This window comes from Acinetobacter sp. YH12219 (genome assembly GCF_013417875.1).
Lineage (GTDB): Bacteria > Pseudomonadota > Gammaproteobacteria > Pseudomonadales > Moraxellaceae > Acinetobacter > Acinetobacter amyesii.
In genome coordinates, this window is record NZ_VPDC01000006.1 from 1 (window position 1) to 57671 (window position 57671).

General features: G+C 41.2%; 51 protein-coding genes and 2 pseudogenes (1 of these 53 running past the window's edge). 33 read left to right on the forward strand and 20 right to left on the reverse strand.

Features of this window, described 5'->3' with window-relative positions:
• Both FTV04_RS05315 and orn read right to left on the reverse strand, forming a co-directional pair.
• Nucleotides 1–73: pseudogene (locus FTV04_RS05315) on the reverse strand (IS5/IS1182 family transposase); the annotation flags it as partial.
• A 77-nt stretch (nt 74–150) separates the two neighbouring features.
• Complete coding sequence (gene orn / locus FTV04_RS05320; RefSeq protein WP_067763591.1) at nt 151–708, reverse strand: oligoribonuclease; 558 nt, start codon at nt 706–708, stop codon at nt 151–153.
• Nucleotides 709–833: 125 nt separating this feature from the next.
• On the opposite strand from orn, the gene rsgA reads away from it, so the two are divergent.
• The 4 genes from rsgA (at nt 834) to secB (ending at nt 3164) form a co-directional block, all read left to right on the forward strand.
• Nucleotides 834–1892, forward strand: coding sequence for a ribosome small subunit-dependent GTPase A (rsgA, locus tag FTV04_RS05325; RefSeq protein ID WP_180088976.1), 1059 nt, complete (start codon nt 834–836; stop codon nt 1890–1892).
• A gap of 93 nt (nt 1893–1985) precedes the next feature.
• Nucleotides 1986–2393 (forward strand): rhodanese-like domain-containing protein, encoded by a 408-nt coding sequence (locus FTV04_RS05330; RefSeq protein WP_078189639.1) that lies wholly within the window; start codon nt 1986–1988, stop codon nt 2391–2393.
• Between the two features lie 20 nt (nt 2394–2413).
• Complete coding sequence (gene grxC / locus FTV04_RS05335) at nt 2414–2668, forward strand: glutaredoxin 3 (protein ID WP_078189640.1); 255 nt, start codon at nt 2414–2416, stop codon at nt 2666–2668.
• Between the two features lie 40 nt (nt 2669–2708).
• On the forward strand, nt 2709–3164 hold the full coding sequence (gene secB / locus FTV04_RS05340) for a protein-export chaperone SecB (RefSeq protein WP_078189641.1): 456 nt from the start codon (nt 2709–2711) through the stop codon (nt 3162–3164).
• A gap of 149 nt (nt 3165–3313) precedes the next feature.
• Here the strand turns inward: secB and FTV04_RS05345 are convergent, their stop codons facing one another.
• The 7 genes from FTV04_RS05345 to FTV04_RS05375 all read right to left on the reverse strand — a co-directional run bounded on the left by FTV04_RS05345 (nt 3314) and on the right by FTV04_RS05375 (nt 13609).
• Nucleotides 3314–4120, reverse strand: coding sequence for an enoyl-ACP reductase (locus FTV04_RS05345; protein ID WP_078189642.1), 807 nt, complete (start codon nt 4118–4120; stop codon nt 3314–3316).
• A gap of 151 nt (nt 4121–4271) precedes the next feature.
• A complete protein-coding gene (locus FTV04_RS05350; protein ID WP_180088977.1) occupies nt 4272–5093 on the reverse strand; it encodes a TatD family hydrolase in 822 nt (273 codons plus the stop codon).
• A gap of 8 nt (nt 5094–5101) precedes the next feature.
• Nucleotides 5102–6058, reverse strand: coding sequence for an RsiV family protein (locus FTV04_RS05355; protein ID WP_180088978.1), 957 nt, complete (start codon nt 6056–6058; stop codon nt 5102–5104).
• Between the two features lie 74 nt (nt 6059–6132).
• On the reverse strand, nt 6133–6960 hold the full coding sequence (locus tag FTV04_RS05360) for a hypothetical protein (protein WP_180088979.1): 828 nt from the start codon (nt 6958–6960) through the stop codon (nt 6133–6135).
• Nucleotides 6961–7066: 106 nt separating this feature from the next.
• On the reverse strand, nt 7067–8659 hold the full coding sequence (locus FTV04_RS05365; protein ID WP_078189646.1) for a peptide chain release factor 3: 1593 nt from the start codon (nt 8657–8659) through the stop codon (nt 7067–7069).
• Nucleotides 8660–8900: 241 nt separating this feature from the next.
• Nucleotides 8901–10967, reverse strand: a complete 2067-nt coding sequence (locus FTV04_RS05370; RefSeq protein WP_180088980.1) for a bifunctional diguanylate cyclase/phosphodiesterase — start codon at nt 10965–10967, stop codon at nt 8901–8903.
• A 431-nt stretch (nt 10968–11398) separates the two neighbouring features.
• Nucleotides 11399–13609: a carboxy terminal-processing peptidase gene (locus FTV04_RS05375; protein ID WP_180062943.1), complete on the reverse strand. Its 2211-nt coding sequence runs from the start codon at nt 13607–13609 to the stop codon at nt 11399–11401.
• 200 nt (nt 13610–13809) lie between these two features.
• Here FTV04_RS05375 and nagZ point away from each other — a divergent pair, with 200 nt between their 5' ends.
• Together nagZ and FTV04_RS05385 are read left to right on the forward strand one after the other, a co-directional pair.
• A complete protein-coding gene (gene nagZ, locus FTV04_RS05380; RefSeq protein ID WP_180088981.1) occupies nt 13810–14832 on the forward strand; it encodes a beta-N-acetylhexosaminidase in 1023 nt (340 codons plus the stop codon).
• Between the two features lie 130 nt (nt 14833–14962).
• Nucleotides 14963–15832 (forward strand): class I SAM-dependent methyltransferase, encoded by an 870-nt coding sequence (locus FTV04_RS05385; RefSeq protein ID WP_180088982.1) that lies wholly within the window; start codon nt 14963–14965, stop codon nt 15830–15832.
• Between the two features lie 27 nt (nt 15833–15859).
• Here the strand turns inward: FTV04_RS05385 and FTV04_RS05390 are convergent, their stop codons facing one another.
• Nucleotides 15860–17188 carry an alpha/beta fold hydrolase gene (locus tag FTV04_RS05390; RefSeq protein WP_180088983.1) on the reverse strand — a complete coding sequence of 443 codons (1329 nt, stop codon included), beginning with the start codon at nt 17186–17188 and terminating at the stop codon, nt 15860–15862.
• Nucleotides 17189–17491: 303 nt separating this feature from the next.
• Here FTV04_RS05390 and FTV04_RS05395 point away from each other — a divergent pair, with 303 nt between their 5' ends.
• The 6 genes and pseudogenes from FTV04_RS05395 to FTV04_RS05420 all read left to right on the forward strand — a co-directional run bounded on the left by FTV04_RS05395 (nt 17492) and on the right by FTV04_RS05420 (nt 26732).
• Nucleotides 17492–18757, forward strand: coding sequence for a glutamate-5-semialdehyde dehydrogenase (locus tag FTV04_RS05395; RefSeq protein ID WP_180088984.1), 1266 nt, complete (start codon nt 17492–17494; stop codon nt 18755–18757).
• A 498-nt stretch (nt 18758–19255) separates the two neighbouring features.
• The gene (locus tag FTV04_RS05400) at nt 19256–20473 is read left to right on the forward strand and encodes an acetate kinase (RefSeq protein WP_180088985.1); all 1218 of its coding nucleotides are present in this window, start codon (nt 19256–19258) and stop codon (nt 20471–20473) included.
• Nucleotides 20474–20532: 59 nt separating this feature from the next.
• On the forward strand, nt 20533–22674 hold the full coding sequence (gene pta / locus FTV04_RS05405; RefSeq protein WP_180004548.1) for a phosphate acetyltransferase: 2142 nt from the start codon (nt 20533–20535) through the stop codon (nt 22672–22674).
• A 269-nt stretch (nt 22675–22943) separates the two neighbouring features.
• Nucleotides 22944–23665, forward strand: a pseudogene (locus tag FTV04_RS05410) (DUF2515 family protein).
• On the forward strand, nt 23649–24548 hold the full coding sequence (locus FTV04_RS05415; protein WP_180021066.1) for a hypothetical protein: 900 nt from the start codon (nt 23649–23651) through the stop codon (nt 24546–24548). The pseudogene FTV04_RS05410 and the gene FTV04_RS05415 overlap by 17 nt, the downstream one beginning before the upstream one ends.
• A gap of 657 nt (nt 24549–25205) precedes the next feature.
• Nucleotides 25206–26732, forward strand: a complete 1527-nt coding sequence (locus FTV04_RS05420; protein WP_078189659.1) for a fumarate hydratase — start codon at nt 25206–25208, stop codon at nt 26730–26732.
• 127 nt (nt 26733–26859) lie between these two features.
• Here FTV04_RS05420 and FTV04_RS05425 read toward each other — a convergent pair whose 3' ends face one another.
• From FTV04_RS05425 to tig, 4 genes are all read right to left on the reverse strand, one after another.
• Complete coding sequence (locus FTV04_RS05425) at nt 26860–27573, reverse strand: DUF2846 domain-containing protein (RefSeq protein ID WP_180004550.1); 714 nt, start codon at nt 27571–27573, stop codon at nt 26860–26862.
• Nucleotides 27574–27736: 163 nt separating this feature from the next.
• The gene (clpX, locus tag FTV04_RS05430) at nt 27737–29047 is read right to left on the reverse strand and encodes an ATP-dependent protease ATP-binding subunit ClpX (protein ID WP_078189661.1); all 1311 of its coding nucleotides are present in this window, start codon (nt 29045–29047) and stop codon (nt 27737–27739) included.
• Between the two features lie 29 nt (nt 29048–29076).
• A complete protein-coding gene (gene clpP, locus FTV04_RS05435; protein ID WP_078189662.1) occupies nt 29077–29682 on the reverse strand; it encodes an ATP-dependent Clp endopeptidase proteolytic subunit ClpP in 606 nt (201 codons plus the stop codon).
• A 194-nt stretch (nt 29683–29876) separates the two neighbouring features.
• The gene (tig, locus tag FTV04_RS05440; protein ID WP_180088986.1) at nt 29877–31208 is read right to left on the reverse strand and encodes a trigger factor; all 1332 of its coding nucleotides are present in this window, start codon (nt 31206–31208) and stop codon (nt 29877–29879) included.
• Between the two features lie 273 nt (nt 31209–31481).
• Between tig and FTV04_RS05445 the strand changes: the two genes are divergently transcribed.
• From FTV04_RS05445 to rdgB, 9 genes are all read left to right on the forward strand, one after another.
• On the forward strand, nt 31482–33656 hold the full coding sequence (locus tag FTV04_RS05445; protein WP_180088987.1) for a TonB-dependent receptor domain-containing protein: 2175 nt from the start codon (nt 31482–31484) through the stop codon (nt 33654–33656).
• Nucleotides 33657–33969: 313 nt separating this feature from the next.
• The gene (locus FTV04_RS05450; RefSeq protein WP_180062936.1) at nt 33970–36222 is read left to right on the forward strand and encodes a TonB-dependent siderophore receptor; all 2253 of its coding nucleotides are present in this window, start codon (nt 33970–33972) and stop codon (nt 36220–36222) included.
• 110 nt (nt 36223–36332) lie between these two features.
• Complete coding sequence (locus FTV04_RS05455; RefSeq protein ID WP_078192711.1) at nt 36333–37016, forward strand: Fe2+-dependent dioxygenase; 684 nt, start codon at nt 36333–36335, stop codon at nt 37014–37016.
• 33 nt (nt 37017–37049) lie between these two features.
• Nucleotides 37050–38156: an alpha-hydroxy acid oxidase gene (locus FTV04_RS05460; RefSeq protein WP_180065192.1), complete on the forward strand. Its 1107-nt coding sequence runs from the start codon at nt 37050–37052 to the stop codon at nt 38154–38156.
• A gap of 263 nt (nt 38157–38419) precedes the next feature.
• The gene (leuA, locus tag FTV04_RS05465) at nt 38420–40117 is read left to right on the forward strand and encodes a 2-isopropylmalate synthase (RefSeq protein WP_078192712.1); all 1698 of its coding nucleotides are present in this window, start codon (nt 38420–38422) and stop codon (nt 40115–40117) included.
• A gap of 104 nt (nt 40118–40221) precedes the next feature.
• The gene (locus FTV04_RS05470; protein ID WP_180088988.1) at nt 40222–41382 is read left to right on the forward strand and encodes a homoserine O-acetyltransferase; all 1161 of its coding nucleotides are present in this window, start codon (nt 40222–40224) and stop codon (nt 41380–41382) included.
• Nucleotides 41382–41975 carry a methionine biosynthesis protein MetW gene (metW, locus tag FTV04_RS05475; protein ID WP_067763682.1) on the forward strand — a complete coding sequence of 198 codons (594 nt, stop codon included), beginning with the start codon at nt 41382–41384 and terminating at the stop codon, nt 41973–41975. Before FTV04_RS05470 ends, metW begins: the two co-directional genes overlap by 1 nt.
• Nucleotides 41972–42562 (forward strand): tetratricopeptide repeat protein, encoded by a 591-nt coding sequence (locus tag FTV04_RS05480; RefSeq protein ID WP_078189669.1) that lies wholly within the window; start codon nt 41972–41974, stop codon nt 42560–42562. The genes metW and FTV04_RS05480 overlap by 4 nt, the downstream gene beginning before the upstream one ends.
• A gap of 103 nt (nt 42563–42665) precedes the next feature.
• Entirely contained in the window at nt 42666–43289 is a 624-nt protein-coding gene (gene rdgB, locus FTV04_RS05485) for an RdgB/HAM1 family non-canonical purine NTP pyrophosphatase (RefSeq protein ID WP_078192870.1), read from the forward strand.
• Between the two features lie 395 nt (nt 43290–43684).
• Here rdgB and FTV04_RS05490 read toward each other — a convergent pair whose 3' ends face one another.
• Nucleotides 43685–44566, reverse strand: a complete 882-nt coding sequence (locus tag FTV04_RS05490; RefSeq protein ID WP_180088989.1) for a permease — start codon at nt 44564–44566, stop codon at nt 43685–43687.
• 141 nt (nt 44567–44707) lie between these two features.
• Between FTV04_RS05490 and tatA the strand changes: the two genes are divergently transcribed.
• The 4 genes from tatA to FTV04_RS05510 all read left to right on the forward strand — a co-directional run bounded on the left by tatA (nt 44708) and on the right by FTV04_RS05510 (nt 48622).
• Nucleotides 44708–44929: a Sec-independent protein translocase subunit TatA gene (tatA, locus tag FTV04_RS05495; RefSeq protein WP_180010203.1), complete on the forward strand. Its 222-nt coding sequence runs from the start codon at nt 44708–44710 to the stop codon at nt 44927–44929.
• A gap of 12 nt (nt 44930–44941) precedes the next feature.
• Entirely contained in the window at nt 44942–45418 is a 477-nt protein-coding gene (gene tatB, locus FTV04_RS05500; protein WP_111884053.1) for a Sec-independent protein translocase protein TatB, read from the forward strand.
• Entirely contained in the window at nt 45415–46185 is a 771-nt protein-coding gene (gene tatC, locus FTV04_RS05505) for a twin-arginine translocase subunit TatC (protein WP_180088990.1), read from the forward strand. Before tatB ends, tatC begins: the two co-directional genes overlap by 4 nt.
• A gap of 220 nt (nt 46186–46405) precedes the next feature.
• Nucleotides 46406–48622, forward strand: a complete 2217-nt coding sequence (locus FTV04_RS05510) for a PhoX family phosphatase (RefSeq protein WP_180088991.1) — start codon at nt 46406–46408, stop codon at nt 48620–48622.
• 40 nt (nt 48623–48662) lie between these two features.
• Here FTV04_RS05510 and FTV04_RS05515 read toward each other — a convergent pair whose 3' ends face one another.
• Nucleotides 48663–49442 (reverse strand): NRDE family protein, encoded by a 780-nt coding sequence (locus tag FTV04_RS05515; protein ID WP_180088992.1) that lies wholly within the window; start codon nt 49440–49442, stop codon nt 48663–48665.
• A 93-nt stretch (nt 49443–49535) separates the two neighbouring features.
• Between FTV04_RS05515 and lgt the strand changes: the two genes are divergently transcribed.
• The 3 genes from lgt to FTV04_RS05530 all read left to right on the forward strand — a co-directional run bounded on the left by lgt (nt 49536) and on the right by FTV04_RS05530 (nt 51266).
• Nucleotides 49536–50348 carry a prolipoprotein diacylglyceryl transferase gene (gene lgt / locus FTV04_RS05520; protein ID WP_180088993.1) on the forward strand — a complete coding sequence of 271 codons (813 nt, stop codon included), beginning with the start codon at nt 49536–49538 and terminating at the stop codon, nt 50346–50348.
• Nucleotides 50349–50504: 156 nt separating this feature from the next.
• Entirely contained in the window at nt 50505–50897 is a 393-nt protein-coding gene (locus tag FTV04_RS05525) for a hypothetical protein (protein WP_180004560.1), read from the forward strand.
• On the forward strand, nt 50898–51266 hold the full coding sequence (locus FTV04_RS05530; RefSeq protein WP_180010198.1) for a hypothetical protein: 369 nt from the start codon (nt 50898–50900) through the stop codon (nt 51264–51266).
• A 21-nt stretch (nt 51267–51287) separates the two neighbouring features.
• Here FTV04_RS05530 and FTV04_RS05535 read toward each other — a convergent pair whose 3' ends face one another.
• Nucleotides 51288–51800, reverse strand: a complete 513-nt coding sequence (locus FTV04_RS05535) for a peptidoglycan amidohydrolase family protein (protein WP_168377881.1) — start codon at nt 51798–51800, stop codon at nt 51288–51290.
• Between the two features lie 561 nt (nt 51801–52361).
• Between FTV04_RS05535 and thyA the strand changes: the two genes are divergently transcribed.
• From thyA to msrA, 5 genes are all read left to right on the forward strand, one after another.
• Nucleotides 52362–53204, forward strand: coding sequence for a thymidylate synthase (gene thyA, locus FTV04_RS05540; protein WP_078189681.1), 843 nt, complete (start codon nt 52362–52364; stop codon nt 53202–53204).
• Between the two features lie 99 nt (nt 53205–53303).
• Nucleotides 53304–53816, forward strand: a complete 513-nt coding sequence (locus FTV04_RS05545) for a dihydrofolate reductase (RefSeq protein WP_180088994.1) — start codon at nt 53304–53306, stop codon at nt 53814–53816.
• A gap of 27 nt (nt 53817–53843) precedes the next feature.
• Nucleotides 53844–54914 (forward strand): DUF4105 domain-containing protein, encoded by a 1071-nt coding sequence (locus FTV04_RS05550; RefSeq protein WP_180088995.1) that lies wholly within the window; start codon nt 53844–53846, stop codon nt 54912–54914.
• 84 nt (nt 54915–54998) lie between these two features.
• The gene (locus tag FTV04_RS05555) at nt 54999–55457 is read left to right on the forward strand and encodes an META domain-containing protein (protein ID WP_180073297.1); all 459 of its coding nucleotides are present in this window, start codon (nt 54999–55001) and stop codon (nt 55455–55457) included.
• A gap of 159 nt (nt 55458–55616) precedes the next feature.
• Entirely contained in the window at nt 55617–56141 is a 525-nt protein-coding gene (gene msrA, locus FTV04_RS05560; RefSeq protein WP_180088996.1) for a peptide-methionine (S)-S-oxide reductase MsrA, read from the forward strand.
• 86 nt (nt 56142–56227) lie between these two features.
• Here the strand turns inward: msrA and FTV04_RS05565 are convergent, their stop codons facing one another.
• The 3 genes in view from FTV04_RS05565 to FTV04_RS05575 are tightly spaced (at most 30 nt apart) and all read right to left on the reverse strand, a layout consistent with a single transcriptional unit that may run on beyond the window.
• Nucleotides 56228–56632, reverse strand: a complete 405-nt coding sequence (locus FTV04_RS05565; RefSeq protein WP_078189686.1) for a biopolymer transporter ExbD — start codon at nt 56630–56632, stop codon at nt 56228–56230.
• Complete coding sequence (locus FTV04_RS05570; protein WP_078192725.1) at nt 56632–57255, reverse strand: MotA/TolQ/ExbB proton channel family protein; 624 nt, start codon at nt 57253–57255, stop codon at nt 56632–56634. Before FTV04_RS05570 ends, FTV04_RS05565 begins: the two co-directional genes overlap by 1 nt.
• A gap of 30 nt (nt 57256–57285) precedes the next feature.
• On the reverse strand, nt 57286–57671 hold the 3' portion of the coding sequence (locus FTV04_RS05575) for a TonB family protein (protein WP_180088997.1). The gene runs 379 nt beyond the window's last position; only the last 386 of its 765 coding nucleotides appear in the window; the start codon falls outside the window, past its right edge; its stop codon occupies nt 57286–57288.

Below are 57671 nucleotides of genomic sequence, written 5' to 3' on the forward strand. Positions count from 1 at the left end.
GATAAATATTAAAGTGACGGAAAATAGCAAGTAACTTGGACCAGTGTTGATCATTTAGCATTGTTCGAGGCATAGCGAGTGTAAAATTGGGTTTGGCGATTTAATTTTACTATCTCGCTATTTTTTTTAATCAACAAATGTCAACAGACCCTAGTCTTTATTCATAATAAAGAAATATTCACGGTAGTATTTAAGCTCTGCAATCGAGTCACGGATATCATCCATTGCTAAATGCGAGGCATTTTTCTTCAAGCCACCCATAATCTCTGGGCGCCAGCGTTTCGCCAATTCTTTCACTGATGATACATCGAGATTACGGTAGTGGAAGTATTGTTCCATTTCAGGCATTAAACGATGCAAGAAACGACGATCTTGGCAAATTGAGTTACCGCACATCGGTGATGATTTTGGATTCACCCATTTTTTCAAAAATTCTAAAGTTTGCTGTTCAGCATCTTGTGCTGTTAATTTACTACGACGTACACGTTCGATTAGGCCTGATTGACCATGTTGGCGAGTATTCCATTCATCCATCGCATTGAGCACACGGTCAGACTGATGTACCGCAAGCACAGGCCCTTCCGCCAGAATATTTAAATTATCATCCGTCACAATTGTTGCAACTTCAATAATCTGGTCGTTATCTGTATCTAGACCTGTCATTTCAAGGTCAATCCAAATCAGGCGTGTATCAGGTGTGCTGCTCATAAATGTGCAATCTTATTAGGCTGTAAAAATGAACATAGTAGCAAATTTATTGGGCTTGCGCTGTAAATAGCCCCTGCTTTCATGCTATTTTTGCCATCTAGTTTTCATGGTTTTTTAGGATATGAATGGCTTTAATTCGTAAGCGCCGACTGACTGAACAGCAGCAACGTCGCATTCAGAAGCAACATAAATCTCGTCAGGAAGAAATCGATACTTCTGCAGATTTGGAAGGCTTGGTCGTCCAACATTATGGTCGTCAACTTGAAGTTCAAGCGCTGTCTACACCCGACCAACATCCTGAAAAACCCATTGTGCAAGCAGGTGAACCTGAACCCCATTGGAAACCCATCGAATTAGGCAGTGTTTGGCGCTGCCATACCCGTACCAATCTCGAATTATTGGTGACGGGTGACCGTGTCAAATGGCAAGCTGACCCGATTACAGGTTTAGGGATTATTACCGCGATTCATCCACGCCAATCTTTACTGACACGCCCTGACCGTTATCACAAAGTGAAACCTGTCGCAGCCAATGTCAGCCTGATTGTGATTGTATTTGCACCACTTCCTGAGCCAGCGCCAGGCCTGATTGACCGCTATTTGGTGGCCTGTGCAGATGCCGATATTCCAGCATTATTGGTCTTAAATAAATCCGACTTGCTTAAAGACAACGATCCGATCTTAACGCTATTACAAGAATATCATGACTTGGGCTATGAGGTCATGCAAACCCAATCTGATGGTGACTTAAGCGCACTTTCTGCTCGACTTTCTGGTGAAACTGTCGCATTTGTAGGTCAGTCTGGGGTTGGTAAAAGTACTTTAATTAATGCCATTGTTCCGGATGCTGCGCAAAAAACCAATATTATTTCGGAAAACTCCGCGCTCGGTCAGCACACCACCACCTCTACGCGCTTAATTGCGTTTGGTGAAGGTTCTGCATTGATTGATTCACCAGGAATCCGTGAATTTGGTTTATGGCACCTAGAATTGGAAAAAGTTCAGCAAGGTTTCCCTGAGATCGAGTCACATTTGGGCTATTGCCAGTTCCGTAACTGTACGCATAAACATGAAAAGCAATGTGCGCTTAGAATGGCAGCTCAAAATGGCGAAATTTTGCCGCGCCGATTAGACAGTTATTTACGTCTGATCGACGAAATCACGGAAGCGCAGCAAAAAAATTAATTTTTATTCTGTTCATGCCCTTGAAGGGGTGATTTTGATCACCATATTTATGGGCTATACTCTTGGCAATTTAAAATTGTAGTTAGGTGAATTGTGGAACGTTGGTTCGAATTTATGGGGAATCACCCCTTCTTATTTGGAACGCTGGCTGTATTGGTCGTGCTGTTCTTTATTCTTGAAGGCCAGCGTAATGGTCGCAAAATTTCACCTCAATCTTTAGGGATTTTAGTTAAAGCTAAAAATGCTCAATTGATTGACTTACGTGATGCGAAAGACTTCCGCGAAGGTCATATTAGCGGTAGCCGTAATATTCCATATAGCCAAATTACAAAACACATTGAAGAGTTAAAAACTTCTGATCGCCCGTTGGTTTTTGTATGTAACCTTGGTCAAGTGGCAGGTTCTGCATTGCAACAAGTCGGTCATGCAGATGCATACCGTTTAGACGGCGGCATTAGCAACTGGAAAGCTCAAGGCTTACCTTTAGTTAAAAGCAAATAAGCGCTTCTTAGGAGATTAACATGGCTGAAGTTACGATTTATTCAACAACTGTATGTCCTTACTGCATTCGTGCAAAACAGCTCCTAGAGCGTAAAGGCGTGGCTTATAAAGAAATTAATTTATCAAATGAAGCGCCTGAAGTACGTGTTGAATTGATGCAACGCACCAACCACCGTACCGTTCCTCAAATTTTTATTAATGATCAGTTTATTGGCGGTTTTGACCAACTTTATGCTTTAGAGCGTGAAGGCAAACTCGACGGCATGCTATCTTAATTTTAAACATAAATCGTCACCTCATATTAAGGAATAAACAATGAGTGAAGAACAACAAGCTCAACCACAATTGGCATTAGAGCGTATTTATACTAAAGATATTTCTTTCGAAGTACCTGGGGCTCAAGTATTTACTAAAGAATGGCAGCCTGAACTAAATATCAACCTTTCTTCTTCTGCAGAAAAAGTTGATCCAACACACTTCGAAGTTTCACTGAAAGTTGTCGTTCAAGCGAACAATGCGGGTGACACTGCATTTATCGTTGACGTTACTCAAGCAGGTATCTTCCTGATCGATAGCGTTGAAGAAGAACGTCTTCCGTACATTCTTGGTGCTTACTGCCCAAATATCTTGTTCCCATTCCTACGTGAAGCAGTGAACGATATGGTTACTAAAGGCAGCTTCCCACAATTATTGCTTACACCAATTAACTTCGATGCTGAATTCGAAGCGAATTTGCAACGTGCGCAAACTGCTGCTGAAGGCCAAGCTTAATTACTTGATCTCAGATATAAAAAAGACCGCTTTTAGCGGTCTTTTTTATTGCCTTTTAGCTTCCCCCTTTACTAAAGGGGGAATGAGGGGGATTTACTTCTACTTAACAAAATCCCTCCCACCCTCCCTTTTAAAAAGGGAGGAGCAAATTACTCAGCATCTGCCATTAGATCAGCGCTCATACCTACAGTATTAAAGCCAGCATCAACATACAAAATTTCACCTGTAATACCATTTGCCCAAGGCGAGCAAAGGAACAATGCTGCATTACCGACATCTTCAATAGTTACATTGCGTTTAAGTGGTGCGACTTTTTCATTTAGGTCTAACATTTTACGGAAAGATTTAATCCCTGAAGCCGCTAAGGTACGAATCGGACCTGCTGAAATCGCATTTACACGAATACCTTCAGCACCAAGACTTGTTGCCAAATAACGTACGCCTGCTTCTAGTGACGCTTTTGCCATACCCATAACGTTATAGTTTGGCATTACGCGTTCAGAACCTTGGTAAGTCAGCGTCAATAAGCAACCTTGACGTGCAGCCAATAAAGGTTTTGCCGCACGAGCCATCGCAATAAAGCTATATGCGCTGATGTCGTGAGCAATTTTAAAACCTTCACGGTCGGTAATATCAGTGAAATCGCCATCTAAAGTATGCGCTGGTGCAAAACCAATTGAATGCACAACACCGTCTAGACCATCCCAATGTTTAGCAAGTTCAGCAAAAGCGGTATCAATTTCAGCGTCCACTGCGACATCACATGGGAAAACTAAAGTTGAACCAAATTGTTCAGCAAAATCATCTACACGTTTTTTTAATTTTTCGTTTGGATAAGTAAAAGCCAGTTCTGCACCTTCGCGATGTAAAGCTTGCGCAATACCAAATGCGATTGATAACTTACTTGCAATACCCGCGATTAAAAAGCGTTTGCCAGCCAATAGTCCTTGTGCCATGTAAAACTCACTCAAAATAATTTAACAGCATAATGCCAAGTCTAAAGCATTTTAGAAATTGCATAATGCGCCTTTTTTTAGAAAACCATCATTGCATGCACGATGCGAATGAAACTAGATTCAATCAAGCAGCGTCAATATTTGTTGCCGCTTAAGCGCCCAGATGCAATGCTTGTAATGAATTTTTCCATAATATATCTGCAATCTCAGATTCAGTACGGTTTAAGCTCTGAGCCAAACCCTGCAAGACATAGGGCAAATTGACCGGCGTATTACGAGTACGCCCTTCCGTCGAATGCTGACAACATAAGGGTGTCATATCGGGACAGTCGGTTTCTAAGACCAAATGTGCCGCCCCTAAAGTCTGAACCACTTGATGTAATTTTTTTGCATTGGGATTGGTGATTTGCCCCGTTACACCAATTTTAAAACCTAGCTTGGTAAATGCCTTCGCTTCTTCAACACCACCACTAAATGCATGTGCGATACCACCGAGCTTAAATTGATGCTTTTTCAACATCGAAAGCACCTCCGCATGGGATTTGCGAATATGCAGCAAAATGGGTTTATCAAACTGCTGTGCTAATTCAAGTTGTGCGGAAAAATACTGCTGCTGCTTTTGAAAAAGTTCGGGCTGTTTATGCTGTTTCAAAAAGGTATCTAAACCTATTTCACCGATAGCGACACAATCATGCTGCTTTAGCAGCTGTTCCACATCGAACAAATGTTCTGTACGATGTTGCTCAATATAAAACGGATGTAAGCCGGGGGCTAAATAGCTTTTGGGAGCATTGGATAAACGAGCTAAAAACTCTTGGGTTTGCAGCAAATCGTGAAAACGTGACTGCACAAAACCAATCAATACCAAAGCATCGACACCCACCTGTTTGGCAGCATGCGCCAACTGTTCCCGATCAACGTCAAAATCAGGAACATCAAAATGCGTATGCGTATCAAACAGTGAGTAAGTCATTGAACTAATTAATTTGCTTTTACGGCTGAGGCTTCAGCAGCTTCAACTACTGGTAGATATTGCTTTTTCAAGATACTTTGCAATTGATCATACGGAATGGTCAAACGTGGTAAACCCGCCACATATGGCCCAATTTCATATTCGGCATATTGCAAAATTAGACCTTGCTGACTTAGATAAAAGTTATCAGACAGTTTAAATTTCCAAATCTGTTCATATTCTTGAACATTGTCCGCCAACTTGGCATCTTTCACCCAAGTTTTAAAGACTTCATAGCCCAGCTTTTCAAGTTTAGTACGTTGATTGGGCAATAATATGTCATTGAGCTGTACCAATTTTTGAGTGCTTAAATCGAAGTTATAATATTGCTGTGCAGAAGAACCATGCGCCCCACCTAAATATGAGCTGGTATTTAAAACCACTGTTGCCAAGGGTTTTTCAGCATTCAATATTTTAGGTTTAATCATCAAACTGATTTGCTGATTGGCGCTTAAAGATTTCAACTCTTTATCTAAATTTAAAAATGCTTGCATATAAGGCTGCGTGGCTTTTTCCAATTTTAATTTGGGCGTTTCAACCTTTGCCAAAGCAGATTTTGCTTCAGACGCTGCAGGTACTTCACTTGCAGCGGGAGCATCAGTACTCAGCGTTTTATCTTCTAAAGGCGAAACAGACAGGATCTCTCCCAACTGTTTTAAAATTTCCGCATCAATAAATTCATCAATAAAGGCTTGATTACTGTTTAAGCGTTCAACTGAAATTTCAGGACAGACCCCGCCATCACATTCAGGTAAATTCAGTTGTAATTTTTCCGCATCACCAATCAGTTTTGCACTCAAATCTGGCTGTTCAGTTTTGGCTTGATCCGGCTTTTTTTCAGGTTCAGCTTGTTGTGGCTGACACGCCGTGAATGCAACAGAAACTGCCAATATTGAGCTTGCCCAAATTTTATTTTTTTGCACCATTGCTTCAACCTTTCATTTCGAATAATTGATATTTATCTCAGTAAATATCTCATCAAATTAAATACTTTCGTTGTTTAGAACATATGCTGATACACATCAGCTTTCAAGACTTGTTGTGTTTGCGCTTTGCTGAGATAAATATCCAGTTGTTTACTATCTTTGACAATTTCATCTGTACGGTAATGCAAACCGACACCTTCTTGATCAAAGAACCAATCTGCTTGGCCCCAATAGAGCTTTTTCGGTGCCGATTTTTTGACATCCACCTCTTGTTCATCTAACCATTTGCCATAGGCTTGCTGCACAATGGCATCCATATTTTGCTGCTGCTTTGCATCAATAATATCTAAGGGTTTGAGATTTTTTTTCGCACGACGGTCTGCCACAAAAAAATAATAGCGCTCTTTGACCGTGATATTTTCCTGTTTGGTATCGACACCGATTTGCAGCAGCACATATTGATTCCGTTGATATGGAACTCGTGTGTACATCGCCAATTCATAGGCTTTATTGGTTTTAAACTCGGCCTGCCAAGCATCTGATTTTTTCACATACGCATCGACAGCTTGTTGGAGATTCATATTCTGCTTTAGTGCAATCTGATCTTGTACGACGCTCGCCTGATTCTTTTCAATCCAGCTATTCAACCACGTATCTACGGTCTGAATGGTTTGTATCTCTAAATCAATACAACTTTTATTTTCACAAAACGGTTTGGCAATTTTAGCGGCTTGCTCTTGGATATTTAAATAAGGCAAAACATCTGGATTGATCACGGCCGCTTCAGAAGCGCCATCATCGGCCGGCTTTGTCGCTTTGTTTTCTTTTCCTGAATCACATGCACTGAGCAGCAAAACACTCCCCAAAAGTGCAAAAACTGTAGCATCCTTGAATATTTTCATGATGTCCTAAACGACCAAATGATTGCGTAATGTATGGATTTAAAAACTCTACCACAAAATAAAACAGCTTCACGAAGAAGCTGTTTTATTTCTGTAAAAGAACAACTTAGTGTTCACGTGTATTACGGAACACGATATCCGGATAACGTTCTTGCATTAACTGTAAATTCACACGACTTGGTGCAAGATAAGTTAAATGACCACCGCCATCGACAGACAATTGGTCATGTGCTTTTTTCTTAAATTCGTTGAATTTTTTCTCGTCATCACAAGATACCCAACGTACGGTATTGATACTTACAGGCTCGTAAATACAATCAACTTTGTATTCTTCTTTCAGGCGATAAGCCACCACTTCAAACTGAAGCACACCCACAGCACCCACAATTAAGTCGTTACTGTTTTGCGGCATAAAGACCTGAGTCGCACCTTCTTCTGAAAGTTCTTTTAAGCCTTTTTGTAGCTGTTTTGACTTCAAAGGATCTTTTAAACGCACGCGACGGAACATTTCAGGGGCGAAGTGAGGAATACCGGTAAAGTGTAAATCTTCACCCGAAGTGAAGGTATCACCAATTTGAATCGTACCATGGTTATGCAAACCGATAATGTCACCCGGCCATGCTTCTTCAAGGTGCTGACGGTCACCAGCAAGGAACGTTAAAGCATCACTAATACGTACATCTTTACCTAGACGTACATGTTTCATTTTTAAGCCTTTTTCATACTTACCTGAACAGATACGCATGAATGCAATACGGTCACGGTGTTTTGGGTCCATATTGGCTTGAATTTTAAAGACGAACCCTGTGAAGCCCTCTTCAGTCGCTTCAACTTTACGGTCTTGAGTCGGATGTGCTTTAGGTTCAGGTGCATATTGACTAAATGCATCCAACACATGGTCTACACCAAAGTTACCGAGTGCCGTACCAAACAAGACTGGCGTTTGACGACCTGCCAAAAATTCATCACGGTCTAAAGGCTCATTGGCCATTTGAACCAACTCCAATGATTCTTCAAATGCAGCCCAAGCGAGATCACCTACTTTTTCACGCAAATCTGCATAGTCATAGCCATCACGAACTTCAATATCCGTAATGGTTGAACCGAAACCCGCCTTATAAACGTAGAATTTTTCTTCGAGTAGGTTAAATACACCGGCAAAGTCACGACCTGTGCCCAGTGGCCAAGTAATCGGAACACATTTAATTTTTAAAACGTTTTCGATTTCATCAAGCAGTTCTAATGGCTCACGAATTTCACGGTCCATTTTGTTGACGAATGAAATAATCGGCGTGTCGCGCATACGACACACTTCCATCAATTTGATCGTACGGTCTTCGACACCTTTTGCACCATCAATCACCATAAGCGCAGAGTCAACAGCGGTTAATGTACGGTAGGTATCTTCAGAAAAGTCTTCATGCCCTGGGGTGTCGAGCAAGTTAATCATCTTGTCTTTAAACGGGAACTGCATAACAGAAGTGGTGATCGAAATACCACGTTCTTTTTCCATTTCCATCCAGTCAGACGTTGCCGCACGATCAGATTTACGGCTTTTTACCATACCTGCAACCTGAATCGCCTGTCCCCATAACAACAGTTTTTCTGTCATTGTGGTTTTACCGGCATCGGGGTGGGAAATAATAGCGAAAGTACGTCGCTGAGCGACCTGTGTCGCTAATTCTTCTTTAAAACTCATGAAAGACACCTACTGCAAAACTCGCAGTGCAAAAGATCAGATCTGATCAATATGGAAAATTGGCGATATTGTATCAGATTGACCATTAAAAATAATCAACCACATCGGGTTGAGTCAAAATCTTAGCGTGGCGTGTCTTGATGTTTTACATTGGATGACGACCTGTTTTTATCGACGATATAACGTATTCCACTGTCTTTTTTCTATACTCATTGGCAATGCGATCAGACTACAAATGACTTTATTCAGCTTTCATTTTCATACATTCTTCAAGCTGTGCCACTGGCATCGGCATTCCTAACAAATATCCTTGTAACTGTTGGCAACCTAAACGTTTTAAAATTTCTGCTTGTTGTTCTGTCTCTACACCTTCTGCAGTGACTGTTAACCCCAGTCGAATTGCCAAGTGAATAATACTTTCTAAAATAATTTCTTCTTTAGAGCCGACGCTCAAATTGCGGATAAACTCACGGTCAATTTTCAGTTCATCTACAGGCAGTTCTTTTAAATATAAGAAACTTGAATGTCCTGTTCCAAAGTCATCAATCGCAACTTTAATCCCCATCTGTCTCAAATGTTCAAAAGTCACGATGCTGGCATCGATATGATGCATCGCTGTTGACTCGGTAATTTCAATAATTAAATTTGACGGGTTAATTTCATAACGTGCAAAAAGCGACTCTAAAGTACTAAATAAATGTTTATGCTCAAACTGGATGGCCGATAAATTGACCGCAATCGGATACAGCGGCATATTCAGCTTTTCCCAGTGCTGAATTTGCTTACAGGCTTCTTCAAGCGCCCAATAGCCCATGGCAATAATCAGTCCAGTTTTTTCCGCACCATTGATAAACTTATTTGGCGTCAGCATACCTAAGGTTGGATGATTCCAACGAATTAAGGCCTCAACCCCACAAATTTCACGATCAGTGGCATTGAATTTTGGCTGATAAAATAAGATAAATTGTTGTTCTTCTACCGCTTTATACAAATCATTGATCAGTTTCGTCTGACTTTTTTCTTCAAATTGGTCAGCGGTATAATTAAAAAATGAATAGGTATTCCGCCCTTGATACTTTGAACTCAGCATTGCAGTGTCTGCATTGATCAGCAGATCTTGCAAGTTCGCACCATGTTCTGGGTACATCGCAATACCAATACTGCCTGAAATGTTAATTTCCTTACCTGCAATCAAAAAGCTTTCTTGCATCAATTCCAATATTTTTTCAGACATTGCTGTGGCAGAGTCATTGCTTGCTGACTCAAGCACAATCAGAAACTCGTCCCCACCGATTCGTAGCAATTTGGCTTGATCATTAATTAAACGGTGAATGCGTGTGGCAATTTGAATCAGTAGTTGATCACCTACATGGTGTCCAAACACATCATTGACCGCTTTAAAACGGTCGATATCAATATAAATAAAAGCAATTTTATCTTGTCTTAAGCGATGCTCTGTAAATAGAAAATGTGCATATTCAGCCAAAAATAGTCGATTAGGTAAACGGGTCAAATTGTCCTGTACCGCTTGATTGGCCAGTTCTCGATTTGCGCGCATCAACTGTAAACTGCGATGCTCTAAACGTTGTTCTAATACCGCTACACTAAAGGCTGCCATCAACAATAAACTGGTGACAAATAAGACAATAAACAGCAATAAATTATGGTTTATCTGCGCTGCCACCAATACATCCATCGAGTTTAGCGGTACAAAATCAACAGCCGCCATACCAATATAATGCATAGCCACAATGCTAAAAGTCAGCATTAATGCGACAAAGACATTCAAAATATTCCGTTTTGGCGAATATTTATTTTTAAACGTCATCCAAAAGGCCAAACCCGAACCACAGATCGCAACTAAAATTGAACAGATAACAATTAAAGGTTCATACCGTTGTTCATAGCCCTGAACGGCTAAACTCAGCATACCGGTATAATGCATGCCGGAAATGCCAAGGCCCATTAACACTGAACCTAAAATTAAACGAGGAAAAGGTAATGTCTGTCGTGTGGTTAACCACACAGCAAAAGTGGAAGCAACGAAAGCAATAAAATAGGATATCAGGGTCAGACTGGTATCGAAACTATGGCTTGAAGGCAAATGGCTGGCTATCATGCTTACAAAATGCATGCACCAGATCGCAGCACCTAAAATTGCACCGCTGAAGAATAAAATGACATTTTCATATCTTGGTCGTGTTCCACGAAACAACATTTGTTCGAGTGAAACAGCAAAGTAACAACTTAATAATGCAACTACGATTGAACCAGCGACCAGACTGTAATCATAATGAATATGAGTCATATCAAGCGTTCCGCTTAGGTTATCGTGGCACTTTCTTTAACCGAATTACCCAATCTATCTCTTCCCTTTAACTTGTTACGTTTTCAATTACTTACTTATTTTCCCTTAGAATCTATTAGTCTACGATAATGGTCAAGTCTTTCTTTCAAGATTTTAAGCAACTGATTAATTTAAAAAAAGAAAGCTTGATCAAGTTCACTAAAACTTAAACTTTTGATAAAAAATGCATCAGGTGGTTTTTATTTTAGAACAGTTTCTAACCATAATAAAATGAATAAATTAGATTGATTTCTATATTGTTTTCTAGATTTAAATCATGCCTCTCTACACAAAAAAATAGCGAGCCGTAGCTCGCTATTTCTCAATAGGTAAATTCATCTTTTCCGTCAAAAACTTAAGCAATCAGCTCAATATTTTTATGGATGAATGGCTTACTTTTTGGCTGCTGTTGTTGGATTCGTACCTTGTAATTTGGCATAGTCCATTAGCACATTCGCTGCTTCCGTCACAAAGACTTCTTCTTCAGGCAGTGCTGGACGTTGGTTCGCCTTCATTTTCGCACGTGCTTCCACCAATGCATCCATAGACGCTTGGTAGCTCTCCCAGTTGGCATAAGGCTTTTGACCCACCACTTTACGACGTTGATTTTCAGCATCCAAAGACTTTTGCTCTAGTGCCAACAATTCAGCTTTACGCTTCGTTAAGTCGAGTACCACACGCTTTTGCTCATCCGTCTTTTTTGCAATCGCTGTACGTTGCTCTAAATACTTAAATTGAGGATCAATCGTGACGCGTTGCTGAGATGACTTAATCAAATCTGGAACATAGGCTTGGATCGAGCCTTCACGTTTAAACGGTGCAGTTGGAATAGTATCCCACTGTAAAGCATTTTTCGATTTACGCTCACCAAACTCTTCATTGTAAATATCGACCAGCTTAATATCCGGTACGACCCCTTTATTTTGGGTACTGCCGCCCGTCACTCGGTAAAATTTACGTTGCGTTAAGGTTGCTTGACCATAGGCTAAAGAGTCAAGTTGTACCTGCGCTGTTCCTTTACCCGTTGTGGTACTACCAATCACCACACCACGCTCATAGTCTTGAATCGCAGCAGAATAAATTTCACTCGCAGAAGCCGAAGCCAAATTAATCAATACCGCCAATGGGCCTGCATAAGTTTGCGCGCCACCATCATCATCTTCAAACACGCTGACATTGCCATTACCATCACGGATTTGCACCACTGGACCTGATTTAATCACTTGTCCAAGCATACGTGCTACTTCTTCAAGTGAGCCACCAGGGTTGTTACGCAAGTCAATGATGATGCCTTCAACATTTTGCGCATCTAAAGTTTTTAAAGCTTTATTGGTATCTTCCGACACAGAACGGTAATCTGTACCCGCACGACGTGCACGATAGTTTAAGTAAAACGATGGAATTTCAATCACACCAAACTTATGTTTTTTGCCATCACGTTCAATTTCAACGGTACGTGAACGCACGCCTGCATCTTCTTCTTGAATTACATCACGTACAATAGTGACATTTCGCGCTTGATTCATGGACGCACCAGCACCCAATAAACGTAAAGTCACTTTGGTGCCACGTTTACCACGAATCAGTCCGACAATTTCATTGCTCGGCCAACCGATCACATCGACCATTTTGTCGCCATCTTGGGCAACACCAACGATACGATCGCCTGACTTGACTTGTCCTGATTTGCTAGCTGGACCACCTTCTACAATCGTTTCAATTTTAGTGTAGTCTTCGTTGCCACGTTCAGGACGAATCGACACCCCAATCCCTTCCAATTGCAACGTGGTTTGACGGTTCAATTCCATCGCATCTACAGGTGGGAAATAGTTACTGTGCGGATCATACGTCAGCATCATGGCATTCAGAGTTTTGTCGAGCACATCATCGCTTTTTAAACGACTAATCCGCTCTAACTGACGCGTATAACGCTTGGTTAAAGTCTGTACAGGTGTTAAGTCTTCAGGACCTGTTAAATCTTGACCGTTTGCCAGTGTTGGGTCATCTTTCAACGCTTTTTGTTTGGCTTTCTCTTCTTCTTTGCTGATGGTTAAGTTGATCAGCTGAGAGACCAACATTTTATTCCAATGCGCACGCTGCTCTTCTGTCGATTTAAAGAATGGTGCTTTTTCACGATCAGTTTCGATGTAGTTATTCGGTTGATTTAAATTCTGTGGCTTTTTCAGCTCTTCCAACATATAGGTGTAGAACTGTTTTAAGCGCTCACGATATTGCGCATGAATCGCATACGGCCCTGTTAAATTGCCCGCTTTGAGATTTGCACCAAAAGTTGAACCATAACGTTTTTTATAATTTTCAATATCCGATGCCAAGAACAACGTATGTTCAGCGTCTAAACTATCAATATAAAAATCTAAAATACGGTTAGAGGTATTGGCATCTAAACGCTGATTTAAATAGTGTTGACGGTCTACCAATGTTGCAAGCTGACGTGAGACCAAGGCTTGTTCTTGAGTGGGTTGAATAGTACCCGCACTCACTGCTTCTGTATTATTGGCAGCAATTGCGTCATTCACCACATGAGTGAAAAAGAATCCACCTGTCGCAATCGCAACGGCACAAGCTAATGTTTGAAGTTTCATAAATAATTTGTACTTCCTTGGTATTAAGACCAATATTACCGTGTTGGTTTTCGACCTGAATTGAATAGATTCAAAATCTTAAACAACTTAATATGTTTATGTCGTGTAGTTTTATCATATTCTCTGCTGACAAAGTGTAGCAAATCATTGCAGAATTCAGGTATTGTTTTTCCTTAAAAATTCCAACACGGACACCGAATATGATTGGCGCATTAATGCTCGACATTGCTGGCACAGAACTTACCCAAGAAGATATTGAACTATTACAGGCACCACAAGTTGGCGGCATGATTTTATTTGGTCGTAACATTGAATCTCCTGAACAAGTTCGTGCCCTAACCGACCATATGCGTCAAATTCGTCCTGATATTTTAATTGCGGTCGATCAGGAAGGTGGTCGTGTACAACGCTTAAAGCAAGGCTTCACACTCCTACCAGCTATGGGTAAGTTTGGAGAAATTTACTTAACTGAACCTGAAAAAGCTGTTGAACTGGCTGAACAATGTGGCTGGTTGATGGCAGCCGAAGTCCTTGCGGTCGGCATCGATTTCAGTTTTGCACCGGTGCTTGATTTAAATGATGTCAGTGATGTGATTGGTGACCGTGGTTTTGCCAAAAATATGCAAGACATTATTCCATTGGCAAGTGCTTTCTTAAAAGGTATGAAACGTGCGGGGATGGCATCTACAGGTAAGCATTTCCCAGGCCATGGATCGGTGAAAGCAGACTCACATGTTGCTGCTGCTATTGACCATCGTAGTTATGAAGAAATCTATCAAAAAGACATGCAAAGCTTTATTCAACTGCAACCACAGCTTGATGCCTTAATGCCTGCGCATGTGATTTATGAAAATATTGATCCTAACCCTGCTGGTTTTTCACCGTATTGGATTCAGAAAGTCTTACGTCAAGAGCTCCAATTTGATGGCGTTTTATTCTCCGATGATTTAAGCATGCAAGCAGCTTGTGTCGCTGGCGGCGCAGATGCTCGTATCCAAGCAGCATTAAATGCAGGTTGTGATATGGGCCTCGTATGTAATAACCGTGAATCTGCATGCATTGCGCTTGATGGAATTCAAAACTTGGCTCTTCCAAATCAGGAACGCTTAGAACGTATGCGCGGAAAAATCCCACAAATTGAGATTGGACAAAGCATTGAACTCGGAGCGGACTGGCAAAATGTGCGTAATCGTATTGTGGATTTTAAAAATCAATATTGCTAATCCAAGACTTTCAAAATTCTAGAAAATGGAGCACGACAAGGTGCTCCTTTTTGATTTATGATGAAGTCAAAATAAGTGCTTCGGCGCTATACAAAAATTGCCAATAAAAACAACATTAGGTCAGGACGACATGACACAAAGTTTATCGGAACATCGACACATTTCCTTTACAGCACATTACACCGGCTATATTTGGTATAGCATGGGGATTTCACATCCCGTTTTTGCCACACGTAAAGGCAAATTTTTAGCACGTTTAGTCCATCCCTTAGAAAGCTGGGCAGAAAAAAATGTGGGCGGTAGCATGCGTTCGACGCTTAAACAGCGCCATGCCATGATCGATCAACATTTAGATCAACTCATTACCCAATATCCACAGCTACAAGTCCTTGAAATTGCCTGTGGCCTCTCCCCGCGCGGTTGGAATTTTCGCACCAAGCATCCTGAAATTGACTATCGTGAACTCGACTTGCCAGATATGGCAAAAATCAAAACACAGGCACTCAAACAGATTGACCCGCATGCCCCCGATGTCTTAACTGGGGACATTTTCACTCAAGATTTTGAACGTATTTTTCAGAGTTTTGACCCTGAACGTCCTTTGGTGGTGATTAGCGAAGGTCTGATTAATTATTTTGATCAAACCCTACTGAATAAGTTATTGCAAGGGATCACCGAATATGGCGCCTCGTTTCAGGAATTACATTATCTGACCGACATCTATCCAGAACCCGTTAAAAACCGTTTAGCACGTTTTATTTGGGCCAGTAGTAAATTACTCAAAGTCATGTCTCGCAGCGCTTTTACTTTTCATTTTCAATCCCCTGCTGAATTAAAGCAGTTCTTCAGTCATACAGGATTTGAAGAAGTAGACGTCGTTCAGCCGGCCTTATACTTTCCACAACAGCAACAAGAACAAGTGATTCCTTTCCACGATGCAGATCAGCACTGTGGAGATTTGGTTTGGATGATTCATGCCAAAACAAAAAAACAGCGCTAAAGCGCTGTTTTTTTAGTTGTTCATGTTTTAACTTACAGCTTCTAATAACAACACATCTTCTTTTTGGCGTTGTACAAAGCGCAATAAGCGTTCTGCCAACTCAAAACTACCATGCTTAAATAAAGCGCGAACCTGTGTATCCACAACGTCAAAGATGAGACATTCAATTTTAAACTCACCTTCTTCATCTGCTAGATGTAATGCCAAATCCCGTGGATATGCGTGCATGGAGTCCAACATTTCAGCCTGTACATTCAGCAACACCCCAAAATAATTTAAATCTATAATTTGAGTGTCAACCACGAGGTCTGAATGGCGATGAGATAAATGCGTGAATGGCTGTTGTACACTTACACGCGCTTCGCCACGGCGTTCAATATTTTGCATTTGCTCACGGCTCATTGGAATGATCCCGTCCAACTGCTGAATAGACTCACCGCGTAGATAAGTTGCAAACAAATTCATGGTTTCCTTACGGCGTTGCAACTGCGGTAAATGATCCGCATTGGCAATCATAGCAAATTGCATATTCGGACATTGCAATGCAAAGCCCGCATTTTCATGTGGCAAAGTAAAACTGTCGTACTGCCCGCATGACACCAATACATCACACTGTGGAATCGGCACGTCTTGCAAACGCAGCAAACGATTACAGTTAATGTCATAACGCTCTTGTTCGGTATTGGTGAATTCAGCCATTTGTCTAAAGAACAAACGCTTCGCTGTCGGTGACATCCGCGTCACATCCAGTTTGGCATGATTGACCAAATACAAAATCACCGCTTGACCAAATTCATCCATGCGCTGTTCTTTCATTAAGTGCAAGGATTCTTCAAGCAACATGCGCCAGCTCTTGCGCGTTTTTTGCATCACGCCCATCAATATCATGCGGTCAATCAATTCAGGACGTTGATCCGCCAGTCCTGCAGCCACCACTGAACCGAGCGACATCCCCATCACGGATACTTTTTCTAGCCCGACGATATCCAACCAAACGCCTAACATCTGTGCCAGATCACCCAACTCTAAAGTCCCTGCCGACACCGAAGTATCGACATTGGTAATTTGCTGGTTTGAGCCCATGGAGGGTAAATCAATTAAAATAATTGGGCCTGCCGCAAATAATTGTTCGACACAATATTTGTAGGAATTAAAGTTTTGAAATGCCCCACCAATAATAACAATCGGGGTGCGATGAATGGTTTCAGGTTGTGCAATGGCCATATATTCGACCTTCCAGCCATCAATCCATGTCGTTCTGGCAGGCTGTTTAAAGCTTTGCTTGTCATACAGATCGAAAAAACTGTAATGCGTACTTTCCTGTACGGTGGGATCCATTTGGATAATGGAATTCATATTCCTTTCCTCCATTCCTGCCTTATTTTTATTGTCAGGAATTCATTTAGAGACTCTGCTCGACTTAGCGTCCTGCTCTTTAATCGTTATTTGTACGACTTCAATGTCGCTATTGTTTCATTCTATACAGAGGTTCATTTTACAAGCAACTGATATCCCCGCCGCTTATCTACTTTTGTTCTAAAAACAATTTCAAAATGTTAATTCTGGTCAGCAAGTACAGTCGAATATGCACTTAAGTGCTTCATTGTTCAGTCACAGGCTGTTAATATCGAGTTGAAATTTCTAAGTGATCAAACCGCTATGCAAGAGTCTATTGAACAATACATGCAAACGGTAGGACAGCAAGCACGCACAGCATCACGTGTGCTCGCAGGGGCTTCTACCCAGACTAAAAATAATGCCTTATCAGCAATTTATACTGCTTTACAAAACAGTGAAACTGCAATTTTGGCAGCTAACCAAGTGGATATGACCAAAGCGCATAACAACAACTTGGATAGTGCTCTACTTGATCGCTTAGAACTTACCCCCACACGCTTTAAAGGCATGCTCCAAGGTCTAAAAGATGTGATCGCACTAACTGACCCGATTGGCGAAATTACCGATATGGCCTTTCGTCCGACAGGTATTCAGCTGGGCAAAATGCGCGTGCCGCTAGGTGTTGTCGGCATGATTTACGAATCTCGCCCAAATGTCACCCTTGAAGCCGCATCTTTAGCGCTTAAATCAGGTAACGCGATTATTTTACGTGGTGGTTCTGAAGCTTTGGAATCTAACCAAGCAATTGCGGCAGCGATTCAACATGGCTTAACTGCCGCAGGTGTACCTGAGCATGCCGTTCAAGTGCTTAATACCCCAGACCGTGCTGCGGTTGGCCAATTAATTACCATGCCTGAATATGTCGATGTGATCGTACCTCGTGGTGGCAAAGGCTTAATTGAACGTATCACCAATGAAGCACGTGTGCCTGTTATCAAACATCTTGATGGTAACTGCCATGTTTTTGTGGAAGCTCAGGCTGATTTGCAAAAAGCATTACCTATTGCGCTTAATGCCAAAACACACCGTTATGGCGTATGTAATGCCATGGAAACCTTGCTCGTCGATGAAAATGTCGCTGAAGAGTTTTTACCACGCATTGCTGAACTCTATGCTGAGAAAAAAGTTGAGCTTCGTGGCTGTGCTGAAACGCAGCGCATTTTGGGTGAATCGATTGTTCCTGCAACTGAGGAAGATTGGTACACCGAATACTTAGGCCCAATTTTGGCAGTGAAAGTCGTTACAGGCTTAGATGAAGCAATTGAGCACATCAACAAATATGGCTCTCACCATACAGACTCAATCATTACCGAAAACTTTAGTCTGGCTCGTCAGTTCTTAACGCGTGTAGATTCGAGTTCAGTGATGATCAATGCCTCAACTCGCTTTGCGGATGGTTTTGAATATGGTCTTGGTGCTGAGATCGGTATTTCAACCGATAAAATCCATGCACGCGGACCAGTCGGCCTAGAAGGTCTGACTTCTCAAAAATGGATTGTGTTTGGTGATGGTCAAATTCGCCAATAATACCCAGTAGAACAATGAAAGCTGTGCTTTTCTGAGTAAAGGCGCAGCTTTTTTTATAGGGATTTAAAAAATTAGACCCAGGGTTCATATATTGAAATATAAGCCTGTAAACACACAGGATCTAGAATTGAAACACATATTTTTTGACAATTAAATGTTTGAGAAGAATAAGAAAAAATTAATTTACCTGCTTTTTTGCAACAATTTTAGGATTACAGCGCAGCGAACGCATGTTATGTTCTATGTATATCCCTTAAATCGTATAAATTTTTTTTGAGGACTATTTTATTAATAAATGAAAACTATGAACTGATAAATTTTAATTATTATTGTGCTCAGGGTCGATAGTGCTTAAGTCTAATCTCCTAAAGTCTATCTAGGACGATAAAAAAACCCATGATAAAACATCATCACAGATCTAAATTGCATCAATCAATACAACTGCAATCAGATCAATATTATGGATAAGTATTTCAATTAGAATTCGGGTATTTAAACGTGTCTACATCAGTATTAGTAATTAACTGCGGATCTTCTTCTATCAAATATGCGTTAGTTTCTGAGCGCCGTGAAGATCGTATTTTTGGTCTAGCCGAGAACCTAGGTTCTGCTGATGCACGTATTAAAGGGGTCACTACAGGTGGTGATGCGCTTGAGCTGTCTATTCCACATGCTGACCATGAAAAAGCCCTCGAAACTATTTTAGAGCGTTTGGCTCACCATAATCCTCAAGCGATTGGTCACCGTGTTGTTCACGGCGGTACATTAACCAAAGCTGAGCTATTAACACCAGAAATTATTGAACGTATTCGTGAAGCTACACCGCTTGCTCCATTGCATAACCCGGCTCACTTGGTAGGGATCGAAGCAACCATGCGCTTGTTCCCTGAACTTCCGCAAGTAGCCGTATTTGATACAGCATTCCACCAAACCATGCCGTCTCATGCATACCGCTATGCTTTACCAAAATTCTTATACACACAGCATAACGTGCGTCGTTATGGATTCCATGGTACTAGCCATGCCTACGTATCTGAGCGTGGCTCAATGTTGGCAGGTAGCTTTAAACAAGGTGGCTGGTTAACTGCTCACTTAGGCAATGGTAGCTCGACTTGTGCGATTTGGAATGGTCAATCTGTAGATACGTCAATGGGTCTAACACCACTTGAAGGTGTGGTCATGGGCACACGTAGTGGTGATGTTGACCCAAGTATTCACAGCTTCCTTGCAAGCAACTTAGGTTGGGATATCTACAAAATCGACAAGATGCTGAACAGCCAATCAGGCCTACTCGGTTTGTCTGATCTTTCAAATGACATGCGTACATTGATCGAAGCATCGGAACAAGGCAACGAAGATGCCGCACTTGCCATTGAAGTATTCTGCTACCGTTTAGCAAAATCTTTGGCAGGTCTCAGCTGTGGTCTACCACGTATTGACGGTTTATTCTTTACCGGTGGTATTGGTGAAAATTCTGCCTACATTCGTGAAAAAACGGTTTCATACTTACCGCATTTTGGTTTCAACCTTAGTAAAGAATTAAATGACAACCTAAAACGCGGTACTGAAGGTCGTATTGACCACGGTACTGGCCCACAAATTTGGGTTGTTCCTACCGATGAAGAAGGCCGTATTGCCAAAGAAACTGAGCATGTTGTAGACGAGGTGACAGCGTCTGCTACAAAAAAGCCTGATGCTGAAGCTGCGATTGCATAAGCAATCGCATCAGCCCCTTCGCCTTCAATATTAATTTTTAGCTTTAATTTAGACACCGTATGAAAACAATTTTACTCGTGCCAACTGGGGAAGGTGTAGGTTTAACATCTGCATGCTTAGGTTTAATTTATGCTTTGGAATGCCAAGGGGTCAAAGCAGGTTTTCTGAAACCATTTTCACAGGAAAATGTCGCAGATACTGTAGACCGTACAACGGCTCTTTATCGTCATTTATTTAATAATGAAACGGTAGAACCCATTCATCATGCCACCATCGTGAAACAACTGAGTCATGATGAAAGTGATGAATTGCTCGAAGAAGCAGTTCGTTTGCACCGTGAAATTGCAAAAAAGCATGATCTGATTATTGTTGAAGGCTTGGTTCCAAACAGCCGAGATAACTTTGCCTCAGAACTGAACGCGACATTAGCAAAAGCTCTTGATGCTAAAGTAATTATTGTCAGCACAGCAGATATTCAAAATGCCACGAAAACTGCTGAGAAAATTGACAGTTCTCTACGCCAATTCGGTGGTGCAGCATCTGAACGTACTGCGGGCGTTTTGTTTATGCGCACACGTGGCTTGCCAGAAGAATCTGCGCAAATTCCTGTCACACTTGATCCAAATCTGCGTTTAATCAGTGATACCAATAAATTTGTACTCGAATTACAACAAAGTAATCCGCAAATTGGTTCTACACAGCTACCTGTTATTGGCCTCGTTCCATTTAGTAATACGCTCAGCGTACCGCGCATGTCTGACTTGGCGACGCATATTCAAGCGGAATGGATCAACCAAGGCGATGCTGCTCATCGCCGTGTACTACATAGCAGCTTAGTTGCGTCGAATATTGAACATGAACTTCACAAATTTGTGGCAGGTGAACTGATTATCAGCGCCTCTGACCGTATTGATGTGTTGTTGGCTTCTAGCCTTGCAAGTAGCAATGGTATCCCACTTGCCGGTTTGGTTTTGACTGAACATCATCAACCGAACCCACAAGTTTTAGATTTCTGCCAAACCGCGATTAAGCAAGGCTTACCGATTTTACATACGCCTTTAAGCACTTTTGAAACGGCACAACAACTTTCAAATTTAGGCAATGAAATTCCTGTCGATGACGTAGAACGTGCAGAGCAAGTGACTCGCTTTGTTTCAAGCCACATTAATGCTGAGTGGATTACTGAAGTATTAAATGGTTCGTATCAACCCCGTTTGTCCCCTTCTGCATTCCGTCATGAATTGGTACAAAAATCTATTGCTGCGAAAAAACGAATTGTTCTACCTGAAGGTGATGAACCACGCACCATTCAGGCGGCTGCCATTTGTCAATCACGTGGCATTGCACACTGTATTTTATTGGCAAAACCTGAAGCCGTGATTGAAGTTGCAAAAGCACGTAATATCGAACTTCCACATGATTTGGAAATTATTGATCCAGATCTGATTCGTGAAAACTATGTGCCTAAAATGGTTGAGCTGCGTAAAGGCAAACTCAATGATCTACAAGCACGCGAACAGCTACAAGACACCGTGGTTTTAGGCACCATGATGCTTGCACTCGATCAGGTGGATGGCTTAGTCTCAGGCGCAGTACATACTACAGCGAATACCGTACGTCCTGCATTCCAATTGATTAAGACCGCACCTGATTATTCATTGGTTTCTTCTGTGTTCTTTATGCTGCTACCAGATGAAGTCTATGTGTACGGTGACTGTGCCATTAATCCAGATCCGAATGCAGAACAGCTTGCAGAGATTGCGATTCAATCTGCAGATTCAGCAAAAGCTTTTGGTATTGACCCACGTATCGCAATGATTTCGTATTCAACAGGTACTTCTGGTGCAGGTGCAGATGTCGAAAAAGTGGCTGAAGCAACACGTATTGCCAAAGAACGCCGCCCAGACTTACTGATTGATGGCCCGCTTCAATACGATGCTGCATCGGTGGAAAGTGTGGGACGCTCTAAAGCACCTGACTCTAAAGTGGCTGGTCGTGCCAATGTGTTTATTTTCCCTGACTTAAATACAGGTAATACAACCTATAAAGCAGTTCAACGTTCTGCAAATGTAGTCAGTGTTGGCCCAATGCTGCAAGGTTTAAACAAGCCTGTAAATGACTTGTCTCGTGGCGCATTGGTCGATGACATCGTGTTTACCATTGCATTAACGGCAATTCAGTCTGAACAGCAAGAAGCTTAATTTTAGTTTCGAGTTCTAAACCACCCTTTCGAAAGATTGGGTGGTTTTTTGTTTTATATAACTTCCATTATATTAAAAATGGCTCAGAATTAGTGGAAATTTCTTTTAAATTCTATGGCTGAATTTTGAGTATTTGGTACATGACCAATAATGTATTCATTCTTCGCTTAAAAAAAGAAATCAAAGCTCTGATACACATATCTAATTTAAAAAATAAAAGGAAAAATTTACATAAATTAGAGCCTGGATATGAAACTAGGGCGTGACGTATTGCTTCAGTTTATGCCAATATTTATCTAGAAAAAGAAAAACATCGAAACAAAGATTTAGTTGGCCGTTACTATTGGATGGGCTTAGGTGCATTTGTTTCAAAAAATCTTAGCTGCCATTTTAAACATGGTTTAACTGCATGGGAATATAAATGGATTCCACTAGGGGTAATTCGTGATCCTGTACATACTTTTGCAAAAGGTAACTTATGGCTATTTATGGATATTGCACCTTGGCATTATGCTTTGAGCATGTCTTCATCCTCTTTTAATCAATGCCGAACTCAACGTGATGTTTCCAAATTTACTCATATTAAAGAAGAAGTTATAAACGTTCCTTGGTCAAATTGTTTACCCATAATTAAAAACTTAAAAGCACTTTAGAAATTAAAAGTGCTTTTGAATATCTACCAAAATTGAAAAGTATTCTGCCGAGTTCTTATAATATCAAAAACATGGAAAGAGAATATCAGGGGCGACACGCCGGTGTACTCGATAAGGTACCAGAAACAGTATACAGCGAACCATTATCAAACACTAAAGTCGCCAATTATGATAGCCGTATGGAATGGATTAAAAAAGCAGCAGAAAAATATCATCGTTTAATGCAAAGTGATAAAGGAAGATACTTTTTAGAAGAAGAACTAAAAATTATTGCGAAATGGGGCGATAGCAAAGCTAATTTTACAGTTGGAAAGGATAGTAATGATGGAAAAATTTAATTACTGCATTGTTATTTTTATGGTGGGTTATCTCCTTTCAGCTTGTCAACCTAGTGCAAAAAATACAGAGAATAATGTCATGAATCAACAGCGTTTTAGTTTACATTTAGGCCAACAAGGATTTAAAGATTTTTCTCAACATAATCTTGGGCATCCCGATAGTCATCCATCTGGAGCAGGTTTTAGAGAGTTAGATTTTACACCGCCCAACTTAGGTCAGATTAAAGTTGAAAATGGTGAGAATAGCTTAGTGATAGATCATGTATTTTCAGTTCTAGGAACATCGTTTAATAATGAGGATGGAATACAAGGGCTTGATATTAATGCAGGGCTAAACAAAGAGGAATTTGTACGTCCTGAACAAGCCCACCAAGCTTATGTTGACTTAATGAAACGTATAAATCAGGCCGAATGGAAAAATTATTTCTATCGTTTTTCTGCACGAATAGCAAAGGATGATAATATTCGATATCTAATGAAATCAGGTGATGTCATTGACCCGACTTATATCTTTAATTATGAAGAATGGAAAAAGATAATAAATACAGTTGGAGGGAACTCTATAGGCTACCGATTATATGCCAATGGTATCCTTTTGGATCTGAGTATAAAACAAACTCAAAAAACTGAAGATGGTAAAGAACAATATATGGTTCGTTATGCTTTCAATACGATTCGTTATGATGAAAGAAATTCAATGGATGATTCAGAGAATAATATTGATACTTACAAAATGACCTCAAAAGAGTTAGAACAAGCATTTGCAAATGAGCTGATAAGAAATAAAAAATCAAGAGAAATTGATGAAAAAGAAGTTATAGTACAAGGCTACCATATCGATGAAAATTATGAAGATCCTGATGTTTGGCAATATGTTAAATAATCAAATGTTGTCGCGTTTAGACTCAATTTTAAAGCACTTTTACACAAAATTGATCATTGAAACTAAAGATTTGAAGATTTGAAGATTTGAAGATTTGAAGATTTGAAGATTTGAAGATTTGAAGATTTGAAGATTTGAAGATTTGAAGATTTGAAGATTTGAAGATTTGAAGATTTGAAGATTTGAAGATTTGAAGAAGAATATTATTTTTATAAAATTTAAAGCAAAAAAAGAAGATAAAGCTTTAGGCTTGATCTTCTTGTTGACCGTAGAACCAAGTTGCTGCGATAAATAGAGAAAAACCAATAACTGACAACACTGGAGTAACCATATAATTCACACTCTAACTTTGATGACGTCATTATGTAAAAGTTTTATGACAGTTATATGACAAATATGACATATCCAAAAATAATAAATATTATTTAATTTCATAATCTTAGAAACAAAAACAAATCTTCTCCTCTAGTTATGTGACAAATATTTCATGAAATATGACAGTGAAAACGTCATTTTTAGGATATTGATGACAGCGAAACATGGCGCTGTTTAAGCCTATTAAACTTTCGGCCAAAGATTAAGCGAAATACCCACACAACTGTATTTTTGTCTTATAATTTAGCCCGCTAGCTATCAGCCCGCTCAAGAGATATTTGTATGACAACTATTATCAAGCAAGATGACTTGATCACATCGGTAAAAGATGCGCTTCAGTTCATTTCTTACTATCACCCACAGGACTTCATCCAAGCGATGAGCCGTGCGTATGACCGTGAAGAAAACAAAGCCGCAAAAGACGCGATTGCACAAATTTTAATTAACTCTCGTATGTGTGCAGAAGGCCATCGTCCTATCTGTCAAGATACGGGTATTGTGAACGTATTTCTTGAAGTGGGCTTAGACGTTAAATTTGATTTAACCATGAGCCTAGACGATGCAATTAACGAAGGTGTACGTCAAGGTTATCTTGAAAACTCAAACATTCTTCGTGCATCAGTATTAGCTGATCCTGCTTTTGGTCGTAAAAATACCAAAGACAACACCCCTGCTGTAATTCACTACAAACTCGTTCCGGGTAATAAAGTTGATATTACTGTTGCTGCTAAAGGTGGTGGTTCAGAAAACAAATCTAAACTTGCAATGCTTAACCCTTCTGACTCTATCGTAGATTGGGTACTTAAAACTGTTCCAACAATGGGTGCAGGTTGGTGTCCTCCTGGTATGCTCGGTATCGGTATTGGTGGTACTGCTGAAAAAGCCATGATGCTTGCAAAAGAAGCATTGATGGAAGAAATCAACATGGACGAACTCCTTCGTCGTGGCCCACAAAACCAAATCGAAGAACTTCGTATCGAAATCTTCGAAAAAGTAAATGCTTTAGGTATTGGTGCTCAAGGTCTTGGCGGTTTAACGACTGTTCTTGATATCAAAATCAAAGACTACCCATGTCACGCTGCGGGTAAACCAGTAGGTATGATTCCTAACTGTGCTGCAACTCGTCATGCGCATTTCCAATTAGACGGTTCAGGTGTAGCGCATATTCAAGCGCCTAGCCTTGAAGACTACCCTGCGGTAACTTGGGATTCATCAACGTCTAAACGTGTTGACTTAGATAACATCACTCAAGAAGAAATGAACTCTTGGCAACCGGGTGACACACTACTTCTTAACGGTACAATCTATACAGGTCGTGACGCTGCGCACAAACGTATGGTTGACATGTTAAACAAAGGTGAAGAACTTCCAGTTGACCTAAAAGGTAAATTTATTTACTACGTTGGTCCTGTTGATCCAGTCGGTGACGAAGTCGTTGGTCCTGCTGGCCCAACAACTGCAACACGTATGGATAAGTTCACACGTCAAGTGCTTGAAGCAACTGGCATGTTCGGTATGATTGGTAAAGCTGATCGTGGTCCTGCTGCTGTTGAAGCAATCAAAGACAACAAAGCAACTTACCTCATGGCTGTCGGTGGTGCTGCATACTTAGTATCGAAAGCGATTCGTGAAGCTGAAGTGGTTGCTTTCGCTGACTTAGGTATGGAAGCGATCTACAAATTTGTTGTAAAAGACATGCCTGTATCTGTAGCTGTTGACGTAAATGGTACTTCTGTTCACGCAACTGCACCAAAAATCTGGCAAGCAAAAATTGGTAAAATCCCAGTAGTTGATGCTGCTGCGAACTAATTTCGCCACGTTCAAGATAAAAAAAAGCACCCCATCGGGTGCTTTTTATTGTCAATATTTAGACTGTCTGTCGAATGACATTCGCTATTTAATGCTTTCACACACTCAAAAACACGAGCTAATTACATTACCAAGTTAATGGATTCCACAGTTTAAAAGGCTTGGTCAACTGCACATCTTCCGCAGGATCATAATGAGGTGCTTTCAACTTCTGCGCACTTTTCCGCACTTTTCCAGTGTTTTGATCTTCTGCCACAAAGTTAAAACTGTTGGATTTCAACTCTGTAAATGCGATTTCATTTCGACCAATTTTTTCAGGCATGAGCAGCAATGGCCCTGAAACCGTTCTTTTACTGGATAAATTCTCTTCATCATATTTAATGAAGTAAGTTTGACCTGCTTCAACATCAAAGTCTAAATATTTAGGTTTTTGAAAATGATTCACCCCCAAAGGGCGACTCGATGATAAGCGGTAATTCCCCGCAGGTAACTCCACCCAGTAATAATGATTATTCAATAAACTTGGAATACGCTCACTGTTCAGAAATAAGCTGCTGGCCACAATTTCTTGACGATTCCACTTACTGTCTGGACGATATAAATACACAATCGCTGCTTGATCATGCTGAGCTTTCACTTCTTGAAAATGTCGGCCTTGTTTCTGATTGACCCAACCACCAATGGTAAACATACCCAATCGATATTGCTCAATATGACCCGGTGTACTTTCAGGATCCACAGGCTTTAATGTCGAAGCCAATGACGTTTGCTCAATGGCTGATTTTCCATGACAACCCAGCAGCGCTACACTGCTTAAAAGTAGAATTGCAACTCCACGCATGATTATCCCTCACTGCGTCTTTTTTTATTTTTACACTTTTGTTTTCAGTTTTTTACATTCAGGCATCCACGCCATCCTGCTGAGATTAACATTCTGCTTTTATTTTTGGAAATAAAAAACGTGTGCAAATCTTGGATTTACACACGTTTCAGACGAATAGCGCTTAAGCAGATTTAGAGTTCACAACTTTTAAATCTGACTTCGGTGCAGCTTCTTCAGTTTTCTTTGGTTGACGTTCTGATTTAAATTCAGGTTCCGCTTCACCATTAATCACCGCTTCATTGACGACAACCGTACCCACATCTGAACGACTTGGTAAGTCATACATCGTTTCAAGCAATGAATTTTCTAAAATCGAACGCAGACCACGCGCGCCCGTATTACGGTCGAGTGCTTTTTTAGCCACGGCACGCAATGCTGAGTCTTCAAATACGAGGTCAACATTTTCCATTTCAAATAAATATTGGTATTGACGTGTCAATGCATTTTTCGGTTCTGTCAGAATCTGCATCAATGCTTCTTCGTCCAGTTCTTCCAAGGTAGCAATCACAGGTAAACGACCAATAAATTCAGGAATCAGACCGAATTTAACCAAATCTGTCGCTTCAACTTGGCGGAATAAGTCAGATAATTTTTTAGTTTCATCTTTCTTACGGACTTCAGCCGTAAAGCCAATACCGCCTTTTTCCTGACGCTGCTGTACGATTTTCTCTAGGCCAGAGAATGCACCACCACAGATAAATAGGATATTTGAAGTATCAATTTGAATAAATTCTTGCTGCGGATGCTTACGACCACCTTGAGGCGGAATCGACGCAACCGTACCTTCGATCATTTTCAATAATGCTTGCTGAACACCCTCACCCGATACATCACGAGTAATAGATGGGTTTTCAGACTTACGGGTAATTTTGTCGATTTCATCGATATAGATAATGCCTTTTTGCGCTTTTTCTACATCGTAATCGGCTTTTTGAAGGAGTTTTTGAACAATGTTCTCAACGTCTTCACCCACATAACCAGCTTCAGTTAAAGTCGTTGCATCTGCCATCGCAAATGGCACATCTAAAAGACGCGCAAGTGTCTGAGCAAGCAGTGTTTTACCTGAACCTGTTGGTCCAACTAACATGATGTTACTTTTCGAAATCTCTACACCGTCTTCTGGTTTTTTACCACTAGTGCCAACTTTTAGGCGTTTATAGTGGTTGTATACCGCAACAGAGAGGGTCTTTTTCGCAACATCTTGCCCAATCACATATTGGTCAAGCGCAGCACGGATTTCATGCGGTTTTGGTAAAGGACGAGTTGCCCAGTCATTTGATTCAACTTGCTGACTGGTCTGAACTAGGTCAAGACATACGTCCACACACTCATTACAGATGTACGCGTCCTCACCTGCAATCAGTTTCCCGACTTCAGACTGCGTTTTACCGCAAAATGAACAATGCTTTTGTCCTTGAGGATGTTCGGACATATTCACTCCAATAATTAATTCTTTAAAACTTATGGACGTTTAGATAAAACTTCGTCCACAAGACCGTATTCTTTTGCAGCTTGTGCTGTCATAAAGTTGTCACGGTCAGTATCTCGAGCAACAGTATCGTAGTCTTGACCACTATGCTCTGCCATCAAACGGTTTAAACGTTCTTTAATGAATAGAATTTCACGTGCATGAATTTCAATGTCAGATGCCTGACCACGGAAACCACCAAGGGGTTGGTGAATCATGACACGGGCATTCTCAAGACAGTAACGTTTGCCTTTAGCGCCAGCATTGAGCAGGAATGCACCCATCGATGCTGCTTGACCCATACAATAAGTCACAACATCAGGTTTAATAAATTGCATGGTATCGTAAATTGCCATACCTGCAGTAACCGAACCACCTGGTGAGTTGATATATAAATGAATATCTTTATCTGGGTTTTCTGCTTCTAAGAACAACATTTGGGCAACGATCAAATTTGCCATGTTGTCTTCAACTTCACCGGTTAAAAAAATCACACGTTCACGCAAAAGGCGTGAGTAAATATCAAAAGAACGCTCGCCACGAGATGACTGTTCTACCACCATTGGCACTAGTGCGTTTTCAATTGTTGGAACATACATACGTTATTTATTCCTAAATTTTTCTGACTCAACCCATAATTCACAATATGAGGGATATTTGTCGAAATTGCAAAAGATTCCCAATTAAATAACAGATATTTTTTTCATAAGCATTGTGAAATCAGGACAACTTATTTGGGGGCAAAATTCGATAAAAAAAGGCGCTTAACGCGCCTTTTTTTGAAAGCTAGAAATTAGCCTTGTTGACGAGCTTGTTGCTCTTTCAATAAGTCTTCATAGCTCACAGTTGTATCCGTTACTTTCGCAGAAGCTAAGATGTGATCTACAACTTGGTCTTCAAGAATAACAGCTTCGATTTGAGCACGTTGCTGTTTATCGTTGTTGAAGTATTCAATCACTTCTTTAGGATCTTCGTAAGAAGAAGCCATGTCTTCGATGTAAGCATCAACACGTTCAGCATCAACTTCAAGTTTAGCTTCAGCCAATACTTTGCTGACTAATACGCCAAGTTTAACTGATTTTTCAGCTTGCTCTTTGAATAGGTCATCTGGAAGCATGCTTGAATCAAACGCTTTAGCGCCTTGAGCACCAAACTGTTGAGTGAATTGTTGGATCATTTGTTGACGTTGACGGTCAATTTCTTGAGCAACCATTGCTTCTGGAAGTTCTACTTCGTTTGCAGCTACAAGTGCATCAAAAGTTGCACCTTTCACTTGGTTACGAAGACCGTTTTTCACTTCACGTTCCATGTTTTTACGCACGTCAGCTTTCAGTTTTTCAACGCCTTCTTCTTCAGTTAGACCGAAGATTTTTAAGAATTCAGCATCAACTTCTGGAAGTTTTTGTTTTTCAACAAGCTTAACAGTGATTTTAAACTGAGCAGCTTTACCAGCAAGGTTTTCAGCTTGGTAGTCTTCAGGGAAAGTTACATCGATAACTTTCTCTTCGCCTTTCTTCATCCCAACGATGCCGTCTTCGAAGCCAGGGATCATACGACCAGAACCAAGAACGAGTTTAAAGTCTTCAGCAGCGCCGCCTTCAAACTTCTCGCCATCAACAGTACCTTCAAAGTCGAAAGTTACTTGCATGTCTTTTTTAGCCATGCCTTTAGTTTCAGCCCATGAAGCACGTTGTTTTTGAAGATTTTCAATCATCTTCTCAACGTCTTTGTCGTCAACTGAAGTTGCTTTACGTTCAACTTCTAGGCCTTCGAACTTAACTTCAACTTCTGGATAAACTTCTACAGTTGCTTCATAAACTAAAGCATCATCTTTCATTTCAGTTTTTTCAATGTTTGGCATACCAACAGCATTGATTTTTTCTTGTTGGATCGCTTCGAATACTGTGTCACGAATGATGTCGTTTACAACTTCTTGATAGATACCAGCACCGTATTCACGACGAACAACGTTTACAGGTACTTTACCTGGACGGAAGCCGTTGATCTTCACAGTTTTGGCAGTGCGTTTCAAGCGAGCTTCAAACTGCTCGTTAATACGGCTCGTCGGTACAGATACATTTAAACGACGGGCAACGCCCGAAACCGCTTCAGAAGTTACTTGCATGGCTTCCTCGATAATTTGTTAGTTAAAACAGTTTTAAAAAAAAGTGCCACATTATATGACAACAATTAAAGATATACAAAAATGGATTATAACACTATAAATTCAGGCATGGATGCCCTTCTTATTTTTAGAATTTTTCAGCTTTTTTCGAAGAAATATTGATTATTTTTTAATTAATTGTTGAAAATGAGAAACTTTCTCACTATTATTCTTAATGATATTTTTTTTAATTTATTTTCATATATTTATCTCGTCCATATTTGGAATTCTTTTATGAGTAAATTTAATCTCAACCCTCTTTCCGCTGCTTTATTTGGGGCAATTGTAACTACTACGAGTTTCGCACATGCTGAAACGACTGAATCTCAAGCTCAACAGATGGAGACCATTGTTGTTTCTGCAGCGGGCTTTGAACAAAAGATCAAGAATGCTCCTGCTTCAATCAGTGTTGTTACAAAAGCAGACATAGAAAAGAAAAATGCTTCTAGCATTGCAGATTTACTAGCTGACATTCCGGGCATTGATATTCGTGACGGTATTGGTAAAACATCCGGCTTAAACGTAAAAATGCGTGGTCTAGGTAATGACTATAGTTTGATTTTAATTGATGGACGTCGCCAAACAACATCTTCTGACGTAACTCCAAATGGTTTCGGTGAATCATCAAATGGTTACTTACCACCTCTTGCTGCTATTGAGCGTATTGAGGTCATTCGTGGTCCTATGGCTACTCGCTATGGCTCAGAGGCAATGGGTGGTGTAATCAACATTATTACTAAAAAAGTGTCTGATACATGGACTGGTAACGTTACTGTAAGTGGCAACCTCATGGAACATAATGGGGAAGCCGACTCAGCAAAAACTAGTTTTGTTTTAAATGGCCCTCTTATAAGCGAACGCTTAGGGATGCAGCTACGCGGTTCTTATTTAGACCGTCAAAAATCTGAACGTATTCCAGGTACATCTGGCCGTGACCCACGCCCAAGTGAAGCAGATAATTTTGATTTTGGTGGTAAATTATCCTTTAACTTAGATGATAAAAATAGTTTCTGGTTAGATGGCTTCCATTCAAGTCAAAACTATAAAAATGATGATGATCGACTGGGCACTCAAGACACACCGAGCCGTGCTAATGGTTATAAAGATGAACTAGAATTTAACCGTGATCAAATTTCTGCTGGACATGAAGGTAACTATGATTTTGGTAAATGGTCGTCTTACGTAAGCCATACAACCACTGAAACCGTAGGCCGGACTATTCCACGAAACACATTCCCATTAAATGCATTTGCAGGTACAGATCGTACATTAGAAAACACTGACTTTGTTGCTGATACACATATCGTCATGCCTATTGCAGATCATAAAATCACAGTAGGTGCCGAATATAAAGAAGCAGAAATTGCCGACGATATTGCGGGAATGGGCTCAAAATTCAAAAAAGACTCATTATCTTTCTACGCTGAAGATGAATGGCGCCTTTTAGATTCAGTTGCTTTAACTTTAGGTGGACGTTATGAAGATCATTCAGGTTTTGGTGGTCACTTCAGCCCACGAGCATATTTAGTTTGGAATACTAATGAAAATCTAACACTGAAAGGTGGCGTAAGTACGGGTTACAAAGCACCTTCTGCAAAGGCATTACACAATGGCGTGATTAGTGTTAGTGGTCAAGGTGCAGCTTTTGGTGTCGGCTCTCCTAATCTTAAACCTGAAGAATCCACTAACTATGAATTAGGCTTTAATTACAACAAAGGTAGCTTTGACTTAACGACAACGGCATTCTTTAATAAAATTGAAGACCTGATAACTGATGGAGCTGACCTTTGGAACTGTTACTCTGAAACAAATCCAAACCAAGCAGGTTGTGTAAGCTACGGTTCACATATCACTCAAGATAGTTTTTCACAAAGTATTAATGCCAATGAAGCAGAAACTAAGGGCGTTGAAGTTAGCTTGAAATATAGCATTATCCCTGAATGGGATATTAAAGCTGCATATACCTATATGGAAAGTGAGATCACAAAAGGTGAAAATAAAGGCTCGTACCTAAATAACGTACCCAAAAATGCTTTTAATATGACATCTACTTGGCATATTAATCCTTCACTCGATGTTTGGTTACAGCATGAGTATAAATCTGATCGTAAACGTTATAGTACAGTCCAAACTGCTGGTGATGCTGGCATCATTTATGCTGCAACAGGTAATAAGTTGAAGGGGTATAATTTATTTAACCTCGGTACAAGTTATAACCTTAACGAAAATATTCGTATTAATGGTTCTGTAAATAACTTATTAGATAAAGACTTCACAAGCAATGGAACTTATATCAATAGCCAAAATGTAGAGGCATCGTACTATGACTACATGACTATAGGTTCTTCAATGGCTGGAACTTACTTAGCTGGTCGTAACTACTGGTTATCCATTTCTTATGATTTCTAACTTTTAGTACTTATAAAAGACAAAACTAAAAAACCTGCTTCGGCAGGTTTTTTGCATAAATAATTTACGATTACTTCTTATTTAATTCACAATCATGTCTATATTTATAATCTCAATTAAACATAAAAAAACAATATATTTTATCAATATTTAAATAAAACATAGTCTTAATTAATACTTGTTATATCATTACATTAAATAGGACTATCACAATATGATTATTTATCGTGATTTACAATTACATAAAGATGTAAGAAAAAATAAGAATCATTATTATTCGCATACAAATTCACTATTCCAAATCGGGTTCGAAATGGCCTTCATTAAAACACGTAAGAAAATTGTTTCTTCAGCAATTGCTTCTTCACTTTCTGTTATTGCTGTTAATGCAATCGCACAAGAGCAAGTTACTCAACTTCCAACGATTAACCAAGAAGTTGCTGCTGAAAAAGCACCAAGCTTAAAAGTTGATAAATCTGCGAATGCTAAATTTGTTGCTCCCCTTCTTGATACACCAAAATCAGTATCAGTGATTTCTAAGCAACTGATTGAAGACACGCAAGTCACAACTTTAAGTGATGCTTTACGTACAGTACCTGGAATTACCCTCGGTGCTGGTGAAGGTGGCAATCCAAATGGCGACCGTCCATTTATCCGTGGCTACAGCTCTGAAAGCTCAATGTATATAGATGGTATTCGTAATTCAACCTCACAAAACCGTGAAATGTTTGCCATAGAACAAGTTGAAGTCACCAAAGGTTCTGCTTCTGCTATGGGTGGTGCAGGTACTGTTGGCGGTAGCATCAACATGATTTCTAAAGTGGCTAAAAAAGGTGACTTTTTAGAAGGTTCAGTTGCTGGCGGTACAGATGCTTATGCACGTGTAACACTAGATGGCAATAAAGATTTTGGCAATGGGATTGCTGCACGTGTTGCAATAATGGGCCACATGAATGAGAAAGCAGGTCAATCTGACGGTGCTGAATATAAACGTGCAGGTATTGCCCCTAGTATTACTTTTGGCTTAGACACCCCTACTCGTGCAACTTTAAGTTATTACTATTTAAAATCGGATGACACTCCCGATTCAGGTGTTCCATATTGGGATGCTGGTTTAGGTAAACCACAAGGTAAACCAGCGGAAGTAAAACAAGGCGTTTATTATGGTTGGAAAGATCGTGACTTCCAAAAACAAGAGAACCAAGCAGGGACAATCAAGTTAGAACATGATTTAACTGACAATTTAACCGTTACAAACACTGCAATGTACAGCAAATCTAAAAATGATTATGTCTGGACAAACCCTGATGATTCTAAAGGCAATGTAGCTAATGGCCAAGTATGGCATCGTCAAAACTCTGCCATCACAGATAGCGATACCTTTACAAATCAATTAGCATTGATAGGTAAATTTGCTACAGGTGCCATTAATCATAGCTTTAATGTTGGTGCTGAATACAGCAAGCAAGAAACTGACAAAGGTGGTTATAACATCATTAACAGTAAAGATGGCAAAGTTTCCTCAACTGGGTTTTACAGCGACTGTAAAGACCTTTCAAGCAATTGGTGTACTTCTCTAAACAATCCAACTCAAAAACCATTTTTAGATCGTCTAGAAGCCCGCCAAGACTTTGATGCCACGGTTGAAAGCACTTCTGTATATTTATTAGATAGTATTGAAATCACACCACAATGGTTACTTGATCTTGGTGTGCGCTGGGACAAGTTTGAAGCTGCACAAAACTTTCGTGCTACATCTTCAGCTGCTGCATATACAGCTAACAATGATTCAGACTTCTTTACATATCAATCAGGTATAACCTTTAAACCTGTTGAAAATGGTTCAATTTATGCAAGTTATGCTACCTCTGCCAGTCCTGTTGGCTTAAATGCTGGTTGGGGAGATAACAGCGAAACCATAAATGCTAATAACCAAATGATCGATCCTGAAGAAGCACAAACTTACGAGTTGGGTACTAAATGGGACTTGTTAAATGATCGTTTGAATTTAACAGCAGCGATCTTCCGTACTGAAAAACAAAATACTCGTGTACAACTTGACCCAACAACTTATGCGAATGTAGGTGAAAGTAAAGTTGATGGTGTTGAATTAGGATTAAATGGTCAAATTACCGATAAATGGGATATTTCGGCAGGTTATACTTATCTTAATAGTGAATTAACAAAAAATGGTAAATCATGCCGTGGTTCAGGTTCAACAGCAACTTGTACAGATAATGCCATTTATAATGGCAACCAAATGCCTAATGTACCTAAACAAGCAGCAACATTATGGACTACCTATAAGATATTGCCGCAATTAACTTTGGGTGGTGGTGCAGTATATTCAGACAAAGTTTATGGTGATGTTGCAAACATCAAATGGGCTCCATCTTATGTACGCTACGATGCTATGGCGCGTTATAATGTCAACAAAAATGTTGATTTACAACTTAACGTAAACAACCTTTCTGACAAACGCTACTTCACTAAAGCGTATGCCTCACACTATGCAACTGAAGCAGAAGGTCGCAGCGCAGTTCTGTCTGTAAACTTCAAATACTAAGAAAAAATAAATACCATAAATAATTTATGGTATTGACTCAAATAGCCTCGCTTCGAGGCTATTTTTGTATATGATCGAAACACAAACATTACATTTCAAAAGGTCAGACCGTGATTCACCATATTCCAAATGTATTGAGTAAAGAACAGGTCAACTACTTCCGCACAGAAATGCAAAAAGTAGAATGGATTAATGGTCAAAAAACTACGGGCTCACTGTCTAAAAATGTAAAAAACAACCAACAGCTAGATATAGACCATCCATTAACACAGCATTTAGGTGACATTATTCTGCATGAATTGTCACAACACGCGCTTTTTACATCGGCAGCCTTACCCCTCAATATTTTGCCGCCCTATTTTAATCGCTATGAAAATGGTGAAACGTTTGGTTTCCATGTCGACAATGCCATTCGCTGGATGCCTGACAGCAATCAAAAAATTCGTACCGATTTGTCCTGCACGATTTTTCTAAGTGAACCTGAAGAATATGAAGGTGGTGAACTTGTGGTAGAAGACACCTATGGCTACCACGAAGTGAAATTGCCTGCCGGAGATTTGATTTTGTATCCATCTACCAGTGTGCATGAAGTTACTCCTGTGACTGCAGGCTGTCGTATTGCGTCATTTTTTTGGTTGCAAAGTATGATCCGTGAAGATGCTGAGCGTCACATGTTATTTAATCTCGATCAAAGCATTCAAAATTTGCGTATGCAATTGGGTGATGCACATAGTGAAGTCGTCAAGTTGACGAGTCTGTATCACAACCTTATCCGCAAATGGGCCGAAATTTAAAGCTCAAGGTCAATAGACATGGACAAACTACCAATGACTGATCACAACATTTTAGCGCCACTGACTCAGATTCCAGCTCATTTGCAAACCATTGCAGATTACGAAAAACAGGCTGAATTGCACCTTTCTCAAATGGTGTGGCAGTACTTGCAAGGCGGCTCGATGGATGAACACAGTGTCCGTGGCAATTTGTCTCAGTTTGAACAGATACAACTGCTACCACGTATGCTGAAAGATCTAACCCAAGGTCATACCCAAATCGAAATCTTAGGGCAACGTTTCCCGCATCCGATTTTTGTAGCACCCATTGGTCACCAACAACAATTTCATCCTGATGCTGAAGCTGCAACAGCCCTCGCTGCCGAAGTCCTTGGCAGCAATATGATCCTCAGTACATTTACCAATACAGATATGCGTGAGTTAAAGCAGGACAATCCGTACAAATGGTTCCAATTGTATTGGCAAGGTGAGCGCGAAAAGTCATTATCACTGGTCAAGATGGCAGAAGAACATGCTTATACAGCAATTGTAGTAACCATTGATTCCCCGCATACAGGGATTCGTGACCGTGAACGTCGAGTGTTTTTTCATTTGCCTGAAGGCATGCAACATCCGCATACCCCTGCACATATCCCATTGCCTGAGCTCAATGATGGCGACCATCCCGTATTTAACGGTCTGATGAAAATCGCACCAACATGGGCGGATATCCTTTGGCTCAGTCAAAACACCTCATTACCGATTATTTTAAAGGGCATTGTCAGTCCACATGATGCTGAACTTGCCCTGCAACACGGTGTACAAGGCATTATTGTGTCGAATCATGGTGGGCGCGTACTGGACGGTTGCATCTCCCCTATCACCGCCTTAGAACTGATTAAAAAAGTTGTGCCTACGGATTTTCCAGTTTTATATGATGGTGGTATTCGTCGTGGTTCAGATGTGTTTAAAGCGATAGCCTTGGGTGCATCTGCCGTATTAGTTGGACGTCCTTGCATTTATGGTTTAGCTACAGCGGGCGCTTTAGGTGTTGCCCATGTACTCAAAATACTGAAAGAAGAATTTGAGATTACGATGGCATTGATGGGAACAGCCACCGTCGATGAGATCAATAAAGATTATATTTTTCAAAAAAGCTAATTTTATAGAAAAATATTTTCCAGTAATGGCATCTTGACGCAAAAATAGGAAATTATTTCCGGAATATATGGACTAATATTTAGTTATACGTTTACGAGCTTACGGTAAAGCTAAGTCATGTGAATCTTTACAGATTTATTTCGACTTTCGACTAAAGACTCCGATATTAAACTTGTAAATTGCTAGAATAGACACAATCTATATAAGTAGTACCTTGCCGTTTATCCACGACATTTATCCACGGTGCTATAAGGAGTTTTCACATGATGTTGGCAGATCCAAGCAAAAAATACCGTCGCATGTACCAACGTGTAGACTTACCAGACCGTCAATGGCCAAATAACGAAATCAATAAAGCGCCGATCTGGATGAGTACCGACCTTCGTGACGGTAACCAAGCGATCTTCGAGCCAATGAACATTGAACAAAAGTTCAAAATGTTCCAAATGCTTGTGAAAATTGGTTTCAAACACATTGAAATCGGCTTCCCTTCTGCATCACAAATCGACTTTGATTTCACGCGTTTGTTGATCGAAGGCGGTCATATTCCTGATGATGTGTACATCGAAGTTTTGGTTCAAGCACGTGATCATTTGATTCAACGTACATTTGAATCTTTACAAGGTGCAAAACGTGCCATCGTGCATATCTACAACTCAAACTCTCCAACTTTCCGCAATAAAGTGTTGAATGTTGATGTTGCTGGTGCAAAACAATTAGCAATTAACGCCGCAACGAAAGTCAAAGAATACGCTGCAAAACAGCCTGAAACTGAATTTGTATTCCAATACAGTCCAGAGTGTTTTACTGCAACAGAATTAGAAGTTGCTAAAGATGTCTGTGATGCGGTCACTGAAATTTGGGAAGCATCTCCAGAGAACAAAGTGATTTTAAACTTGCCTGCAACGGTTGAAGTTTCAGGTCCGAACGTCTATGCAGACCAAGTGGAATGGATGCACCGTAACATTCAACGCCGTGACGGTGTGATTATTTCTGTGCACTGTCATAACGACCGTGGCTGTGGTATTGCCGCTTCTGAGTTGGCCATTATGGCTGGTGCTGACCGCGTCGAAGGTTGTGTGTTTGGTAACGGTGAACGTACAGGTAACGTGGACGTTGCAGCGATTGCATTGAACATGTATACCCAAGGTGTTGCGCCAAACTTAGATTTCTCAAACATTAACGAAATCATTTCAATCATTGAAGAATGCACAGGCTTGCCGGTACACCCTCGTCATCCGTATGCTGGTGATTTGGTCTTTACCGCGTTCTCTGGTTCACACCAAGATGCCATTAAAAAAGGTTTCGAGTTCCAAAAGAACGAAGAAATGTGGGATATGCCTTATTTGCCAATCGACCCGAAAGACTTGGGCCGCGACTATGATGCCGTGATTCGCGTCAACTCACAGTCTGGTAAAGGCGGTATTGCGTACTTGTTAGAATCAAATTACAACGTGGTGTTGCCTCGTCGTATTCAAATTGAGTTCTCGCAAATCGTACAGCAAAAAACAGATGAAGACGGCACCGAGATTTCTGCACAAGCGATCTGGTCATTATTTAAAGACACCTATGTTGCTGCCAAAGATACACATTATGCGGCGAAAAACTACCGCTTACATGATGAAAATGGCAAGCAAGTCATTGAACTCGATATCGAAGTGAACGGTGAGATCCAGCAATTACGTGGTGAAGGCAACGGCCCAATCTCTGCTATCTTAAATGCCTTACAGTTACCGATTGATGTCTTGAACTATGAAGAACGTAGCATCAGTTCAGGCGCACATGCTAAAGCCTTGGCTTTAATTGAGCTTCAAGTGAAAGGCACAGGCAAGTCTGCATTCGGCGCAGGTGTACATGACAACATCGTGACTGCATCCATTGAAGCGATTATTGCCAGCACTAACCGTTTAATTGAACAAGGTGTTTTGAGTACTGAACAAGTGATTGCTGCTGCAGTCTAATTCAATGCTATAAATATCAAATAGCAATAAAATGACTTTAGAAGGATACCCTCAAGTGGTATCCTTTTATTATTCATACTAAAGATTTAAGGCGAATTATTCCTGTGTCTTTTCCAGCTGACTCAGTGGGCTTAGTTACCCCACAAAAGTTTATTTTTGAAGAGCCGTTAGAGCTCGAATGCGATCGCATACTCCCACGTTTTGAGCTCATGGTTGAAACTTATGGCGAACTGAATGCAGACAAATCTAATGCAATTTTGATTTGTCATGCACTGTCAGGCCATCACCATGCTGCAGGTTATCATCATGAAGATGACCGTAAGCCGGGTTGGTGGGACGCATGTATTGGACCAGGCAAAGCCATTGATACATCAAAATTCTTTGTCGTAGCACTAAATAATATTGGCGGCTGTAGCGGTTCTACTGGACCGACCTCTCCAAATCCTGAAAATGACAATCGCCCTTATGGTCCTGATTTCCCATTAGTCACTGTACGTGACTGGGTCAAAACCCAAGCCATGTTGTCTGACCGTTTAGAGATTCAGCAGTGGTATGCGGTGATTGGCGGCTCTTTAGGCGGTATGCAAGCTCTACAATGGTCTGTGGACTATCCAGATCGTTTACAAAAGTGCGTGATTATTGCCAGTACCCCAAAACTGTCTGCGCAAAACATTGCCTTTAACGAAGTGGCGCGTCAGTCGATTTTGTCTGACCCTGATTTCCATGATGGTCGCTATTTAGAAAATGACAGTTATCCTAAGCGAGGTTTGATCTTGGCCCGTATGGTCGGTCATATCACTTACCTCTCTGAAGAAGCCATGAAACAAAAATTTGGCCGTGACTTAAAGTCAGGTAAATTTATGTATGGCTTTGACGTCGAATTCCAAGTCGAAAGTTATTTGCGTTATCAAGGTGAGCAATTTAGCCGTAACTTTGATGCCAATACCTATTTGATCATGACCAAGGCTTTAGATTATTTCGATCCATCACGTGAATATGAGCAATCATTAAAAGCCGCGATGTCTAAAACCAAGTGTCAATTTTTAGTTGTTTCGTTTACAACGGACTGGCGTTTTGCCCCTGCTCGTTCGCAAGAAATTGTAGATGCATTAATTAGCAATCATAAGCCTGTGAGCTATGTGGATATTGATGCTGAACAAGGCCATGACTCTTTCTTGTTCCCGATTCCTTTATATGTGAAAAGCTTACGTGCATTCCTAGGCGGTGTAAAACACCTGCAAGAAACACCGAAGGAGACCAACTAATGCGTATTGATCATCAACTGGCTGAACGTTGGATTAAACCAGATTCAAGCGTACTCGATTTAGGGTGTGGTGACGGTGAACTGCTTGCACATATGAGCAAAAAGCACAATATTCGTGCATATGGCTTAGAAATTGATCAAGAAAAGATTGCAATTGCAGTCAGTCGCGGGTTAAATATCATCCAACAGGACTTGAACTTAGGTTTAAGTCGCTTTGCCGACCAGTCTTTTGACTATGTGGTTATGGCACAAGCCTTGCAAGCTGTAGATGCACCAGACGTTCTCTTAAGAGACATGGTGCGTGTGGGGAAACAGGCTATTATTACCTTTCCAAACTTTGCACATTGGAAGACTCGTTCTTTCCTTGCATTAAAAGGAATGATGCCCGTTTCAGACGCGTTACCCTATATGTGGTATAACACGCCCAATATTCATTTATGTACTTTCCGTGATTTTGAAGCGCTGTGTGCTGAAAATAACATCCGGATTATTAACCGACTTGCCGTGAATGGGGATCAACAAGACAGTTTACTGAGTAAACGTCTCCCAAATCTATTTGGTGAAGTCGCAATTTATCGAGTGAGCGCTCTATGAAAAAATTATTATTAAGCACGACGCTACTGATTGGACTTTTTAGCATACAAGCCCATGCGGATTATGTTGCTCCATCATCTTCAGTTTCTAGCCAAGCTGCTCAATATTCAATTATGGATATTCACAGCTTAAGTAAAGCTGCTAAAGCAGGTCAGCCCGGTGCTCAGTTTTACTTAGGCACTAAATATCAACAAGGTAAAGACGTTGCCAAAGATGAACGTCAAGCTTTTGCATGGTATAAGGCTGCTGCTGATCAAGGTTTATCTGCAGCACAGCTTAATGTAGGTCGTATGCTTGCAGATGGCATTGGGACTAAAAAAGATGAAGCGCTTGCTCGTCAATATTTCGAAAAAGCAGCCAGCCGTGGTGATAACCGCGCAAGCTTTAACTTAGCCATGATGGAAGAGCAAAAGAAAAACTACATGGGTGCATACCAATGGTATGAGCTTTCTACCCGTGATGGCATGCTCGACAACAAAGTGATTAGCTTGTCTGAAGGTAAGAAAACGGCATTGGCAGCCAACTTAAGCCAAGACCAAATTCGTCAAGCACGTGACCGTGCAGACAAATGGATTCAAGCACAATAAGTTTTTGAATCTTAAAAAGCACCTTCGGGTGCTTTTTTATTGCCTGTCAACCACAGCATCTTGTTAAAATAGCCTCAAATCTTGTTTTATGGTGAATATTCACATGGCTTCAACTGATTGGTTATCTCAAGGCACTTTGGTGCTTGCAAGTAATAACAAAGGCAAAATTGCAGAATTTGAAAAAATGTTTGCGGAACTGAATTTGCCTGTTGAAGTGATTCCACAAGGTCAGTTGAACATTGAAGATGCCATCGAAGACGGTCTAAGCTTTGTTGAAAATGCCATTATCAAAGCGCGTCATGCGTCGAAAATTTCAGGCAAGCCAGCCATTGCAGATGATTCTGGCATTTGCGTACCTGTGCTTGGTGGCGCACCGGGGATTTACTCTGCGCGCTATGCAGGTGAACATGGCAATGATGCCGCTAACAATGCCAAGTTGCTTGCTGACCTCAAACCACTCCGTAAAGAGGGTGAAGCCATCGAAGGGATGTTTGTATGTGTCTTGGCTTTGGTCCAACATGCAGAAGACCCACTCCCACAAATTTTCCAAGGGATTTGGCGCGGTGAAGTGATGGAAGCAGCACGCGGTGAAAATGGCTTTGGCTATGACCCACTGTTTTGGCTGCCTGAACTAAACGTTTCTAGTGCTGAATTATCAAAAGAAGAAAAAAATAAAATCAGCCATCGTGGTCAGGCGATGAAATTATTTAAAGCAAGTTTGAAATAATTTGAATTGGAGTTAATCTTAATGCCAAAGATTAACTCCAATCCCTGAATAAAAATAGAATAATTATGGCACTTCAACCGATACAGATCATATGCAACGCTTGCCATCACACTTCAACTGAAATCCCAACACGCTCATTTCTTGGTTTTCAAAAAATAAGCTGCCCTCATTGCCATGCGCAACTAACCTACCCGCTCACCTCAGGCTTTCGTACCACTTACGTTATTTTTGCAGTATTGATCGTGCTGTCGATCATGCTTAATCTGTCGCAAGGTCAGGTTGGATTTCCAGGCCTGATAGGTATCGCAATGATATACGCCCTCGTGCGTGATTGGCAGATTCGAAAACAGCTCAAGTAGTCGCCCTTTGCGGGCATCTATAATTCACTTTTCATTTTAAAGCGAAAAAAGATGCAAAATTAACCCATAAAAACTGACGACGATGCAGCTCATAATCGTGCCTGAAGCAATATAACGTGCCGAAGTGCCTGTTCCTTGATAATGCGTTTCTAAAGCCACAATATTGGCTGCAGGGGGTAAGCAGAACAGCATGAACATCACCCCAATATATTTCTCGATCTGGGGAATCGGAAGAAAGGCATAACTCAAACTACAGATCACCGCGCCAACGGTGAGTTTCATCGCATAAATACGACTACTGTTCATCAGATCACGCCACTGTACCTTAGTTTGGCGCAGCCACATGCCTAAGACGCACATCCCTGTGAAACTCATTCCAATTTTTGCAGCCTGATACAGCCAATCTAAGAGCTGATGTTCTTCTATATGCTGTAATCCAACTATTCGACAGACACCTGCAATCATCAAGGCAAATACAGGCGGTGACATCGCCACTTTTTGAATCACGCTCGACCATGGGAGTTGGGCTGAACTGACGGCTGTCACGGCCCACATATTGCCAAAGATAGAGCCACCGACATACAGAGCCACCATCGCTGCACTAATTTCAGGGCCAAACAGTGCTAATGCAAAAGGAAAACCCAGCCAAGCCAAGTTCAAATAACTGACACACAAGGCACGTAAACTATCTTTTAACAGCCAGCGAAATAAATAAAACATCAGCACGGCAACACTAAAGCTAAAGAGCATGAGTGCTAAACTGCCTGCTTGATAGAACACCATGTTGTAGATGATCACGGCTGGAATAAAACAGCGTGCAAGTAAGCTAGAGAAAATCGATTTGAGCGATGATGTTCCTGATAATGATGCCAATCCGAGGCCACTTAAAAAACCCAATATCGGAAGAAGAAACGCCACTACACCACCCTCACTGCTCAATCTATGCATAGTAACACTGAACATAAGCTTCGCGGCTGTCTTTAAACTGCAACATCTTGGTCACTTCACTGTCATCTACAACTGCTGAAATGTTGTGCAGACCAACAAGAGGATAACAAGATGGCTGGACTATCGATTTGGCATGTACTGATTTTTGCAATTGTGGTGATTTTACTCTTTGGTACATCAAAACTAAAAAACTTGGGCAAAGATGTCGGCGGCGCGGTCAAAGATTTCAAAAAGTCGATGCGTGATGAAGACACAGCAAACACACAGCTTAATGAGCCTCGCACGCTAGAGCATGAAGCTCAAAATAAAACCAATTCCTCAGTTCAAAGCTAAGGAGTTGTCATAATGCTTAATATTGGTATTAGCGAATTACTGGTGTTCAGCATTATTGCGCTGATCGTACTCGGCCCGGAAAAACTGCCTGAAGGTATCCGCTTTGCAGGCAAATGGTACGGGAAAGTTAAACGACTGATCAGTAACGTGCAAACAGATATTGATCGTGAGCTTCGCATGTCCGAACTTCGTGAAGAAATGCAAAAAGAAATGCAACGTATTCAACAGCTCGAAGCGCGTATGCAGGCGCAGATGAATGAATTGCAACAAACGCAACATCCCATAGAACAGACTGCGCAAAAACAACAAGAAGCAGTCCTACCTGACAATAAAAATTTATCCCCACGTTATCAGTACATCGAACGTGGTCAGAGCACGATATTTGCCGTGGTTACACCCCAAATGAAAATAAAGCACGAAATTAAAACAGATCAAGCTCCTATATTAAGTTCGACCGATGTATTAGCAGAATATCAGGTGGCCGTATGACAGATCTTTCACTGAATAATTCACAGAACACTGTGCCTGATTTGGAAGAAATGCCGATCACCAAACATTTGGTGATTTTGCGTCGGCATTTGATCAAAATTACAGGACTTATTTTGATTCTGTTCTTTTGTTTACTACCCTTTGCCAATCAAAGCTATCAATTGATGTCAGAGCCACTGCGTGCGCAGTTGCCGATGAACTCATCCATGATCGCAACGGATGTGACCGCCACCTTTATGGCGCCGTTCAAGTTGAATTTCTTTGTCGCGCTTATGCTCGCGATGCCTTTCGTGATTTATCAACTTTGGACCTTCATCAAACCTGCACTGTATGAAAAAGAGCGGCATTTGGCGATGCCCTTATTATTCGGCAGTATCGTCCTCTTCTATGCCGGTATTGCCTTTGCCTATTGGGTTGCCCTGCCATCCATCCTGCATTTTTTTATGAGTGTTTCCCCTGAAACGGTCGCCCCAATGACGGACATCAATAGTTATTTAAGTTTCTGCTTAAAGCTTTTTTTGGTGTTTGGGCTGACCTTTGAAATTCCCATCATCACGCTAATTTTGATTTTAATCGGGGTGGTATCTACTCAAACCTTGGTGGAGAAGCGTCGTTTTATTATCGTCGGCTGTTTTTTTGTCGCCATGTTTGCCACGCCACCCGATGCGCTTTCGATGATCATGCTGGCCATTCCCATGTGGATGCTCTTTGAGCTGGGTTTGTTCTTTGGCAAGCTGATTGAAAAACGACGTGCAACTACAACTTAAACAAACTGATGTTTCGACAATTTTGGTGAGTTTTACACCTAAGAGGCTGAGATAGCCTCTTTTTTTATGCGTCCATTTAATGTTTTGCAATTTACATGCAGCGAAATCCAAATGCCTATTTCATCAGTTTGCAACATTAGCTTCAAAGCATTGTCATATTTTATCGATAGTTTTATGTGATCAACTTTTACCCAGCACACCTTTGCCAGGATTTAAATTCATGACAAACATGCCATATAACGAAGATCAAGAACTTGATAACAACACTTCGGATAACCTTCATTTTCGTGACATTTTAGAACAACGCATCAGCCGTCGTAGCTTGATTACCAAGACTGCGAGTGGTGCAGTCGCACTTGCATTGGCATCTTCATTAACAGGGTGTAATGATGACAATGACTCAGGTTCAAATAGCAATACCAAACCACCTGTCACTGATCCAAATCAAAAACCGACCAAGTTCAATTTCACACCAGTGAAAAAGAATTTAGACGATATTGTGACTGTTCCTGAAGGCTATCAAGCGCATGTACTATATGCGATGGGTGACTCGATTAACCCTGCATACCCAGCATGGGATGATAACAATGTTCCTTCTGGCCCGAGCTTCCAATTCCGCTCTGGTGACTGCCATGACGGTATGAGCTTCTTTGGTTTAAATACCACCTCTGGACGTTATGATGCCAAGCAGTCTGACCAAGGTTTGTTGGTGATGAACCATGAATACATCAACCCGACCTTCTTGCACCCACAAGGCCCAACCAAAGTGGATGGTCGTCGCCCTGAAGATGAAGTCATCCGTGAAGTCAATGCACACGGTGTTTCTGTGATTCAAATTGAAAAAGACAGCAAGACTCAAGCCGTTAAACTGGTACAAAATTCTCCATTTAACCGTCGTATTACCGCATCGACCGTAATGGACTTTAAAGGCCCTGTAGCAGGCTCAAGCTTAGTTTGCACGAAATTTTCAACCAATAGCCAGCAAACCCGTGGTACACACAACAACTGCGGTAATGGCTATACCCCTTGGGGCACTTACCTGACAACAGAAGAAAACTTCATTGGTTACTTCGCTCGTGCAAAAGACGATGATGCCAAACGTAGTCCTGCTGAAATTGTGGCACTCAACCGTTATGGCCTAAAAGCGGGTGCAAACTCACGCTATGGTTGGGAAACGGCGATTGGAAGTAATGAGTCACAAGATTTATATGACCGTTGGTCAGCGAATGTTACCGGTACTCAGGCAGCAGAAGATTATCGTAATGGTCCAAACACCTTTGGTTGGATTGTCGAAATCGACCCATTTGACCGTCGTGAAAACCCCGTAAAACGTACAGCACTGGGTCGCTTTGCACATGAAGACTGCCGTGCAAGTCGCTTACGTGAAGATGACAACCTTGCGTTTTACATGGGCGATGACTCGCGCGGTGAATACATCTATAAATTTGTATCAGACCAAAAATGGAATAAAAAAGATGTCAACGGTGGCTATGCCGCGGGCGACAAATACATGAACAACGGTAAGTTATACGTTGCCAAATTTAACAATGATGGCAAAGGTCAATGGATTGAATTGAGCTATAACGTCAATGGTTTAAACCAAAGCAACAGCGTGTATCCGTTTAGCTCACAAGCAGATATTCTGACCTTCGCACGTCTTGCCGCAGATGCTGTCGGTGCTACCAAAATGGACCGCCCTGAATGGGTCGCTGTGCATCCAGACAATGGTGAAGTCTATGTGACTCTCACCAATAACTCGAACCGTGGTACGACGCATGCACTAGATGCTGCCAACCCTCGTAACTACACCGACCCTGAAGGTGGTAAAGGCAACGTCAACGGTCATATTATCCGTTTCCGTGAAGATGGTGATACAACCACAGCACTCAGCTTTACTTGGGATATTTACCTGTTTGGTGCTGAAGCAAAAATGGCGAGCAACATTAACTTATCTGGTCTAAATGACAATAATGACTTGTCATCACCTGATGGGATGTGGTTCGACCCACGTGGTGTGTTATGGATTCAAACCGATGACGGTGCTTATACCGATACCACCAACTGTATGATGCTTGCTGCACTTCCAGGTCAAGTCGGTGATGGCACAAAAGCTACGACCTCATCGGGTCAAGAAACCATTGTGGGGGCAAAGCTGAATGATGAAAACTTACGTCGCTTCCTGACTGGACCAAAAGAGTGTGAAATCACAGGTGTAACAATGACACCTGACTACAAAGCGATTTTTATCAATGTGCAACATCCCGGTGAAGATTCAGCATCCTATGCTGAACCGACCAGCCACTGGCCGGCATCACAAACCAATGCTGCAGCGACCTCACGTCCTCGCTCAGCGACCGTTGTCATCACCCGTAAAGATGGTCGAGTGATTGCTGGCGAAGCGGTAGAACAAGCTCAGCCAACACAAAAAACCGCATAAAACACCTTTAAAAAATAAGCCGACGAATCGTCGGCTTTTTTTATACCTTTAAATGCACTTGTATCTGGGTGATCTGTCCTTGTTGCTCACCCTGCTGCTGTTTTTCCTGCCAATGCCACTGTGAATCCCGCATACACAATAAATTTGAACAGCGGGTGCCATACACCGGACTTTGAATAAAGGTTGAAGACAGCAAATGTTCCATTTCCGCCTGAATCCCAGTATTGGGTAACAATGATGGAATGATTTTACGTTCATCTTCCAAAATATCCCACGCAGCAGCGTCTATATCCGCCTGTGGTTGCTGGCTTTGTAGCATCGGCAAAAATTCTTGAGTGAAACGTTTGCGTAAATGTCGGGTCTTTTCCCAATGTTCAGTCATTAAACCATTGGATGTGACATACCCCCCTTTGGCTAAGACTTGTGGTGCTTCACCGCGATTACTCATATAAACGGCTTGAGTGGCATCGCCAACGAATAAATTAAAGCCAGCATAATTACATTGGATTTGTTCCAGTGCTTGCGCAAACCGAATGGGCGTTTGCTCAGATTCTAAAAATTGCTGAATCAAAGCGCCACGTGAAGTGGGATATGTGGTCTGATCACGACCATCACGAAAATTGGTCACAATCGCCCAACGCCCTTGAGCGGTTATCCCCATCCATGTTCCACCAAACTGTAAGTCCTGCCCTGCAATAATCGGACTATCTACCCATTGCTTTAGGCCTGCCGTCGGTCGATGATAAAACTCATCACGATTCGAAATCAGGCAGAGTGGCATGTCATCCAAGACCTGCCAAGCAAAAGCCACAATGCACATATTCAACTCTCAATATCTTTACACATTGAATGTACAACATTTTTCAGCACATTCAGCTAAAATCTGTGCAAAACATAATGACAAGGAACAGCAATGCTGACATATCCAAATATCGACCCTGTGGCGATATCACTGGGGCCACTACAAGTTCACTGGTATGGTCTGATGTATTTATTGGCCTTTTTATTTGCATGGGGCTTGGCAAGCTACCGCGCAAAACAACGTGACGGCTGGAACGCAGAAATGGTCTCTGACCTGATTTTCTACGGTGCATTAGGTGTCGTGATTGGTGGACGCTTTGGCTATGTCTTCTTTTATGGTTTCGATCAATTCCTTGCCAACCCATTGTGGCTATTCCAAGTTTGGACAGGCGGCATGAGCTTCCATGGCGGTTTCCTTGGTGTCATGATTGCCATGTTACTGTGGTGCAAGAAATATAAAATGACTTGGTTCCAGACCCTCGACTTTATTGCACCCTGCGTTCCGACAGGCTTAATGTTTGGTCGTATTGGCAACTTTATTGGTGGCGAACTATATGGTCGTGCAGTGACTGACCCAAATTTTGCTTTCGGTATGATCTTCCCAACCGATCCACTTCAGTTGGTGCGCCATCCGTCGCAGCTTTATCAAGCACTCTGTGAAGGTTTAATTCTGTTTATCGTGCTGTGGTGGTTTAGTTCAAAACCTCGTCCACGTTATGCCGTTTCAGCCTTGTTCCTTATCGGATATGGTATCGCACGCTTCACCGTTGAATTCTTCCGTGAGCCGGACAATGGTCAACTGTTCATTGGATGGATGAGTAAAGGTCAGTTCCTGACGGTTCCGATGATTCTGATTGGCCTATGGATGATGTGGTATGCCTACCAGAAAAAAATCTATGACTGGGGTCCACAAAAAAGTCATTAATATTTTCTAAATGTCTTTAAGCAAGCGAGGTTTAAGCCTCGCTTTTTTATGCGCTGAAATTTACTCCTTCATACGCATTTACTGCACATGAAGTGACTGAATTAGACAACTGATCTGTGCTAAAGTTTATTCAGCTTATTTTTAAACTATCGATCCATGCTTGAATTTTGGTTTAACCCCAGCGTTTCTGTACTTAAAAAAATCTTGTTTTTTATTGCGATGGTCGTACTGACCAGTGTTCTGTATTGGATGGAACCCCTAACACTTCAAGCCATTCTAATGTTCATGGGTACAGGCGTCATTTTCCTGATTTGTCGTTATTGCAAGATTCATTTTGCAGCAAAAAACCCAACAGGTTTGCTCTATCGTTTATTGACCTGGATACCGATTGCACTGCTGTTAGCATTGGTTTTTATCAACATGAATAAGGGTGAAATTTTGATTCCGGGTGCTCAAGGCATTGGCTTTATGGCTTTGGCGATCTGCCTGCTCTCCCCGATTTCTCTACTGAATAAAAACGAGAAAACTTCACCCCAAGGTAAAGTTTAAATGCTGACGTTTTGGTACTCTGAGCGCTGTAACCGACAAATCAAGCTCTTCATTTGTATCAGTACCTGTGTGCTTATTTTTCTATGCGCTGAACAAAAACAACTTGATCCCCGCTTTGCGGGCATAAGTTTAGCCATTGGTTTGATGATTGATCTGCTTTATAAGCTCAGACAAGACAAACTAAAAACACTGTCTCCGTCATTAAAATGGGGTTTGGCTAGTTTGCCAATTTTATGTTTAGTGTGCTTAATTTATTTTCTACCCAATGAGCAACGCTGGATTTTAGCGCTGCAATGTATGGGCTTTGCGGCAATTGGATTATTTATCGTCTCGATCTACAGTCAGCGTGCAAAAAGGTTTGAAGACTAACCTTTTTGCAGCCATGGGCTGTTAATCCGCTAAGCGGTAATAGCTGTATTTCACATTTGGAGTTCGATAGACCGCATAACCCGCTTGACGATAATCAGACACCCAATCCTTACCTGAATATGCTGCGATATGACCATAACGGCTACTTTGATTGCGGTCGATAATATAAATATCGCCTTTCTTTGGTCGATCAAACGCTAAATTAATTTTTTGATAACCAATTTTTTGTAATGTGCTGCCCCAATCTGCTGCGGCAACGGGGTGACCGTTAAAACGTGCCCCTGCGGACTCAAGTGCTAAACGAACACTGCGGGCACATTTCTGAGTACTTCTTTGGCGGGTAATGCCTTGTAAAAATCCAGTCAAACGATCGATATCGATACGCTGACCATTGCGGGATACCACATTTTTAGTCGCTGCTTTTTGAGTGGTATTGGACTTGCCCGTATTTTTACTCGCCTGAGAACGAATTATGATATTTGCCTGAACTGGAGCATGCACTTCACTCAAGTTTACATTGTGATCATAAGCCATTCTTTAACCCACACTCCCGCCTGTATTTAGGCATTCAAAAATTTTAACGAGGGTGATAGTACCGCGTAAATTATGTTTTTTCATGTAAAAAATGTAAGATTTCTTAAACAAATCTTCACATTTAAATACGATCGTCTATTTTTAATTCAATTGGATTTATTTTTGATATCAAACTCTTAATCAAAAATAGCAGCCCAAAACCACCTCTTTAAAATGAGAAAAATCACGTGTATTTTTTTAATCAAACTTATCTGTATTTTTTTCAACGCTGCGAATGTAACATCGCTCAATATATAAACAATAGAGCTTAAGTTTTCTAATTTCATTCTTGATTTAACAGACATATTGTCTCGTTAACACTTGATGTAATTGTTATAAATAGGCGTCTTCAGCCCAGACAACTCAGCGCTTGTTGCCTGCAAAATTTGGTCATCACCCAATAAACACCGTATGTTTTGGATTTTTTAAACCTGACTATATTCAAGCGCCCATCACAGTTCCTTCCACACGCAAAACAAGCTAATATGTGCCACAAGAAATTTAGCAAATTATGAGAGAGACATGCGCCAGTATTTAGACCTTTTACAACACATTCTCGACAACGGCGGCGACAAGGGCGACCGTACGGGTACGGGAACACGTTCTGTATTTGGTCATCAAATGCGCTTCGATCTTTCTCAAGGTTTCCCTTTACTCACCACCAAGAAAGTTCATTTCCGCTCTATCGTGATTGAACTGTTGTGGTTCCTTAAAGGCGATACCAATGTTCAATATTTGCAAGACAACAAAGTCTCGATTTGGGATGAATGGTCTACAGCAGAACAAACTGCACGCTTCGGTCGTCCTGCCGGCGAATTAGGTCCTGTTTACGGTCATCAATGGCGTAATTTCGGTGCAACCAAAAAAGCCGATGGCCTATATGAACAAGATGGTTTTGACCAAATTAAATGGTTGGTCAATGAAATCAAAACCAATCCTAACTCACGTCGTCTAATCGTGTCGGGTTGGAATCCAAATGAGGCCGGTAATGTTGCATTGCCACCATGCCATACCTTGTTTCAATTTTTTGTTCAAAACGGAAAATTATCTTGCCAATTATATCAACGCAGTGCTGACGTTTTTTTGGGTGTGCCGTTTAACATTGCCAGCTATGCCCTGTTAACACACATGATTGCGCAAGTTTGTGGTCTAGGTGTAGGCGACTTCGTTTGGACCGGTGGGGATACACATTTATATGCCAACCATTTCGAACAAGCGCAGTTGCAATTGACACGTGAACCAATGGGTCTGTGCCAATTAAAACTCAATCCTGAAATTACCGATCTTTTCGATTTTAAATTTGAAGATATTGAAATCGTAGGTTATGAATCACATCCTGCGATTAAAGCCCCTGTTGCGGTTTAATTTCAGAAATCCCAAGTGAAAAGCAAAATCCCGCTTTACCTCAAGCGGGATTTTGCATTCTAATAGACGACAAATAATTCGGCTATTTGAGTTCAAACTATGGCATTTCAAAATTTAGAAATCGTGCACGTTGTCGCTATGGATCAGCGGCGCTGCATTGGTAAAGGTAATGATTTGCCGTGGCATATTTCTGCCGATTTACAGCACTTTAAAGCCATCACCCAAGGCGGTGTGGTGGTCATGGGACGCAAAACCTTAGAGTCTATGGGACGTACCCTACCGAAGCGTGTCAATTGGGTGATTACACGAGATAACACTTGGTCATTTGAAGGTACTAAAGTCGCATATAGTATCGATGAGGCGTTAACGCAAGCAGTTGCTGATGTCGCAAGTTCCGAAAAACCAACGAGTCTTTTTATTATTGGTGGTGGTGAAATTTTTAAGCAAACCATCGGCATCGCAGACCGTTTAGAACTCACGCATGTTGAACTGGATGTTCAAGGTGATGCGCATTATCCTGAAATTCCTGCGGACTTTCAAAAAGTGGCGTCAGAACAACATATCGACGACAAAACTGGGATTGCTTTTGAGTTCGCAACTTACCGAAAATAAAGAAAAATCTTAAGCTAAAAGAAAAATATGCAACAGAGTGACCAACAAGCAATGTTCAAAAAAATAGGGCGAAGTATTCTTCATGCTCTATTTAGTGTGTTTGTCCTCTGTTCTTCGATTTGGCTCTGTGCCGCCTTGTGGATACAGCAACCGGCAGGCTGGTTAGGCAGCCGCATTATCATTGGAATCTGGATTGCTTTTGCCCTGAGCATTTTAGGCATCTATATTACCCAACACTTTTTTAGCCGTCGTAAAGATGTCTTAATTTATATTATGGGCTTTATTTGCGGTCTATTTTGGTATTTTGGCATGGAGGCACGCCAAGATCGTGAATGGAATCCTGAAGTAGCAGAAATTCTACATTATGAAAACCAAGGCAATCTTGTCACCTTGCACAATGTGCGTAATTTCGACTGGCATGCCGATGGCAGCTATACCCCGCGTTGGGAAACCCGCCAATATGACCTGAGTCAAATCAATGGCGTCAACATCATTACCTCGTATTGGATGGGGCCGAAAATTGCCCATACTCTGGTCAGTTTTGATTTTGCTGACCGACCACCGCTGACATTTTCGATTGAAATTCGCAAAGAGAAAAACGAAGAATTCTCTGCGATTGGTGGTTTTTTCCGTAAATATGAACTGAGCCTCATTGCATCAGATGAAAAAGATATTATCTATACCCGCAGCAATACACGCGGAGAACAGGTTTATTTCTTCCCCGTAAACATGCCAAAATCTGAAATGCAGGCGCTGTTTGTAGAATATCTCCATAAAGCTGATGAACTGCAGACTCAACCTAAATGGTACAACACGCTCACCAGTAATTGTACAACACTGGTGTTTGACATGATTCAAGCGGTTTCCAAACATCAGCTTCCAACCGATTACCGCTTATTCGCATCGGGTTATTTGCCGAATTATTTGCATGACCTTCATGCCATAGACCAAAATTGGGATATGAAAACATGGTATCAAAAAGCCCATGTTAACCCCCGCGTCTCTCAAATTAAACAACTGAGCAGTGAACAATATTCGAAGTTAATCCGACAAGGTTTGCCGCATTCACAGTCTAATCCAAGCGCCAATCAATTGTAATTCTTAAATATTGATACAAATATGGCTAGCTTATCTGTGCGATATTTGCTTAGATAGTTGAAATGCTTCCACGGGGAAATTCCGATGCTAAAACAAATATTTGTTGCTGCAACTTTGGTTTCAACTTTAGTGGTGACAGGCTGTGAAACAATGCCTGCACAAGACAACACCATAACTGAAAATTTAAACCTATTACAAAACCGTACTTGGATTGCCACTCAGATTGGCAACACCCCAATTAAAACATCACCCAATGCGCATAATATTCCAAGCATTCAATTCGATGCGGCTTCAAAACGTGTCTCAGGTGCAGATGGCTGTAATCGTATAATGGGCGGCTATAATGCTGGCAAAGACACCATAACGTTTGGCCCGATTGCAGCGACACAGATGGCTTGTCTCAATAACAATGGGCTAGACCGACAGTACCATGCAGCACTCGAAAAGGTAACGCATTATCAAGTTTTTGGAAAAACTTTGAAATTACTAGACCGTCATGGCAATTTATTAATTCAATATGAAAGCGCCGTTCAACCGCGTTAAATCATTTTAAAAGTCTGCTTCGGCAGACTTTTTTATTCACTGTTCAGTCATGCCAGAGACATTTAATGCACATAAACTTGTGATTAGTATACAGACGTACATTGCAGTTTTTAGCTATAACCCCATATTAAACATCAGGGAACAAGATAGGATTTCACTATGCAACAAGCGGTATTTGGTGGTGGGTGCTTTTGGTGTGTAGAAGCAGTTTTTCTACAACTAAAGGGCGTGCAAACAGTCGTCAGTGGTTATGCAGGGGGAGTTACTCAGCATCCAAGCTATGAGCAAATCTGTGAGGGAAACACCCAACATGCAGAAGTCATTCAGATCAATTTTGATGACAGCCAAATCAGTTTTAGCCAATTGCTAGATGTATTTTTCGCAACTCACGATCCAACCACGCTGAACCGTCAAGGCAACGATGTCGGTATCCAGTATCGCTCAGTGATTTTCTATCAGGATGAATCACAAAAGCAGCTTGCTCAACAACGTATTGAAGAATTAAAAGCTGAAGGCATCAATATTGTGACTGAACTGAGTCCAATGCCGACCTTCTACCCTGCCGAAGAATATCATCAGAACTTCTTTGCACGTAACCCAAACCAAGGTTATTGTAATTTTTCAATACCACCTAAACTCATGAAATTACGTAGCAAATTTCAAGACCTACTCAAATCTGAGTGATCTAATTAAACGGCATCTATTTTCAAAATAGAGACATAAAAAAAGCGACATTTCAGTCGCTTTTTTTAGTTATCTTTGCTCAATGCTTAGTTATCACTGGCAAAGGCGATATCGCTGAGTCCGGCTCCACTCGCACGCGACATCACTTGCGCAACTGTGTCATAACGTGATTCTTTATCGGCTTTTAATACCAATGCAGGCTTACGTTCTTGCTGACCAGCTGTATTAAGACGACTTTCTAAATCTTCGAGCGTGACAATATCACCATTCCAAGCGATATCACCCGCTGAGTTAATACTGATGGTTACGCTTTCAGGCGGCAGATCAATCACTTCTGCAGTCGTTTGTGGCAAGGTTAATGGAATTGATGGGTTGGCAACAGTCGCAGTCACCAAGAAGATGATCATCAATACCAACATAATATCGATGAGCGGAATGAGGTTCATCTCATTCATGCCAGCATCGTTGTCTTCACCCAATTGAAAAGCCATTAAGCTTGACCTCCAGCTAAACTTTGCTGTGCAGTTTTCACGTCTTCTTTCTTCGCTGCAGATTCTTGTTGCAACATAGTATCAATCAATAAACCATGCGCTTGATCTTGCAATTCATTCGACAGTGTACGGTTAAAACGAACACAGATGTTATAAGCCAATACCGCAGGAATCGCCACAGCCAAACCAAGACCGGTCATGATCAAAGCTTCACCAACTGGTGTTGCTACTTGCGCTAAACCCGCTTGACCGCTTTTACCCACTGCTACAAGGGCATGGAAAATACCCCACACTGTACCGAACAAACCTACGAACGGTGCAATTGAAGCAATCGTACCCAATACAGATACGCCTTTTTCAGCATTAGCTTTTTCTACCGAAATTTGACGTAGTAATGCTTGTTCAGCCACAGCCTTACGTTGTTCAAAAGCCAAAGGAGCAAATTTCGCTTTCAGTTTGCTTAGTGCATCTGCAAGGTGGTTATACGCCACTTGTTTGAGCTGACGTGTGCCCATAATACGAAGAACGAAGATCGTCCAAGTCGCAATCGACATTGCAAGTAACACGAAATACAGTGTTTTGCTGACTGCATCTGCATGTTGCCAATAAACTGAAAAGTTCATATTCGAACTCCTAATGGGTTAGCCGGAATCTTAATTAAGTTTAAAGTTAAATGGTTGATCAACTCGCGTCGGAGTTGCGACACCATTATCAATATATTTGGATAAACGCGCACGCTTCACTGCTGCAGTCACTTTACGGTTCACAGCAGCGCCACAAGTCGAGTTTTTAATCGTTGCTGATTCGACTTTACCTTCAGCACTTGCTGCAATCGCAACTTCAACTGTACACGACGCTTTTAATTCACCATCTTCAAATTGAACATTCGGTTTCTTAATCCAACTGACACCATTACCAATGCTCACAGTTTTAGGTGTCGGTGGCGCAGGTGGTGCTGGAGGCGCAGGTGGTGGTGCAATAGGTGCCGGAGGTGTTGGTTCAACACGAACGACTTTCGTTTCAGAAACCACAGTTGAAA

Coding starts and splice junctions, on each gene's coding strand:
- FTV04_RS05535 (WP_168377881.1), bottom strand. CDS start 51,800: ATGGCTTATGATCACAATGTAAACTTGAGTGAAGTGCATGCTCCAGTT.
- clpX (WP_078189661.1), bottom strand. CDS start 29,047: ATGTCCGAACATCCTCAAGGACAAAAGCATTGTTCATTTTGCGGTAAA.
- FTV04_RS05360 (WP_180088979.1), bottom strand. CDS start 6,960: ATGAAAATATTCAAGGATGCTACAGTTTTTGCACTTTTGGGGAGTGTT.
- FTV04_RS05345 (WP_078189642.1), bottom strand. CDS start 4,120: ATGGCACAAGGACTATTGGCTGGCAAACGCTTTTTAATCGCGGGTATT.
- msrA (WP_180088996.1), top strand. CDS start 55,617: ATGCAACAAGCGGTATTTGGTGGTGGGTGCTTTTGGTGTGTAGAAGCA.
- grxC (WP_078189640.1), top strand. CDS start 2,414: ATGGCTGAAGTTACGATTTATTCAACAACTGTATGTCCTTACTGCATT.
- FTV04_RS05515 (WP_180088992.1), bottom strand. CDS start 49,442: ATGTGCATTGTGGCTTTTGCTTGGCAGGTCTTGGATGACATGCCACTC.
- FTV04_RS05355 (WP_180088978.1), bottom strand. CDS start 6,058: ATGGTGCAAAAAAATAAAATTTGGGCAAGCTCAATATTGGCAGTTTCT.
- orn (WP_067763591.1), bottom strand. CDS start 708: ATGAGCAGCACACCTGATACACGCCTGATTTGGATTGACCTTGAAATG.
- secB (WP_078189641.1), top strand. CDS start 2,709: ATGAGTGAAGAACAACAAGCTCAACCACAATTGGCATTAGAGCGTATT.
- FTV04_RS05510 (WP_180088991.1), top strand. CDS start 46,406: ATGACAAACATGCCATATAACGAAGATCAAGAACTTGATAACAACACT.
- FTV04_RS05390 (WP_180088983.1), bottom strand. CDS start 17,188: ATGAATTCCATTATCCAAATGGATCCCACCGTACAGGAAAGTACGCAT.
- nagZ (WP_180088981.1), top strand. CDS start 13,810: ATGATTGGCGCATTAATGCTCGACATTGCTGGCACAGAACTTACCCAA.
- FTV04_RS05415 (WP_180021066.1), top strand. CDS start 23,649: ATGATGGAAAAATTTAATTACTGCATTGTTATTTTTATGGTGGGTTAT.
- FTV04_RS05550 (WP_180088995.1), top strand. CDS start 53,844: ATGCAACAGAGTGACCAACAAGCAATGTTCAAAAAAATAGGGCGAAGT.
- FTV04_RS05375 (WP_180062943.1), bottom strand. CDS start 13,609: ATGAAACTTCAAACATTAGCTTGTGCCGTTGCGATTGCGACAGGTGGA.
- FTV04_RS05530 (WP_180010198.1), top strand. CDS start 50,898: ATGCTGACGTTTTGGTACTCTGAGCGCTGTAACCGACAAATCAAGCTC.
- clpP (WP_078189662.1), bottom strand. CDS start 29,682: ATGTATGTTCCAACAATTGAAAACGCACTAGTGCCAATGGTGGTAGAA.
- FTV04_RS05525 (WP_180004560.1), top strand. CDS start 50,505: ATGCTTGAATTTTGGTTTAACCCCAGCGTTTCTGTACTTAAAAAAATC.
- FTV04_RS05395 (WP_180088984.1), top strand. CDS start 17,492: ATGCAAGAGTCTATTGAACAATACATGCAAACGGTAGGACAGCAAGCA.
- FTV04_RS05445 (WP_180088987.1), top strand. CDS start 31,482: ATGAGTAAATTTAATCTCAACCCTCTTTCCGCTGCTTTATTTGGGGCA.
- tig (WP_180088986.1), bottom strand. CDS start 31,208: ATGCAAGTAACTTCTGAAGCGGTTTCGGGCGTTGCCCGTCGTTTAAAT.
- leuA (WP_078192712.1), top strand. CDS start 38,420: ATGATGTTGGCAGATCCAAGCAAAAAATACCGTCGCATGTACCAACGT.
- tatA (WP_180010203.1), top strand. CDS start 44,708: ATGGCTGGACTATCGATTTGGCATGTACTGATTTTTGCAATTGTGGTG.
- pta (WP_180004548.1), top strand. CDS start 20,533: ATGAAAACAATTTTACTCGTGCCAACTGGGGAAGGTGTAGGTTTAACA.
- lgt (WP_180088993.1), top strand. CDS start 49,536: ATGCTGACATATCCAAATATCGACCCTGTGGCGATATCACTGGGGCCA.
- FTV04_RS05555 (WP_180073297.1), top strand. CDS start 54,999: ATGCTAAAACAAATATTTGTTGCTGCAACTTTGGTTTCAACTTTAGTG.
- FTV04_RS05425 (WP_180004550.1), bottom strand. CDS start 27,573: ATGCGTGGAGTTGCAATTCTACTTTTAAGCAGTGTAGCGCTGCTGGGT.
- rsgA (WP_180088976.1), top strand. CDS start 834: ATGGCTTTAATTCGTAAGCGCCGACTGACTGAACAGCAGCAACGTCGC.
- FTV04_RS05350 (WP_180088977.1), bottom strand. CDS start 5,093: ATGACTTACTCACTGTTTGATACGCATACGCATTTTGATGTTCCTGAT.
- FTV04_RS05385 (WP_180088982.1), top strand. CDS start 14,963: ATGACACAAAGTTTATCGGAACATCGACACATTTCCTTTACAGCACAT.
- FTV04_RS05545 (WP_180088994.1), top strand. CDS start 53,304: ATGGCATTTCAAAATTTAGAAATCGTGCACGTTGTCGCTATGGATCAG.
- rdgB (WP_078192870.1), top strand. CDS start 42,666: ATGGCTTCAACTGATTGGTTATCTCAAGGCACTTTGGTGCTTGCAAGT.
- FTV04_RS05370 (WP_180088980.1), bottom strand. CDS start 10,967: ATGACTCATATTCATTATGATTACAGTCTGGTCGCTGGTTCAATCGTA.
- FTV04_RS05570 (WP_078192725.1), bottom strand. CDS start 57,255: ATGAACTTTTCAGTTTATTGGCAACATGCAGATGCAGTCAGCAAAACA.
- FTV04_RS05450 (WP_180062936.1), top strand. CDS start 33,970: ATGGCCTTCATTAAAACACGTAAGAAAATTGTTTCTTCAGCAATTGCT.
- tatB (WP_111884053.1), top strand. CDS start 44,942: ATGCTTAATATTGGTATTAGCGAATTACTGGTGTTCAGCATTATTGCG.
- thyA (WP_078189681.1), top strand. CDS start 52,362: ATGCGCCAGTATTTAGACCTTTTACAACACATTCTCGACAACGGCGGC.
- FTV04_RS05480 (WP_078189669.1), top strand. CDS start 41,972: ATGAAAAAATTATTATTAAGCACGACGCTACTGATTGGACTTTTTAGC.
- FTV04_RS05565 (WP_078189686.1), bottom strand. CDS start 56,632: ATGGCTTTTCAATTGGGTGAAGACAACGATGCTGGCATGAATGAGATG.
- FTV04_RS05460 (WP_180065192.1), top strand. CDS start 37,050: ATGACTGATCACAACATTTTAGCGCCACTGACTCAGATTCCAGCTCAT.
- tatC (WP_180088990.1), top strand. CDS start 45,415: ATGACAGATCTTTCACTGAATAATTCACAGAACACTGTGCCTGATTTG.
- FTV04_RS05420 (WP_078189659.1), top strand. CDS start 25,206: ATGACAACTATTATCAAGCAAGATGACTTGATCACATCGGTAAAAGAT.
- FTV04_RS05365 (WP_078189646.1), bottom strand. CDS start 8,659: ATGAGTTTTAAAGAAGAATTAGCGACACAGGTCGCTCAGCGACGTACT.
- metW (WP_067763682.1), top strand. CDS start 41,382: ATGCGTATTGATCATCAACTGGCTGAACGTTGGATTAAACCAGATTCA.